Source organism: uncultured Kocuria sp. (assembly GCF_947500125.1).
Classification (GTDB): Bacteria; Actinomycetota; Actinomycetes; order Actinomycetales; family Micrococcaceae; genus Kocuria.
Window position 1 is genome coordinate 1 of sequence record NZ_CANMRA010000007.1, and the last position, 57,671, is coordinate 57,671.

Consider the following 57,671-nt stretch of genomic DNA (forward strand, 5'->3'; position numbering starts at 1 on the left):
AGCAGCTCCCACCGCTGAGCAGCGCTGAAGTGCTGCCGACGGGAAACACGCACTGGAACATCCATGACGGACACCTTCCCCGCCCCCAGTGTGTCGCACACCAGGCTGACACACAGGGAAAATGCCCGCATCTCGCACCGACGCGGTGAGTTCGGCGGAGGGGAGTGGGAGCGCGGCGGCGCAGGGCGCCGCCGTGCTCTGCACCACATCGCGGTCCTGCCGGGCTTCCCGTGCTGTAGGGTGAACGGTATTGCACATGGCACTGCTCCCCGTCGCCGGGTGAGCAGGCAGGCGTCGAGCACCCCTTTCTTCTTCCAGCGTGGCACCGTTCCAGACGGTTTCAGCCCGCTCGCAGGGGCTCCAGGAGTCATTCGGCGCAACCCGGCGCGCTACCCCCTTGCCGGGACATCCGATCGAAAGACGTATCCCAGTTTTGGCTACTTTCACCGACCTTGGCGTGCCCAAGGCCCTTTCCGCCGTCCTCGCCCAGCAGGGCATCGAGCAGGCGTTCCCCATCCAGGAGAAGACCCTCCCCGACTCGCTGGCCGGCCGCGACGTGCTCGGCCGCGGCAAGACCGGCTCCGGCAAGACCGTGGCCTTCGCGCTGCCGCTCGTGTCCCGGCTCGCCGGGCTGACCGGCAACGGCGCCCGCGCCGCCCGCCGGGCCAACCGGCCCACCGGCCTGGTGCTGGCCCCCACCCGTGAGCTGGCCACCCAGATCGACCGCGCGATCGCCCCGCTGGCCGAGGCCGCCGGGCAGACCACCACCGTCATCTTCGGCGGGGTCTCCCAGCGCAACCAGGAGAAGGCGCTCGCCAAGGGCGCCGACATCGTCATCGCCTGCCCCGGCCGGCTCGAGGACCTGCTGAAGCAGAACGTCCTCACGCTCGACGACGTCCGCGTGACGGTCATCGACGAGGCCGACCACATGGCCGACATGGGCTTCCTGCCCGTGGTCACCCGCATCCTCAAGCGCACCCCGCAGGGCGGTCAGCGGCTGCTGTTCTCCGCCACGCTCGACGGCGGCGTGGACAAGCTCGTCAAGCAGTTCCTGTCCAACCCCGTCAAGCACTCCGTGGACGCCCCGCAGGCGTCCGTGTCCACCATGGACCACCACGTGCTCGTCGTGGACGCGGACGAGAAGCAGGAGCTCATCGAGGCCCTGGCCTCCGGCACGGGCCGTCGCGTGATGTTCACGCGCACCAAGCACCGCGCCAAGAAGATGGCCCGCAAGCTCAGCCAGATGGGCATCCCCGCCGTGGACCTGCACGGCAACCTGTCCCAGAACGCCCGCGACCGCAACCTGGCCCAGTTCTCCGCCGGTGACGTGCGCGTGCTCGTGGCCACCGACGTCGCCGCCCGCGGCGTGCACGTGGACGAGGTCGAGCTGGTCGTGCACATCGACCCGCCCACCGAGCACAAGTCCTACCTGCACCGCTCCGGGCGCACCGCCCGCGCCGGCGCCTCCGGCTCCGTCGTGACGGTCGCCACCAAGGAGGAGCGCCGCGAGGTCACGCAGCTCATGAAGGCCGCCGGCGTCACCGCGAACTTCGACACCGTGACCGTCGGCTCCCCGGCCGTCACGGCGCTCGTGGGCGAGCTCGCCGAGAAGGTCGCCTACGTGCCGCAGCCCGTCCAGGACCAGGGCCGTCCGGCGGGCGGTCAGCGCTCCGGCGCCGGCCGTTCCGGCGGCCGTGCGGGCGCCCGTTCCGGCGGCAACCGCGGCCGCGGCGGACAGAACCGCTCCGAGCAGCCGCGCAACGCCTCCCGCGACCAGCGCACCGAGACCGGCAACCGCGCCGGCTCCCGCCCCGGCAACGGTTCGGCCTCCCGCTCGGCGGCGCCGGCGCGCTCCGCGGCGCCCACCCGCTCCGCGGCACCGGCGTACTCGACCGAGTCCGCGCCGGACCGCTCCACGCAGGCCGCGGCGCGTCGCCGCACCCGGAGCCCGCGCCGTGCGACCTCCCCCCAGGGCACCGCGACCCGCTGAGTCCCCGCACCACCCACGAGGGCCCGTCCTCTGCCGTCCCGCATCCCGCGGAACAGCAGGGGACGGGCCCTCGTGGTCGTCGGGCGGAGGGAGCCGGTCCGTGCCGGAACAGCAGGGGACGGGCCCTCGTGGTCGTCGGGCGGAGGGACCCGGTCCGTACAGGAACACCGGGGACGGGCCCTCGTGGTCGTCGTCGGGCGGAGGGAGCCGGTCCGTGCAGGAACACCGGGGGCGGGCCCTCGTGGTCGTCAGGCGGAGGGAGCCAGCCCGCGCAGGAACTCCAGGGTGACGTCCGTGTGGGAGGCCACGAGCACGAAGCCGGGCGCGGGCTCCACCGGCAGCTCGCCGGGCACCACCACCACCGGCATCCCGGCGGCTGCCGCGCTCGCCGCCCCCGTCTGCGAGTCCTCGATCGCCACGCACCGTGCCGGGTCCACGCCCAGCCGCCGCGCCGCGAGCAGATAGGGCTCCGGGTGCGGCTTGGCGTGCTCCACGTCCTCCTGGGAGACGACCACCCGCAGCACCTCGGGCGCCCCGGACGCGGTGCCCTCCGCGACCACGGTGAGGGCGTTCGTCACGACGGCCCCGGGGATGCCGGCCCGTTCCAGCTCGGTCAGCAGATCGCGCATGCCGGGCAGGAACGGGACCTCGCCCGTGAGCGAGGCCGCGACCTCCCGCCCGAGCTCGGCGGTGATGGCCTCGACGGTCCCCTCGGCGCCGCGCTCGACCATCAGCCGCGCCGACGCGGGCACCGTCCTGCCCAGCGTGGCGAGGTCGTCCTCGGCGCTCCAGCCGACGCCGTAACGGCCGGCCACCGTCCGCTTGGCCACGGCCCACTGGGGCTCGGAGTTCACGAGGGTGCCGTCGTGGTCGAACAGGACGGCGGCGGGGAAGTCTGGGGAGTTCACGGGCGGGTCTCCTGCACGGGGTGGAAGGGCGACGACGGGGACTGCGGGTCCAGCGACCGCAGCAGCTCGAGAGTCAGCTCCCGGTGGGATCCCAGGTGCAGCATCCCGGGGCCCCGCTCGACCTCCATCTCGCCGGGGACGACCACCGTGGGGATGCCGGCCGCGACGCCCGCGGCGGCCCCGGCGGGGGAGTCCTCGACCACGACGCAGCCGGCGGGGTCCACCCCGAGGCGGCGCGCCGCCGTGAGGTAGGCGTCCGGGTCCGGCTTGGGGCGGACCCCCTGCGCGTACTCGTCCGTGCCGATGACCACCCGGAACAGGCCCTCCGGAGCCGTGGCAGCGGTGTGGTGGCCCATCGCCGAGCTCGCGTTGGTGACGATCGCCGCGGGGATCCCCGCGGCCGCCAGGTCCTCGAGGAGATCTGTGATCCCGTCGATGAAGGTCAGCTCCGTGCCCTCCAGGACACGGACGCTGTGCTCGAAGACCGCCCGGAACAGTTCGTCCTCGCCGAGCGGCACGCCGACCTGCTGCATGCGGGCGATCGTCGCGGCGACCGGGCGGCCCAGGGTCGCGAGCGAGTCCTCGGAGGTCCAGAGCAGACCGTGCTCGGCGGCGAGGTTCTGCTTGGCCCGGTCCCACAGCGGTTCGGTGTCGACGAGGGTCCCGTCGTGGTCGAAGAGGACGGCGTGCGGAAATCCGGGGGAGGGCATGCGCTCCAGCCTACCGGGACGGCCGGGAGCCGCGGGCGCCCGTCGATAGACTGGCGGGCGTGGAGACAGCCCTCGACCGCGTGCCGCACCACCCCACCGCCGCGCAGCGTGCCGTGCCCGTCCTCGGGGTCCCGGCGGCGCTGCTGCTCGGGGCGTGGATCGCCGTGGGCCGCGGTCTCGCCGGGGCCGCCGGCGACCTGGTGCTGCTGTACACCCTGACGCTGGCCCTGCCGCTGACCGTGCTGCTCCTGGTGGCGAGCGCGATGCTGGGCCGGGACGCCCGCGCCCACGTGCCGCCCGGGGCGTCCCTGCGGTCCTCGCTGACGATGCCCGCGGCGTGGGCCGTGCTCCTCGGCTTCGGCACGGTCCTCCCGGACCGTGTGGACGGCACCGGCGTCTCCGTGCTGACGCGGGCCACCGACCCCGTCCACCTGGGTCTGTCCGCGGGGTTCGCCAACACCCTCGGCATCCTCTCGTTCGTCCTGGCGAGCGCCACGGTGGTGCTCGCCGCGACCGACCTGCGCCGGACCCGCCGCATCCAGCGCGGGGAGCCGGTCAGCGAGGACGAGATCCTGGACCGGCAGGGACTGTGAACCGCCCGGGCCCCACGGGGTCTCGCCGCGCCTGGTGGAGCCCCGGTAGATTGACCGCATGAGCACCGAGCGCACCGGCACCCCCGACACCTCCCCGGTCCCGCCGGAGACCAAGGACTGGACCGTGGTGCTCGAGCGGGGCTGCCCCGACTGCGGGTTCGACCCGCGCTACGACGTCACGACCACGGGGGAGCGCGCCAGGGCCACGGTCGAGCGCTGGGCGGCGGTCCTCGACCGGCTCGGCATGACGGACCGGCCCCGCCCGGGGACGTGGTCCCCGCTGGAGTACGCGTGCCACGTCCGGGACCTGTGCCGGGTCTTCCGCGAGCGACTGCGGCTCATGCTCGAGGAGGAGGACCCCGTCTTCGCGGACTGGGACCAGGACGCCGCCGCGGTGGGGGAGCGGTACAACCTGCAGGACCCCTACGAGGTCTCGGGGGAGCTCGCGCAGGAGGTCCGCGCCACCGCGGACGCCTTCGACGCCGTGACCGCGGAGCAGTGGGCCCGGACCGGCCGGCGCGGGGACGGCAAGGACTTCACCGTGGCGAGCTTCGCGGCGTACTTCCTGCACGACGTCGAGCACCACCTGCGCTTCGACGTGCGCGGCTGAGCCCGGCCGCGGCTGAGCCCGGCCGCCACTGAGCCCGGCCGCCGAGGAACTCGCTGCGGCCCGGCCGTCCGGTGCCGGCCGGAACGGGCGGGGCCGTTCAGCCGAGGTGCACGGTCCCGTCGTCGTCGACCCGCCATCCCGGGTTGTGCGCGATCTCCCAGACCACGCCGTTGGGATCGGCGACGTGCGCGTGGAAGACGCCCCCGAAGGCGCCCGGTCGCGGTCCCGTCAGGACGGTGCCGCCCGCGGCGGCCATGGCGTCGACCGCCGCACGGACGGAGGCCTCGTCCGCCACGTTGTGCGCGAGCGTCAGCCCCTGCGCCGGGGACGCCGCCGGGAGGCCGAGGTCCTCGGCGAACTTCGCGGCGTCGAACAGGCCCAGCACCGTCCCGGGGGCGATCCGGAAGAAGAGGATCTCGCCCGGGACGTCGAGCAGCGGCTCCCAGCCGAGGCCCCGCACGTAGAACCCCCGGGCGGCGTCGAGGTCCGGGGTGGACAGGGTGAGAAAGTGCACGCGAGGGTCCACGGCGGCCTCCTGGAGCTCCGGGGGCGGGAACGACCCCGCCTCACCAGCCCAGCGTAGACGTCAGCCGCTCCTCGACGTCAGGGGTCAGCGTGGCCCCGTAGCTCGAGGTGACGTGGTCGAGGTCCCGGTAGACGACGACGTTGCCGACCACCGCGGGGCACACGTCCGCCGTGCAGAGCCGGTCCGTGAGGTCCACGACGTGCAGGCCCTCGTGCCGGGCGGCGACCTCGAGCAGCGGGTTGACGTCCAGGAGCGCCTCGGAGCGGGGCTCGTTGCACCGCGGGTGGTCCGCCCCGTAGGTCTCGACGCACTCGAACATGTCGTACGGGAACCGGGGGTTGTCCCGGAAGGCGACCACCGGCAGCCCGGCCTCGAGCAGCGGGGCGATCCCCTCCTCGTAGCCGTCCTCGAGCTCCTCGTGCGGGGCCTGGGCGAGGCTGCGGGTCCCGATCGTGAGCACCGCGTCCGGCCGCTGCTCGAGGGCGGCGTCCCGGGCGGCGGCGTTGAAGTCGTTGCACGCGTCGCTGCGTCCGGGGGACCCGGCCGCGTACCGGCACCCCATGCGGAGGTAGCTGATCACCGCCCACCCGCGGCGCTCGGCGGCGCGGGTGACGGGCGTCAGCAGCTGCATCGCGTGGGAGTCGCCGATGACCACGATCGTGCGCGACGGCGCGGTGCCGTCGGTGGGTCCTACGGCCCAGCAGTCACCGAGCTCCCCGATGGCCTCCAGCCCGTCCCCGGGGGCGCACTCCAGGCCCGTCTCTCCCCACTCGGTCTCGCGCTCCGCGTCGGTCGGGACGGGCGGGACGCCCGTGGGGGCCGTGGCCTCGCCGCGCAGCACCGCGGCCCCCGGGTAGTTCTCCTCGCTGCGCTCGAGCCCCTGCTGCTGGGCGGTGCGCAGCAGCGTGCCACCCTGGGCGGCACCCACGGGGACGGCCACGAGCAGCAGGGTGGCGACCAGCCTGGTGAGGTCCCCCGCGCCCGGCAGCGGCCGCCGCGCCAGGGTCCGCCAGGCGTGCACCAGCAGCACGGGCAGCCGGGTCAGCGGGGCGGTGGCCCAGGTGAGGAGCAGGGAGCCGAGGAGGATGCCGACCCCGTGCGCCACCGGCACGTCCTCGCGGACGGTGACCAGGGCGTAGGCGATGAGCAGCGGCCAGTGCCACAGGTAGACGCCGTAGGCGTGGTCCCCGAGCCGGACGAGCGGACGGACCGTGAGGATCCGGTCCACCCCGCCGCGGGTCCCGGTCGCGAGTGCCCCGGCCAGCAGCACGGCCGCGGCCCCGAGAGTGGGCGCCAGGGCCACGGAGCCGGGGAAGCGGGTCTGCGCGTCGACCACGAAGGGCGTCGCCACGACCGTCGCCAGCCCCGCCCACCCGAGGCCGGCCGCGAGCCCACGGCGGGCCGTGGAGGCCGAGGCCCCGGGACGGGACAGGGCGGCGACGGCGAGCGCGGCCAGCGAACCGAGCGCGAACTCCCACAGCCGGGCGGAGGTGTCGAAGTAGGCGGCGTCCGGGGAGGCCGCGGTGGCGAGCACGGACCGGGCCAGGGACGCCGCGAGGACCACCGTGAACAGGATCCCGGCCAGGACCCGGAAGCGCGCTCCGGTCCGGTGCGCCGCCCAGGCGGTGCCGGCCAGCAGCAGGGGCCAGAGCAGGAAGACCTGGCCCTGCACCGACAGGGACCACGTGTGCTGCAGCGGGGTGGAGGCGGCGCCGCCGCCGGCGTAGTAGTCGACCGCCTCGGCGGCCAGGACCCAGTTCTGGACGTAGAGCAGGGAGCCCCAGGCGTGGCCCACCAGGGTCTCCCAGCGGCTGGGCGGGAAGAGGAGCAGGACCACGGCCAGCACCGCCAGCAGCATCACCGCGAGGGGCCCGAGGAGGCGGCTGAAGGTGCGCAGCCAGTACGCGCGCAGGGCCAGGGGCCTGCCGCTCTCCACGCGGCGCACGAACGAGCCGGTGAGCAGGAACGCGGAGAGGACGAAGAAGACGTCGACCCCGCCGGAGACACGGTCGGTCCAGACGTGGAACGCGACGACGAGGAGCACGGCGACCCCGCGCAGCCCCTGGACCTCGGGGCGGTGGACCGGGCCGGCGGCGCGCTCCGCCCGGGACGTGGGCGTGCGCTCGGTGGTCAGCAGGGTCACGGGGGCTCCGGGCGGGGTCGGGATCCGCCCCGGCGCGGGCGGGGCACCGGCGGGGGCGCTGCCCGCCGGCAGCGGCGATCAGCGGCTCCGGGGGAGGGAGGGCGGGGCAGGACGGGGGACCGGCCTCGCAGAGAGTAGCGCAGGGGCGGGACCAGGGACAACGCGAACGGGCCGGCCCGCGCCGGTCCGGGCCCCGCGCGGAGCGCCGACGGACTACCCTCGGAAGCAGCAGGGGCGGTCCCCGGAGCCGCCCGCACCGGGCATCAGGAGAGCGGGAAGGCCAGATGACACAGCACCAGGACGCGGTCGAGCCGGCGGATTCGCCGTACTACCACCGCGTGCTCACGGTGCCCAACGTCGTCTCGGTGGTGCGCTTCGCGCTCATCGTCCCGGCCGTGCTCGCCGTCCTCGACATCGACGAGCGGCCGGTGCTCGCACTGGTCCTCGTCGCCCTCTTCTCCCTGACGGACTGGGTCGACGGCACCCTGGCCCGGGCGCTGAAGCAGCGCAGCCGGGTCGGCGAGGTCATGGACCCCATCGCCGACCGGCTGGGGACCGTGGCGATCGCCGTGGCCGCGAGCATCGTCGGGCTGTTCCCGTGGTGGGTCCTGATCGTCATCGCGGTCGTCGACGTCGTGGTGGGGATCGCCACCCTCGTCCGGCGCTCCCTCGGCGCGCTGCGGGTCACGACGGTCGGCAAGGCGAAGACCGCTCTGCTCATGGTGGGAACCGTGCTCGTCCTGGCCGGGCCGGCGTGGTCCAGCCCGGAGGTGACGGACGTCGGCCGGGTGATGGTCCAGGTGGCTGCCGTCCTGCACGTCCTGGCGGGCGTGCAGTACTTCCGGCAGGCCCTTCGGGGTCAGCCCTCCGCGGGCGGCACGGCGAGGTAGGCGTGCCGGGCGGCGCCGATGATGCCCGCCGCGTTGCGCAGCTCGGCCGGGACGACTCGCGTGTCCAGGCGCAGCCGGGGCAGGAAGTCCTCGTGCCGGGCGGAGATCCCGCCGCCGACCACGATCAGGTCGGGGGAGAAGAGGAACTCCAGATGCGAGAAGTACTGCTGGAGACGCTCGGCGTAGTCGGGCCAGTCCAGCCCGTCCCGCTCCCTGGCCACCGCCGAGGCCCGCACCTCGGCGTCGACCCCGCCGAGCTCCAGGTGGCCCAGCTCCAGGTTGGGCACGAGCTTCCCGTCCACGAACAGCGCCGAGCCGATGCCGGTGCCCAGGGTGATGACCAGGACGGTGCCGCTGCTCCCGCGCCCGGCGCCGTAGCGGAGCTCGGCCAGGCCCGCGGCGTCGGCGTCGTTGAGGACCTGGACGGTGCGGCCCAGGCGCTCCGTGAGGAACCGGTGGACGTCCAGCCCGATCCAGGCGTCGTCGATGTTCGCGGCGGAGCGCGCCACGCCGTGGCGGATGATCGCGGGGAGCGCGACCCCGACGCTGGCCTCCGGGTGCGGTGCCCCCGGACCGGCGGAGAGCTCCTGCACGAGGAGCACGAGCTGCTCCGCGAGGGCATCCGGCGTGGCGGGCACGGGGGTGGGGCGCTGGAGGACCGGGGTGGTCAGCGTGCCGTCGGCCATGTCCACGGCCGCGTACTTGATCAGGGTGCCGCCGACGTCCACCCCGATGTGGTGGCGGTGCAGGGTCGACCAGCCGGTCGGTGCGGGCGGCGGGGCGGTGCTGGGCGAGGGGTTGGCCATCCGACATCCTAGGGTCGAGGTGGGTCACGGGACGACGACGGGCGCGCTGCGGCCGGCTCGGCGAGCCCGACCGGGTGCGGTCCGACGTCGGGACCGGCACCGCGGACCATTCTGCCACCGCGGCCGCCGCAGCCGTGGCGAAGGCGCGGCGGTGGGGCCCGGGAGGAGCAGACGCGGCGGTGTGGTGGCGCGGTGGAGAGAGCGCGGCGGTGGGCTCGCCGTGGTGGGGCGAGGGTGGAGCAAGCGCGGCAATGGGGTCGCCGTGGTGGGGTCGCGGTGGTGGGGTCGCCGTGGTGGGAGCGCGGTGGAGACGGTGCTCCGGGTGAGGCGGCGGCTCAGGCGCGCGGCCAGGTGCTCGGCGTGCTGCCGCGGTCCTGCGGTCCGGTGTCGTTCCGGGCGCCCTCGATCTCCCAGGAGAACGGCACCCGGGCGACGGGTGCGCCCCGGACGAGGTCGTTGACGGCGCGGGCGAGCAGGTTGCGGTGGGCGACGGGCAGTCTCAGGCACCCGTGCAGGTAGGCGTCGACCTCCAGCGTCCCGGCCTCGCCGCCGAGCTGGAAGTAGTGCCACCACAGCCGGGTGAGTTCGAGATCGGCGCGCTCGACGGCGTGCCGGGCGAGACGCGCCTGCACGGCTCCGATCCTGTCGTCGTCCACGGGTCCCCCACTGTGGTGCTGCGGTGCGGAGACGGCCCCGGACCGGGCGCGACGCTGCGCAGCGGTCCGGGACCGTCCGTGGCGGTGCGATGGCACCGCCGCCCCCACCATGCTTCCGGGTTGCCTGCCGGGGCACCATTCGACGCCCGAACCGGTGCGTTTTCCGGACCGTGGGTGCCTCCTCCGGACAGCCGTGCCAGGACGGACCGGCCGCTCTGCCGTCGAGGCGGGGACCAGGAGCGCCGGAAGGCCAGGAGCGCCGGACGTCGCCGCCACGCAGAAAAGGAGCGGGGCGGCCCCCCAGCCGGCCCCGCTCCTTGCTGCTCCCACGCACGGACCGTGTCCCTGCGGCGCTCCGGAATTCCGGAGATGGCGCACTGTCGTTCGACGGTGCGGGAGCCGGGGGATGATCCTCGACGGACCACAGAATCCCCTGGTGAAAAGCAAGAATGGTCGATCCTGTGGAGATCGGCAAGACCCCTGTTGTGACCCAGTTCACATGCAGACACAAAGGGTTGTGATCGCAAATGAGTCTCCCGCCGGCTCCCGCCGATCAGTGCTCGTTGCTGAGCATCCCGCCCAGGCGCACCCGCATCCGGCGGCTCGCCTGGTTGAGGCCGACCACCCTGACGTCCTTGCCGTAGTGGGCGTACTTGTCGGTGACCGAGTCCAGGGCCGCGACGGTGGAGGCGTCCCACAGGTGCGAGTCGGAGAGGTCGATGACGACCCGCTGCGGGTCCCCGGCGTAGTCGAACATCGTGTAGAGGTCGTTGGAGGAGGCGAAGAACAGCTCCCCGTGCACGGTGTAGACCGCCGTCTCCCGGCCGTCGCGCCGCTCGAGCTCACGGTCGACGGTGACGAAGTGGGCGACCCGGCGGGCGAAGGCGACCATCGCCACGAGCACGCCCACGATCACGCCCAGGGCGAGGTTGTGCGTCCACACGGTCACGGCCACGGTGGAGAGCATCACCAGGGTCTCCGGGACCGGCATCCGCGACAGGGTCGAGGGGCGGATCGAGTGCCAGTCGAAGGTCGCCCAGGACACGAAGATCATGATCGCCACCAGCGCGGCCATCGGGATGACCGCCACGACCTCACCGAGGGTGACGACGAGGATCAGCAGGAAGACCCCGGCCAGGAAGGTGGAGATGCGGGTGCGGGCCCCGGAGGCGCGCACGTTGATCATGGTCTGGCCGATCATCGCGCACCCGCCCATCCCGCCGAAGAAGCCGGTCACGATGTTGGCCGCGCCCTGGGCCCAGGACTCGCGGGTCTTGTCGGAGCGGGTGTCGGTGATGTCGTCGACGAGCTTGGCCGTCATCAGCGACTCGAGCAGGCCCACCAGCGCCATGGTCAGCGCGAACGGGGCGACGATCCGGAAGGTCTCCAGGTCCAGCGGGACGTCGGGGAAGAACAGTGAGGGCAGGGACTCGGGCAGCTCGCCCTTGTCGCCGACGCTGGGCACGTCCATGCCCATCGGCACCACGATCGCGGTGATCACCACGATGGCCACCAGCGGCGCCGGGACCACGCCGGTGAGCCTGGGGAACAGGAACACGATGCCCAGGCCCAGGGCCGTGAGCGGGTAGACGGCCCAGGGCACGCCGATCAGCTCGGGGATCTGGGAGCTGAAGATCAGGATGGCCAGGGCGTTGACGAAGCCCACCATGACCGACCGGGGGATGAAGCGCATCAGCCGTGCCGCCCCGATCAGGGCCAGCACCACCTGGAAGACCCCGGCCAGGATGACGGCGGCGATGAAGTAGTCCAGGCCGTGCGAGGCCACCAGCGGGGCGATCACCAGGGCCACCGCGCCGGTGGCCGCGGAGACCATCGCCGGCCGGCCGCCCAGGACGGAGGTGGTCACGGCCATGGTGAAGGACGCGAACAGGCCCAGACGGGGGTCCACCCCGGCGATGATCGAGAAGGCGATGGCCTCGGGGATGAGCGCCAGGGCGACCACGAGCCCGGCCAGGACCTCCGTCTTGAGGTGGCGGGGGGACCGGAGGGTCAGGCGCACCGACTGGCGCTGCTCGGGTGCCAGATCGGCTGCGGGGCCGGCTGTCGTGGTGGCCAAGGAGGCTCCGTTCGCAGGGGAGGAGGGCAGGGGAGGAGGGCAGGGCGGAAGGGCAGGGGCACTCCGGGTGGTGTGCGTGCACGGGGCGCGGCGTCGCGCGAGAGCTGCGGCGTCCGGGCGCGGAGGTGCGCCGGTGCGGGCCGCACGGCAACTCTACCCTGGCGTCAGGGTAGAGTCTGCGGCTGCGGCGCGGAGGAGATGCGTCTCACACTCCGCCGAGGGCGCCGAGGGCGCCGAGCGGCCGGTCACCGGCCGAGCCGTTGCTCCAGCAGTGCGATGAACTCGTCCGCCTGGGCCAGTTTCCTGGCCAGCCGGTCCCGCTCCGGGTGGGCCCGCTCGAGGTAGTCGGCCAGCCGTGCCTCGGCGGGCTCGTCGGCGCCGAGCAGGTCGAGCAGCTCGGCCATCTCCTCCAGGGAGAAGCCCAGCGGCTTCATCCGCTTGATGTGGGTGAGCCGTTCGACGTCCCGCTCGGTGTACACGCGGAACCCGCCCTCGGTGCGCGAGGCCGGCAGCAGGCCCACCTCGTCGTAGTGGCGGATGGTGCGCAGGGACAGCTCGGTCCGCTCGGCGAGCTCGCCGATCTGCATGGTGCCTCCACGGACGCGCTGCGGCATCGAACGACCTCCAGAAATCAGGGGACCCCGAGTCTACCAACCGCCCGGCTCCGACGACGGGGCCGGGCGCGGGGCCGGCCCCGGGCTCCACGCGTCCCGCCCGGTCCCGGGACCGGGCGGGACGTGCGGCTCAGGCGTCGACGACGACGACGGTGACCAGCGGGGCCCGCCGGTAGGCGCGCTCCAGGTGGCGGGACACGGTCTCGGCGATGATCGACTCGAGCTTGTCGAGGTCGGTGACCTTGGACGTCGCCGGGCGGGCCAGGGCGTTCTTCACCTTGTCGGCGGCCCCGTCGAAGATGTGCTCGTCGTGGACGAAGCCCTTGGCGATGAACTCGAGCGGCTCGGCCAGGGCATTGGTGTCGGCGTCGACGATCGCCACGACCGTGACCACCCCGCCCTCCTGCAGCAGCCGGCGCTCCACGAGCGTCTCCTCGGTGACCTTGCCCACGGTGTGGCCGTCGACGTAGACCAGGCCGGCCTCGACCTGCCCGGAGATCCGGGCCCGGCCCTCCACGAGGTCGATGACGGTGCCGTCCCGGCCGATCAGCACGTTCTCCGGATCCACCCCGGTGCGGATCGCGAGCTCGGCGTTGGCGTGCAGGTGCTTGGACTCCCCGTGCACGGGCAGCACGTGGGTGGGCTGGACGATGTTGTAGCAGTAGATCAGTTCCCCGGCCGAGGCGTGGCCGGAGACGTGCACCTTGGCGTTGCCCTTGTGCACGACCTTCACCCCGAGGTCGGTGAGCTTGTTGATGATCCCGTAGATCGCGTTCTCGTTGCCGGGGATCAGCGAACTCGCCATGAGCACCGTGTCCCCGGCGTTGAGCTGGATCTGGTGGGTCTCGCTCGCCATGCGCGAGAGCGCGGCGAGGGGCTCGCCCTGGGACCCGGTGCACACCAGCGCCACCTTGGCGTCGGGCATGGACTGGAGCTTCTTGAAGTCGACCACCAGGCCCCGGGGGATCTTCAGGTAGCCCAGGTCCCGGGCGATGCCCATGTTCTTCACCATGGACCGGCCCACGAAGGCGACCTTGCGCCCGTGGGCGTGGGCGGCGTCGAGGACCTGCTGGATCCGGTGGACGTGGCTGGCGAAGCTGGAGACGATGATCCGCTTCGGGGCGGTGGCGAAGACGTGGTCGATCGCCGGGGTCAGCTCCTTCTCGGAGGTGGTGAACCCGGGGACCTCGGCGTTGGTGGAGTCGGTGAGGAACAGGTCCACACCCTCCTCGCCCAGCCGCGCGAAGTGGCGCAGGTCGGTGATCCGGTCGTCCAGCGGGAACTGGTCCATCCTGAAGTCACCGGTGTGCAGCACCAGCCCGGCGTCGGTGCGGATCGCCACGGCCAGGCTGTCCGGGATCGAGTGGTTGACCGCGACGAACTCGCACTCGAACGGGCCGGCCTTGTGGAGGTCCCCGGCCTCGACGTGGACGGCCTTCGGGGTGATCCGGTGCTCCTTGAGCTTGGAGGTGATGAACGCCAGGGTCAGCTCGGAGCCGATCACCGGGATGTCCGGGCGCTCCTTGAGCAGGTACGGCACGCCCCCGATGTGGTCCTCGTGGCCGTGCGTGAGCACGATCCCCACGATGTCGGACAGCCGGTCGCGGATGGAGGTGAAGTCGGGCAGGATCACGTCGATGCCCGGCTGGTGCTCCTCGGGGAACAGCACCCCGCAGTCGACGACGAGCAGCTTCCCGGCGATCTCGAAGACGGTCATGTTGCGCCCGATCTCGCCCAGACCGCCCAGCGGGGTGACCCGCAGGCCTCCGGAGGGCAGCGCGGGCGGGGACTTGAGCTTGCGGGAGGAATTGGTCAAAGGATTCCGCTTTCGTCGTGGGGTCGTGCGAGGTGGCGCGGACGGCTCTCGTGGAGCGCGGGCCGCGTGCGGGGCCGGATTGCCCCGAGAAGTCTGGGACAACTCTAACGTCGTGTCAGGGTCGAAGGGGACCGCCGGGCGGCACGGACGTGCGCCGGCCCGCTCCGTGAAGGCTCCAGGGCGGCCCGGGGGACGCGCCGGAAGGCCGGGGGAACACTGCGGGAAGGCCCTCGGGAAGGCCCGCGGGAAGGCTCCGGGAAGTCTCGGGGAAGGGGCTCCGGACAGGCCCGGGGAGGGCTCCCGGGAGGTGATGACCAGGGGGCGGGGCCGGGGGACGACCGGTCAGCGTCCGTGCGGGAACGGGATCCGGTCCAGGTCCTCCGCGGCCAGCACGGTCGCTCCGCCGGCGCGGTCGCGGGCCTGCTCGGCGAGCCGGGAGACGTCGGTGTACCGCGACGAGAAGTGGGTGAGGACCAGTGTGCCGACGCCACCGCCGGCGGCCAGCGCGCCGGCCTGGCCGGCGGTGAGGTGGCGGTGCCGCGCGGCGAGGCCGGCGTCGTCGTCGGCGTACGTGGACTCGGCCATGAGCAGGTCGGCCCCGTCGGCGAGCTCCTCGGCACCCGGGCACGGCGCCGTGTCCATGACGAGGGCGAAGCGCCGGCCCGCCCGCGGCCTGCTCACGTCCTCGAGGCGCACCCCGCTCAGCCGCCCCTCCCGCTGCAGCCGCCCGATGTCCGGGCCGGAGACCCCTGCCGCCGCGAGCCGGTCCGGCAGCATCGTGCGGCCGTCGGGCTCCACGAGCCGGTAGCCGTAGGTCTCCACGCGGTGGTCCAGCGGCCGCACCTCCAGCTGCGGCGCCACCGTCCCGCCGCCGCCGTGCGGGTGCAGCCGCAGGTCCGTGCCGGGGGTCGCGAGGGAGACCAGGGCGCGGACCACGTCCTCGCCGGAGGCCGGGTAGTGCAGGTGGACCGGGTGCGGCACGCCGTCGAGGGCCATGCGCGAGAGCACCCCGGGCAGCCCGTAGCAGTGGTCGCCGTGGACGTGGGTGAGGCAGATGCGCGTGATCCGGTGGGACGGGACGCCCGCGTGCGTCATCTGCCGCTGCGTTCCCTCGCCCGGATCGAAGAGCAGGCCCTCGCCGTCCCACTGCAGCAGGTACCCGTTGTGGTTGTGGGTCCGCGTCGGGACCTGGGAGGCGGTGCCGAGGACGACGAGCTCACGCATGGGTCCGAGTGTGCCACCCCGGCCCGGATCTGCTCAGGGCCTGCCCGGACCTCTGCTCAGGGATCTGTTCAGGGGTCTGCGCACCGCGCAACGGCGAGTGCGGAGGGCGTCAGCTCAGCGGGATGTCGAGGCACTGCTCGTCCTCGTGCCACGTGCACGGTGTGCCCAGTTCGGCGCTGAGCCGCTCCATCCGCCGCGCGACGGCCCGGGCCTCGACGGTGGCCCTTCTCGCCCGGAGGTCCTCGATCACCGTGGGGTGCAGGCGCAGGCGGCGGGGCAGTCCGTCCTCGACGTCGAGCAGGAAGACGAACGACTGGTCGTTGCGCTCCACGGGATGGACGGCGTAGTCATCGACGAAGTCCCCGGCGCTGTAGACCACCGGTCGGCCGCGGTGCACCTCGACGCCCCGGAAGACGTGGGCGGAGTGGCCGAAGACAACGTCCGCCCCGGCCTCCACCAGCGCGTGGGCGAACGCGCGGTGGTCCTCCGGCACCTCCTCGCCCCAGTTGGGGCCCCAGTGGGCGGAGACGACGAGGAGGTCGGTGCGCTCCCGGGTCCGCCGGACCAGCTCGAGGAGCTCTCGCGCGCGACCGTCCGCGAGACGGACGGGCACGTGGTGGACGCCGGGGGAGCCGGGACCGGCCGCCCAGCCCGGCTCGTTGTCCGTGAAGGCGAGAAAGCCCACCGCGGTCCCGGCCCGGGTGCAGAGCGCGGGCCGTCGTGCCGACTCCGCGTCGGGTCCCGCTCCGGTGTGCAGGATGCCGTGCTCGTCGAGGACGGGGAGCATCTCCTGCAGGGCCTGGACACCGTAGTCGAGCACGTGGTTGTTGGCGAGGGAGACGATGTCGACACGGGCCGCCCCGAGGCTCGCGACGTTCTTGCGGTCCGAGCGGAAGTGGAACCTCTTGCCGGGCCAGGGGGCGCCGTGGTCGGCGAGCACGCACTCGAGGTTCGCGAACCGCAGGTCCGCCTGCTCGAGCAGGGGGAGGACGTCCCCCCACGGATGGGCCGGGTGCTCGCGCCGCAGCCGCTCGTTGACCAGCCGGCCGAGCATGACGTCGCCGATCAGCGCGATCCTCATGAGCTGCCCCCCTCCCGGGTTGCTCCCATCGTGGCCCGGAGGTCCGGGCCGGGCAAGAGGGCCGGGAGGAGCGGCCGGCCGGGTCCGAGGGGCGCACCCCGCCCGGAGTCCGGAAGGCTCCGGGCACGAGGGGCCGTGCACGCTCCCGGAACGGCTCCGCCGGCGCTGCCTGCACGGACGCAGGCAGCGCCGGCGGTCACCGGGTGCGGGTCACCGGTGAGAGGTCACCGGCCGAGATCGGCCCAGCTCCTCGTCCGGGTGCTGTCCGCCGGGACCGGCCCGGCGTACGCCGGCTCGGGCAGGAGCACGACCAGGCCGGAGGCGATGCGGACGGCCCAGGGCGCACGGGCGTCCACGGAGGAGGACAGGGCGGAGGACACGGGGGCGGCCCCCGTCCGGTGCAGGCGCGCCGCGTAGCCGAGGACCAGCAGGCCGGCCACGGCCAGGCCCACACCGACCCAGGCGGGGGAGCGGTAGCCCCAGCCGGCGGAGATCACGGCGCCGCCGAGGAAAGCGCCCATGGCGTTGGCCAGGTTGAACGCCGCGTGGTTCATGGCGGCGGTCAGGGACGGGGCGTCCTTGGCCTCGCGCAGCAGGCGCATCTGCAGCGCGGTGCTGAAGAGGGCGCCCATGACGCCGATCCACAGCACGCCCAGGACGGCCGCGACCGCGGAGTGGGCGAACAGGCCGAAGAAGGCGAGGGCCACCCCGGAGACGGCTCCCGCGCCCAGGGCGGTCTTCTCGATGGAACGGTCCAGCAGCGGGCCCGCGAGCAGGGAGCCGGCGGTCATGCCCACGCCGTACACGGCCAGCACCCACGGCACCAGCGAGATGTCGAGGCCGCTGAGCTCGGTCAGGATCGGGGAGACGAACGTGTAGACCGCGAACATGCCGCCGAAGCCGACCGCCCCGGCCACGAGGGTCAGGGCCACCTGGGGCCGGCCCAGGGCGCGGACCTCCTGGGACACGGAGACGCCGCCGGTGTTGACCGTGCGGGGGACCCACAGGGCGAGGGCCGCCACGGTCAGCAGGCCGATGATCACCACGAGCCCGTACCCCGAGCGCCAGCCCAGGGCCCCGCCGAGCACGGCGGCCAGCGGGACGCCCACGATGTTGGCGACCGTCAGGCCGAGAGCCACCCGGGCCACGGCCGTGCCGCGGCGCTCGCGCGGCACCAGGGAGGAGGCCACCACCGCGGCGACCCCGAAGTAGGCGCCGTGGGGCAGACCGGAGAGGAAGCGCGCCACGTACAGCCACTCGAGGGTCGGCGCGGCCGCCGACAGGACGCTGCCGAGGGTGAACGCGGTCATCAGACCCATCAGGAGCGTCTTGCGCTCCACCCGGGCGGTCAGGGTCGTGATCAGGGGCGCGCCGACGACCACGCCCAGGGCGTAGAGGGCGATGGCGTGCCCGAGGGAGGGGATGGAGGCGCCGAGGTCCTCGGCGATGAACGGCAGCAGGCCCATCGAGGCGAACTCGGTGGTGCCCACGCCGAAGCCGCCGAGGGCGAGGGCGAAGAGTGCGAGACGGGTGCCGGTGCGGTCCGGGGCGTTGATCACCTGGAGCACGGCAGTGCGAGGTGCGGACATGGCAGATCCTTCCGTGTGGACCAAAGGGGGGTGTGGAAGGCGCGTCGTCGGGCCGAACTGGTTGAACCTCCGACATTACGGGCGATGTCGAGGACCTCCAAGGGTTCGGGCATGTGATCTTGGACAGATCGGGTACCTGTGTGATATGCATCGCGCTCCCTTCCGTCGGGGTGGGGAGCGGCCCGGAGCCCCTGTCGTCGTCGGGCAGGACCCGGCTGCACGGCACGGGGGCGGTGCCCGTCGAGCGGGTCGGGCCGACTGCTATGTTTCCCAGGAGTCGACAGGCCTCCTCCGGGGGTCGCTCGGGACGCAGGACGGGCCGGGAGGGCAGATGGGGCGAATCGACCCGTGGGGCGACGGTCTCCAGCCCGCGGAACTCTCCCGCTCCACCCTCAAGGACTCGACCGAGGCCCTGATCCGCCGTGCCCTGCTGAGCGGGGCCATGAAGCCCGGCGAGATCTACTCCGCCAACGGCCTCGCGGCCCGTCTCGGGGTGTCCAACAGCCCTGCGCGGGAGGCCATGATGTCGCTGGTCAACAAGGGACTGCTCGAGCTCGTGCGCAATCGCGGCTTCCGCGTGGTGGAGCTCACGGACCGCGACAAGCAGGAGGTCTACGACCTCCGCCGCCTCATCGAGGTGGAGGCGGTGCGCCGCGTGGCCGCGGCCGGCGTTCCGGCCGAGCAGGCCGCGCTGCTGCGGACGCTGACCGAACGGACCGTGGAGGCCGCCGGCGCGGACGGCATGCCCGAGTATCTCGAGGCCGACCAAAGGTTCCACGTGGCGCTCGTGGACCTGCTCGGCAACAGCCGGTGGACGGCGATCGTGGAGAACCTGCGGGACCAGTCCCGCATCAACGGCTCCTATCACCTGCAGGAGCGGGGCCTGGTCCGGAGCAGCGCCGAGGAGCACCGGGGCATCACCGAGGCCGTCGTCGCCGGGGATCCCGAGCTCGCCGCGCAGCGGATGATCCGGCACCTGGACTACGCCTGCCCCTGAGGGGCCGGGCGCCGGCCGGGCGCCGGCCGGGGCCGAACCGCAGAGCGGCCCCGGCGCGGGCCCCGCCTCGACGACGAGCGTCATCCCTTGACCCGCGCGGACCGCCCGATCATGCTGGTTATCGATAACCGATGAGGTGGAGTGGCTGGGCCGGACGGCGCACTCCGCACGGAGCAGCGCCGAGGGAGGCCCCCGTGCCGGACCAGATCGTCCCGCTGGACCCGAGCTTCGCCACGGCCCAGCCACCGGCCGCCGACGTCGTCGTCGTCGGCGGCGGGATCATGGGCCTGAGCACGGCCTGGCACCTCGCGTCCCGGGGGGTGCGCAACATCGTGCTGGTGGAGCGCGCCGAGCTGGGCAGCGGGTCCTCCGCCAAGCCCCTGGGCGGGGTGCGAGCCAACTTCTCCGACCCGGGCAACATCGAGCTCGGCCGCCGCTCGCTGGAGGCCTTCCGACGGTTCCCCCAGCGGTTCGGGGCGGACATCGGGTTCCAGCAGGTGGGCTATCTCTTCCTCGGCCGGTCCGGGGCGGAGGTCGACGACCTGGAGGGAGCCACCTCGGTCCAGAACGCCCTGGGGGTCGACAGCCGCATGGTGTCCCCCCGCGAGGCCGCCGAGATCAACCCGCTGCTCGACCCCGCGGCGCTGGTGGGGGCCTCGTTCTCCCCGGGGGACGGATTCGCCGCCCCGGGCGCCGTGGTCGCCGCCTACGCCGCCGCCTCCGTCGAGCTCGGGGTGACGGTGCTCGACCGCACCCAGGTGGTCGACGTCCAGCGCACCGCCGCCGGCATCGAGTCGGTGACCACCCAGCGGGGGACGATCCGCACGGGTGCGCTCGTGTGCTGCGCCGGGGCGTGGAGCGCCGGGATCGGAGTCATGGTCGGGGTGGACCTGCCCGTCACCCCGGTCCGGCGCCTCATCGGCCTCACGCGCCAACGGCCCGTCGTCTACCCGCGGGTGCCCTTCACCCTGGACCTCTCGACCACGTTCTACCACCACAACTACCGCAACGGCCTGCTGCTGGGCATCTCCCACGAGCAGGAGCCCGGTTTCGCCCGGGAGTTCGACTTCGACTGGCTGCCCGAGCTCAACGCCGCCGCCGCCGTCTGCGCCCCGCAGCTCGAGAACCCGGACCTGGAGGGCGGCTGGGCCGGGCTGTACGAGAACACCCCGGACCGCAACGCGCTCATCGGCGAGGCGCGCGGGCTGCCCGGCTTCTTCTACGCCACCGGGTTCTCCGGGCACGGGTTCCTGCAGGGCCCGGCCGTGGGGGAGCTGGTGGCCGACCTCTACCTGGGCCGACCGTCCTTCCTGGATCCTCGCCGCTTCTCCGCCGACCGCTTCCGCGCCGCCGAGTCCGTGCTGCGCGAAGTGAACATCATCTGACCCGTCCCCCGTCCCCCGTCCCCCGTCCCCCGTCCCCGTCCGAGGAGAGGAACCCCCACCATGACCTTCCAGCAGCTGTGGCAGCTGCGGGCCCGGTTCGCCCGCCGGCTGTCGGTGATGTACGGCCGGGAGGTGCCGGCCTACACCACCCTGGTCGACGTCTCGGCCGCCGTGAACGAGGACCACCTGGCCCGCCACGGCGCCGACGCCGAGCGCCTGGGCAGCATCGACCGCGTCACGGCCGAGCGCCACGGCGCGATCCGGGTGGGCTCGCCGCGGGAGCTGGCGCAGGTGGCCCGCGTCTTCGCCGCCTTCGGCATGCACCCGGTGGGCTTCTACGACCTGCGCGACGCCTCGGCGTCCTCCGTGCCGGTGGTCTCCACCGCCTTCCGCCCGACCGACCCCGAGGAGCTCGCCCGGAACCCGTTCCGGGTCTTCACCTCGATGCTGGCCGCCGACGACCCCCGCTTCTTCGACCGGGAGCTCCAGCGGCAGCTCGAGGAGTTCATCGGCCACCGCACCCTCTTCCCGCAGGAGCTGCTGGACCTGGCCGACCGGGCCGCCGAGCACGGCGGTCTGGCGGAGCCCGACGCCGAGCGGCTGCTGGACCTGGCCACCGGGTCCTTCGAGCTCTCCGCCGAACCGGTCGACCACGCCTGGTACCGGAGGCTCGAGGCGGTCTCGGCCGTGGCCGCCGACATCGGCGGGGTCCCCACCACCCACATCAACCACCTCACCCCGCGCGTGCTCGACATCGACGACCTCTACGCCCGCATGGAGGCGCTCGGGATCGCCATGATCGACGAGATCCAGGGCCCGCCCCGGTGGGACGGCCCCGACGTGCTGCTGCGCCAGACCTCCTTCCGTGCGCTGGCCGAGGACCGGGTCTTCCGCTTCGAGGACGGCACCGTGGGGCCCGGTGCGCTGCGGGTGCGCTTCGGGGAGGTCGAGCAGCGCGGCGTCGCCCTCACCCCCGCCGGGCGCGACCTCTACGACCGGATGGTCGCCGAGACCGACCGCCGGCTGGCCGCCGGGGAGGGCCGCGGCGTCCGGGTCGACGTCGCCCGCACCGTGTGGGAGGAGAACCTGCCCCGGACCGAGAAGGAGCTGGCCGTCCAGGGGCTGGCGTACTTCACGTACGCGCTCGACCGGGACGCCCTGGCCCGGGCCGGCGAGTCCGTTCCCGGCCCGGGCGTGAGCCTCGAGGTGCTGATCGAGGCCGGCGTCGCGGTGCCGCAGCCGATCGTCTACGAGGACTTCCTGCCGCGCTCGGCCGCCGGGATCTTCCGGTCCAACCTCACCGACGAGGGCTTCCGCGACGACGCCCAGCGCGGCACCGACTACGACCTCACCGTCCTGTCCGACGTCGTCGGCCGTCCCGTCGCCGACCCCCACGACCTGTACCGGCGTCAGCAGGACGCGTCGGTGGCCCGGCTGCGCGAGGAGCTCGCCGCCGTCGCCGCCCGCTGAGCACCCCGCCCGACCTCTCGTCCCGATCCCGAGCCCGCCACGGAAGCCGCACCCCGCACGAACGAGCACCCGTCAGCACCAGGAGGAGCACCATGTCCCAGACCGTCCAGGAGACCACCCTCGCCGCCGAGGTCCGCCGCGCCCTCCGGGCCTGCGGCGTCGACGTCGACGCCCTCTCCGGCGGGCTCGAGGCCCGCAGCCCGCTCACCGGCGAGGTGCTGGTGACGCTGCCGCGGGCCACCGGGGACGACGTCACCGCGGCCGTCGACAGGGCCCACCGGGCCTTCCCGCACTGGCGGGACGTCCCGGCGCCGGTGCGCGGGGCCGTGGTCAAGCGGTGGGGCGAGCTGCTGACCGAGCACCAGGACGACCTCGCCGTGCTGGTGCAGGCCGAGGCCGGCAAGATCACCTCCGAGGCCCGCGGCGAGGTCCAGGAGATGATCGACATCTGCGACTTCGCCGTCGGACAGTCCCGCATGCTCTACGGCCGGACCATGCCCTCCGAGCGCCCCGGGCACCGGCTGATGGAGACCTGGCACCCGCTGGGGGTCGTCGGGGTGATCTCCGCCTTCAACTTCCCCGTGGCCGTCTACTCCTGGAACACCGCCCTCGCCCTGGTCTGCGGGGACACCGTGGTGTGGAAGCCCTCCGAGGCGGCCGTGCTCTGTGCCCTCGGCGCCGACGCGCTGCTGCGCCGTGCCGTCGAGGACTGCGGTGCGCCCGCGGGGATCCACCAGCTCGTGCTCGCCGACCGCGCGGGCGGCGAGCACCTCGTCGACGACCCCCGGGTCGCGCTGGTCTCGGCGACCGGCTCGGTCCGGATGGGCCGCGAGGTCGCCCCGCGCGTGGCCGCCCGCTTCGGCCGGCTCCTGCTCGAGCTGGGCGGCAACAACGCCGCCGTCGTCGGGCCGAGCGCCGATCTCGATCTCGCGCTGCGGGGGATCGTGTTCTCCGCCGTGGGCACGGCGGGGCAGCGGTGCACCACCATGCGGCGCCTGATCGTGCACGAGTCCGTCGTGGACGACCTCGTCGAGAAGCTCGTGCAGGCCTACGGCACGCTCAGCATCGGGGACCCCCGCGAGGCCTCGAACCTGGTCGGACCCCTGATCGACGGAAACAGCCACGACGCCATGCAGCAGGCGCTGCGCGCCGCCCAGGAGCAGGGCGGCACGGTCCTGACCGGGGGCCGGCGGGTGCTGGCGGACGAGCAACCGGGCGCCTTCTACGTCGAGCCGGCCATCGTGCGGATGCCCGCCCAGAGCGCGGTCGTGCAGGAGGAGACCTTCGCCCCGATCCTCTACGTGCTCACCTACTCGGAGTTCGCCGAGGCGATCGAGCTGCACAACGGCGTGCCGCAGGGCCTGTCCTCGGCGATCTTCACCAACGACCAGCTCGAGGCGGAGCGCTTCCTCTCCTCGGCCGGCTCCGACTGCGGCATCGCCAACGTGAACATCGGCACCTCGGGCGCGGAGATCGGCGGGGCGTTCGGCGGCGAGAAGGAGACCGGCGGCGGCCGCGAGTCGGGCTCCGACTCGTGGAAGAACTACATGCGCCAGGCCACCAACACCGTCAACCACTCCGGTGAGCTGCCCCTGGCCCAGGGCGTCGAGTTCCTCTGAGCCACCGGTCCGGGGCGCCGGTCCGGGGCCGCCCGTCGTCCTGCGCCGGGGTGCGTCACGAGCCGGCGGGACCTGGCCGACCGCTGTCCGTCTGGCCTGGAGTCACCAGTGATCAGCACACTGCTGAACGGCGGTACGGGACTGTGCGGCACTCGGGCGCCGGCACTCGCGCCGTCGGCCACGGAACCGCGAACCACCACGTCAAGGAGGCACGTCCCATGACCGACACCCACACCGCGGGGCCGGGGGCGGATGTCATCGACATCCTCACCACCGACCACCGGGAGATGCTCGAGCTGCTCGGCCAGATCGAGGGCGCGCCGGACGCCGGCCGGCGCCGGGACCTGGCCGACACCGTGATCGCGGAGGTCATGCGCCACGCCGTCGCGGAGGAGATGTACGTCTACCCGGCGATGGAGAAGCACCTGCCCGGCGGCGCCGAGGAGGTCGAGCACGACAAACAGGAGCACGACGAGCTCGTGCAGGTCATGAAGCAGGTGGAGGGCGTCGACGCCTCCGAGCCGGCGTTCCTGGAGCTGATCCGGGAGATGCAGTCCCAGCTGCGCCACCACATCGACGACGAGGAGTCCGACCAGTTCCCGAAGCTGCGGGCCCACATCCCGGCCGGGGACCTCGTGGAGCTGGGCGAGAAGGTGCAGAACGCCAAGAAGGTGGCGCCGACCCGGCCGCACCCCCACGCGCCGCACTCCGGGCTGTTCCACAAGACCGTCGGGCCCGGTGTCGGCATGGTCGACCGGCTCCGGGACAAGCTGACGGGGCGGAGCACCTGCTAGACCGGCGCCGAGGCCTGCCGGACCTGCACCGCGCGGACCCCTGCCGGACGAGCACCTCGTGAGGCTCGTCCGGCAGGGGTCCGCGCCGTTCTCCGGCTGCCGACGCCGGCGGAGGGGGCTGGAATACACCCTGTCGGTCCAGGGTTGAGTGGGATAGACTCAGGTTAGCTGAACTGCTCGGCCGCACTCACTGAAGAGCAGTGCCCGGGTCGGTTCGTCCCCGATCGCCCACACCCAAGGAGCCGCAGTGGAGACCAAGTTCACCACCAAGTCCCAGGAGGCACTCTCCGCCGCCTCGACCAACGCCTCGACCGCGGGCAACCCGCAGGTCGAGCCCGCCCACGTCCTCAAGGCCCTCATGGACCAGCGCGAGGGCGTGGCCGTCGCCGTCCTGAAGGCCACCGGGGCCGACGTCGACGCCGTCTCCGCGCAGGCCAGCGCTGCCATCAACGCCCTGCCCTCCGCGTCCGGGGCCGCCACGGCCCAGGCCCAGTTCAACCGCGGCGCGCTGCAGGTCATCCAGGCCGCGGAGCAGTTCGCCCAGTCCCTCGGTGACGAGTACATCTCCACCGAGCACCTCCTGTACGGCCTCGCCCAGCAGGAGGGGAAGGTCGGGGACATCCTGCGGGACGCGGGTGCCGGACCCGACCAGCTCAAGACCGCCGTCCCGTCCGTGAGAGGAGACCGCCGCGTGACCACCCCCGACCCCGAGGGCACCTTCCAGGCGCTCGAGAAGTTCGGCACCGACCTGACCGCCATGGCCCGCGACGGCAAGCTGGACCCCGTCATCGGGCGGGACTCCGAGATCCGGCGCGTGGTGCAGGTGCTCTCGCGCCGCACCAAGAACAACCCCGTCCTGATCGGCGAGCCCGGTGTCGGCAAGACCGCTGTGGTCGAGGGCCTCGCCCAGCGCATGGTCGCCGGGGACGTGCCCGAGTCGCTGCGCGGCAAGTCGCTGATCTCCCTGGACCTCGGGTCCATGGTGGCGGGCGCCAAGTACCGCGGCGAGTTCGAGGAGCGGCTCAAGGCCGTGCTCGAGGAGATCAGGCAGTCCGAGGGCCGGATCGTCACCTTCATCGACGAGATCCACACCGTGGTCGGCGCCGGAGCCGCCGAGGGCTCGATGGACGCCGGGAACATGCTCAAGCCCATGCTGGCCCGCGGCGAGCTGCGCCTGATCGGCGCGACCACCCTGGACGAGTACCGCGAGAACATCGAGAAGGACGCCGCCCTGGAGCGCCGCTTCCAGCAGGTCTACGTCGGCGAGCCCTCCGTCGAGGACACCGTGGCGATCCTGCGCGGTCTCAAGGAGCGCTACGAGGCCCACCACAAGGTGCAGATCGCGGACTCCGCGCTCGTCGCGGCGGCCGCGCTGTCCCACCGGTACATCCCGGGCCGGCAGCTGCCGGACAAGGCCATCGACCTGGTCGACGAGGCCGCCTCGCGGCTGCGCATGGAGATCGACTCCGCGCCGGAGGAGATCGACCAGCTGCGCCGCGCCGTCGACCGCCTGACCATGGAGGAGCTCGCGCTGGAGCGGGAGACCGACCCCGCGTCGGTCGAGCGCCTCGCCGCGCTGCGGCAGGAGCTCGCGGACAAGAGGGCCGACCTGGACGCGCTCAACGCCCGCTGGGAGGAGGAGAAGGCCGGTCTGAACCGTGTCGGCGACCTCAAGGAGCGCATCGACAACCTGCGCTCGCAGGCGGAGATGGCCCAGCGCCACGGCGACCTCGGCGAGGCCTCCCGGCTGCTCTACGGGGAGATCCCCGCGCTGCAGAAGGAGCTCGACGTCGCCCAGGAGCAGGAGGACACCTCCGCCCCGCACGACACGATGGTCTCCGAGGAGGTCACGGCCGACGACGTCGCCGAGGTGGTCTCGGCCTGGACCGGCATCCCCGCCGGGCGCATGCTCCAGGGGGAGACGGAGAAGCTGCTGCACATGGAGGAGGTGCTCGGGAAGCGGCTCATCGGCCAGCGCCGGGCGGTGCAGGCCGTCGCGGATGCCGTGCGCCGCTCGCGCGCCGGCATCTCCGACCCGAACCGGCCGATCGGCTCGTTCCTGTTCCTGGGACCCACCGGCGTGGGCAAGACCGAGCTCGCGAAGTCCCTGGCGGAGTTCCAGTTCGACGACGAGCGCGCGCTGGTGCGCATCGACATGTCCGAGTACGGCGAGAAGCACACGGTCTCCCGGCTGGTCGGCGCCCCTCCGGGCTACGTCGGCTACGAGGAGGGCGGCCAGCTCACCGAGTCCGTGCGGCGCCGCCCCTACTCGGTGGTCCTGCTCGACGAGATCGAGAAGGCCCACCCGGACGTCTTCGACATCCTGCTGCAGGTGCTCGACGACGGGCGGCTCACCGACGGGCAGGGGCGCACGGTGGACTTCCGCAACGTGATCCTGATCCTCACGTCCAACCTGGGCAGCCAGTTCCTGGTGGACCAGACGGTCGAGCCGGAGGCGAAGAAGCAGGCGGTGATGAACGTGGTCAACGCCTCGTTCAAGCCCGAGTTCCTGAACCGGCTCGACGACGTGATCCTGTTCGACCCGCTGTCCACGTCCGACCTGGCGAGGATCGTGGACATCCAGGTCGCCCAGCTGGCCGAGCGCCTGGGGCAGCGCCGACTGGGCCTGGACGTCACCCCGGCGGCCACCGAGTGGCTGGGCATCACCGGCTACGACCCGGCCTACGGCGCCCGGCCGCTGCGCCGGCTGGTGCAGCGGGAGATCGGGGACAAGCTCGCCCGGGCCATCCTCTCCGGGGCGGTCGTGGACGGCGACACGGTCCGGGTGGACGTCGACGCCGACGTCGTGGCGGACGGGCTCACCGTCACCGCCGTGACCGAGGGGGCCCGCGCCGCGAGCTGAGCCCCGGGCGGGGCCGCCGTGCGCGCCGCGGGCCGCGGCGCGCACGGCCCGGCAGGGCGGCGGGCCGCCGTCGGGCGGACCCGGCGACGGCCCGCCACCGCCGGACCCGGACCGGGTTCCGCCCGCCTCCCGTGAGGTTGCCGACAGTCCACCGCGCGGGCCGCGGACCGGGCGCAAGGGGCTGACAAACCATGTACCCTGGTCTCACGAACCATTCATACGACATTTCCGGGGCCGTACTCTGTGCCTGAGTGCCGCCGTCCGGACCAAGAGACAGAGGGGGTCACGCCATGGGGCGCGGCCGTCAAAAGGCTAAGGCGACACGGCAGGCGCGGGAGATGAAGTACTTCAGCCCGCAGACCGACCTCACGGCACTCCAGCGGGAACTGCGCGGCAGTGAGCAGATCCCCCCGCTGCGCGAGCCGGTCGAGGAGACCGTCGACGAGGACGAGGACGACTACTCGGCCTACGTCGACAAGTACGCCGACGACTACGACGAGGACTTCCGCCGGTAAGCACCGGGGACTCCGCTCGTCTCCACCGCACGACGCAACAAGGTGCCCGTCCAGGACGAGCACCTTCTTCGCGTACCCACTGCACCGCACCACAGCGAACGCCCCGCCGGCCGGCGGGGCGTTCGCTGTTCTCGCCGCTGCTTCCCGCGGCCGGATCAGCCCGTGTAGGCGTTGACCATGCGCACGGCGCCGCCGTCCACGCCCTTCGCGCCCTGAACCCAGTCGGGTCCGCCGTGGTCGGCGTCCGGGTCGATCTCGCCCACGGTGCCCATGACCCACGAGGGCAGCCCGCGGGCGGTGAGGTGGGCGACGGCGTCCTCGGCCACCGACGGGTCGACGATCGCGACCATGCCCACGCCGAGGTTGAGGGTCCGCTCGAGGTCGGGCAGCGGGACGTTGCCGAGCTGGCTGATGAGCTGGAAGATGGCGGGCAGCTCCCAGGTGCTGCGGTCCACCGTGGCCTCGAGCCCGGCGGGCAGCACCCGGGCGAGGTTCGCGGCGAGGCCGCCGCCGGTCACGTGGCTGAAGCCGCGGACACCGCGGCCCGTGGTCCGGTCGGGGCCGTTGACGGGGAAGGCGGCGGCGAGGTCCAGGACGTCGGCGGCGTAGACGCGGGTGGGCTCCAGCAGCTCCTCGCCCAGGGTGCGGCCGAGCTCGGTGACCTGCCGGTCCAGCGACCACCCGGCCACGTTGATGACCTTGCGGACCAGGGAGTACCCGTTGGAGTGCAGGCCGGAGGAGGCCATGCCGATCACCACGTCGCCGGCGCGCACGCGGTCGGGGCCCAGCAGCTCGTCGGCCTCGACCACACCGGTGGCGGCCCCCGCCACGTCGTACTCGTCCGGGCGGAGCAGCCCCGGGTGCTCGGCGGTCTCCCCGCCGACCAGGGCGGTTCCGGCCTGCTCGCAGGCCGCGGCGATGCCGCGCACGATGTCCGCGATCCGCTCGGGCACCACGCGTCCCGTGGCGATGTAGTCGGTCATGAACAGGGGCTTGGCGCCCACCACGACGATGTCGTCGACGACCATGCCCACGAGGTCGAAGCCGATCGTGTCGTGCACGTCGAGGGTCTGGGCGATCGCGACCTTCGTGCCCACGCCGTCGGTCGAGGTGGCGAGGTAGGGCTTGCGGTAGGTGAGCAGCTCCGAGACGTCGAACAGGCCCGCGAACCCGCCGACCCCGCCGATCACGCGGGGGGTGTGCGTGGCCCTCACCGCGCTCTTCATGAGCTCGACGGCGCGGTCTCCCGCCTCGACGTCCACGCCCGCGCTGGCGTAGGTGACGGTGCGGTTCGTGGAGGAGGGGGGCTGGGCCATGTCAGGCGTCCTTCGCGGTCTCGTGCTGGGCGGCGTGCTGGGGTCCGGTCCCGGCTGCGGGTCCGGTGGCGGGTCCGGCGGGGACGCGGTCCTCGGGCAGGATGAGGTCCTCGAGGTCCGCGTCGGGTCCGGGGTCGCACCCGGTGCAGGTCTCCTGGATGCCCGGATCCTCGTCGGAGATGCTCGTGCGCTCGGCGGGCCGGCGGCTGAGACCGTCGGTGGCCGAGGGGCGGGTGTCGATGGACACGGCGGAGGCGTGCTCCGGGCGCTGCGCCACGGACGGACCGCCCGGGGCGCGGCGGGGCGAGGAGTCCACGGGCGTGCTGCGGGTCTCGAAGACGTTCTTGCCCAGCTTGTCCGCGTCCGGCAGGCGGGTGGGGTACGTCCCGGAGAAACAGGCGGTGCACAGCTCGGTGCGCTCCTGCAGGGTGGCCGCGATCATCCCGTCCTCGGAGATGTAGCCGAGGGAGTCGGCCCCCAGGGACGCCCTGATCTCCTCGACCCCGAGCCCGTTGGCGATCAGCTCGGCGCGGGAGGCGAAGTCGATGCCGTAGAAGCACGGCCACTTGATGGGCGGGGAGGAGATCCGCACGTGGATCTCGGCGGCCCCGGCCTCCCGGAGCATCCGGATGAGGGCGCGCTGGGTGTTGCCGCGCACGATCGAGTCGTCGATGACCACGAGCCGCTTGCCCGCGACCACGGACTTCAGCGGGTTGAGCTTGAGCCGGATGCCGAGCTGGCGGATGGTGTCCGAGGGCTGGATGAACGTTCGTCCTACATAGGCGTTCTTGACCAGGCCGTTGCCGAACGGGATGCCGGACTCCTCGGCGTAGCCGATGGCCGCGGGGGTCCCGGACTCGGGGGTGGGCATCACGAGGTCCGCGTCGATCCCGTGCTCCCGGGCGAGCCGGCGGCCCATCTCCACGCGGGACTCGTACACGGAGCGGCCGTTGATGGTGGTGTCCGGGCGGGCCAGGTAGACGTACTCGAACACGCACGCGGCGCGGCGGGTCTCGGCGAAGCGCTGGGAGCGCAGGCCGTGCTCGTCGATCACCACGAACTCGCCGGGCTCGATCTCGCGGACCAGGGACGCGCCCACGATGTCCAGCGCGGCGGTCTCCGAGGCCACCACCCAGCCGCGCTCGAGCCGGCCGAGGACCAGCGGGCGGATGCCCTGCGGGTCGCGGGCGGCGTAGAGGGCGTTCTCGTCCATGAAGGCCAGGCAGAAGGAGCCCACGAGCTGGGGGAGCAGGTGCATGGCCGCGTCCTCGAGGGACCCGTGCGGGTGCTCGGCCAGCAGCGCGGTGACCAGCGCGGTGTCCGTGGTGTTGCCCTGCGCCATCTCGCCCTGGGAGGGGAACCCGGACTTGTCGATGAGCTTCTCGTAGAGCTCCGCCGAGTTGGTGAGGTTGCCGTTGTGCGCGAGCGCCACGGTCCCGTGCGGGGTGGCGCCCAGCGTCGGCTGGGCGTTGGCCCAGTGGGACCCGCCCGTGGTCGAGTACCGGCAGTGGCCCACGGCCAGGTGCCCGGTCAGGGTGGTGAGGGTCGCCTCGTCGAAGACCTGCGAGACGAGGCCCATGTCCTTGTACACCGCGATGCGGTTGCCGTCGCTCGCGGCGATGCCGGCGGACTCCTGGCCGCGGTGCTGCAGGGCGTAGAGGCCGTAGTAGGCCAGTTTCGCGACCTCCTCGCCGGGGGCCCAGACGCCGAACACGCCGCACGCGTCCTGGGGGCCCTTCTCTCCGGGGAGCAGGTCGTGGCTGAGTTGTCCATCAGGGCGAACCACGTCGATCAGCCTTCTCTCGAGCGTCGGGGGTCGGTGGGCCGGGGCGCGTCCTCCGGGGGGCCGGAGGGGGCGCCGTCGTCCCCGTCCACGACCTCGGTGGTGACGGCCCGTGCCCGGGCCACGGAGACCCGGTCCAGCACGAGGGCCACCAGGGCCCCCGCGGCCAGGCCCAGGACCGTGCAGACGGAGACCATGAACAGGGTCACGGCCCCCTGGGTGAACTCGGCGCTGCCCCCGCCCGACAGTCCCACGAGCACGCCCACGACGGCGCCGAGGACACCGCCGAGCAGGACGAACGCCCAGATGTTGGGAGCGCGCCGCAGGGTCATCTGCTGGCTGCCGGAAGCGGCCAGCGGCACGACCGTCCGCTCCCGGCGGCGCCGGCGCGGGAACTTCCGCGGCGACGGGCGCGCGGAAGGGGATGAGGGAGTGGAACTCATGTCCTCAAGGCTACCGGGGAAAGAGGGGCAGGGCGTCCGCGAGATCGGTCCTTGTGCCCGAGGCCACAGCCGCGCCCGAGGCGACGGCCTCCGGCCAGGTCACGGCACCCGTGACCAGGCCGAGCCACGTGCGGGCGTCGGTCTCGACGACGTTGGGCGGGGTCCCGCGGGTGTGCCGGGGCCCGGCCACGCACTGGGTCACGCCGAAGGGCGGGACGCGGACCTCCACGCTGTTGCCGGGCACCCGCTCGGCGAGCTCCTCGAGGGAGTAGCGCACGGCGGTGGCCACGGTCCGGCGCGGGGTGCCGTCCGGGTCCGCGCGCCAGGCGCTCAGGGCCAGGGTCCCGTCGGCGGGATCGACGCGGCGGCGGGCCATGGCCTAGTCCTGCCCGAGCGCCCGGACCAGCTCCGGCCCGAGCAGCTCCAGGAGGGGCTCCGCCAGGCGGAGCCGGCCGACGGGGCGGGACCCGCCCATGACCGGGCGCACCACCCGGCCGATCACCGCGGCGGCCGCCGGGGCGGGCACGGCCCCGGCGTGGGCGAGCAGGCTCAGGCCGATGAGCGCGTTGGCGCGGGAGCCGCCGTCGAGCACCTTCAGCGCCACCGACCACCCGGTGCGGGTGCCGAGCGCGAGCACGCCCTCCGCCCCGAGCTTCGCCACGACGTCCAGCTCCTCCATGACCACGGTGTTGTACCGGCCGGGCCCGTGCACGAGCTCGGGGTAGTCGAGCATGCACTGGGCCACCGTGGCGGCGCGGGCGTCCGCGTCGAGGTTGCCCGCGGCCCGGCCCAGGGTCGAGTACGCCCGGGCGAGGCCGGTCAGGGAGATCGCCGCGAGGGGGGCCCCGCACCCGTCCACGCCCACGTGGGCCACGCGCTCGCCGGAGAACTCCTCGACGGTCTCCAGCACGGTCCGCTGCAGGGGGTGCTCCGGGTCCAGGTAGCTGTCCGTGGGCCAGTCGTTCTCGGTGCAGGCCCACAGGAACGCGGCGTGCTTGCCGGAGCAGTTCATGCAGATCCGGGCCTTGCCGCGGCCGGCCCGCACGAGCTCCGTGCGGACCTCCTCGTCCTCGGGCCAGTCCGGCGGGCACTGGAGCGCGTCCTCGGTCAGGCCGGCGGCCCCGAGGATCGAGCTCACGGCGTCGAGCTGCTCGAAGGAGCCGATGTGGGACGCGGAGGCGATGGCCACCTGGGCCCCGCGCAGCGGGACACCGGTCTTCATGGCGGCGATGGTCTGGAACGGCTTGAGCGTGGAGCGGGGGAAGATCGGGGTGCCGATGTCGCCCAGCGCCACCGCCACGGACCCGTCCGGGGCCAGGACCACGGCGGAGCCGCGGTGGCGGGACTCGACGAAGCCGCTGCGCTCGAGCACGGCGAGGTCCACGGCACGTTCCGAGGTGAAGGTCTCCATCGCCCCAGTATGTCAGCGGGGCCGGGAACCACCGATCCCGCGGGAGCGTGCCCGCATGCCGGGAACGATGTGCCACTTGCCGCTGCCGCCAACTAGCCTGAGGGCGTGAAGGTTCTGGTACTGGGCCCCGGAGGCCGCGAACACGCAATCATCCGCGCACTGCTGGCAGATCCCGAGGTCGAGCAGGTGCACTGCGCGCCGGGCAACGCCGGGATCGCACAGCTCGTCCCGGTGCACGCCGTGGACGCCGACGACCCCGCCGCGGCCACCGCGCTGGCGCGCGAGCTCGCGGTGGACCTCGTCGTCGTCGGTCCCGAGGCCCCGCTGGTGGCCGGTGTGGCCGACGCCCTGCGCGAGGCGGGCTTCCTCGTCTTCGGTCCCTCCCGGGCCGCCGCCCGGCTCGAGGGCTCCAAGGCGTTCGCCAAGGAGGTCATGGCCTCCGCCGAGGTGCCCACCGCGATGGCGCGGGTCGCCACCACGGAGGAGGAGGCCGCCGACGCCCTCGACACCTTCGGCGCCCCGTACGTCGTCAAGGACGACGGGCTCGCCGCCGGCAAGGGCGTGGTCGTCACCTCCGACCGCGCGGCCGCGCTCGAGCACGCCGCCGCGTGCTTCGCCGCGGGCGGGAGCGTGGTGGTCGAGGAGTTCCTCGACGGCCCCGAGGTGTCCCTGTTCGTGCTCACCGACGGCTCCCGCGTGATCCCCCTGAGCCCCGCCCAGGACTTCAAGCGGATCCACGACGACGACGAGGGCCCCAACACCGGCGGCATGGGCGCCTACACGCCGCTGCCGTGGCTGCCCGAGGGCTTCGTGGACGAGGTCGTGGAGCGCGTGGCCCGCCCCACGGTCGACGAGATGCGCCGCCGGGGCACCCCCTTCGTGGGCGTGCTGTACTGCGGGCTGGCCGTGACGACCCGCGGTCTGCGGGTCATCGAGTTCAACGCCCGCTTCGGGGACCCCGAGACCCAGGCCGTGCTGGCCCGGCTCACCACTCCGCTCGGGCGGCTGCTGCGCGACGCCGCGGCCGGGCGCCTCGACGAGGCGGAGCGGCTGCGCTGGCGGCCCGAGACGGCCGTCGCGGTGGTCGTCGCCGCGCAGGACTACCCGGACAGCCCCCGGAAGGGCGACCCGATCGGCGGGCTGGAGGAGGCCGAGGCGCTCGAGGGCGTGCACGTGGTCCACGCCGGCACCGCCGTCGCCCGCGAGGGCGAGCACGCCGGGCGGATCGTCTCCGCCGGCGGGCGGGTGCTCGCGGTCGTCGGCCTCGGGGCGGACCTCGACGACGCCCGCGAACGCGCGTACCGGGGCGTGGGCCTCGTGACGCTCGACGGGTCCCAGCACCGCACCGACATCGCGCTGAAGGCCGCCCGGGGCCGCATCACCGTCCCCGGTGCCTCCGATCCCCGACCCCGTCAGGAGCAGGCATGACCGAGCAGGGCACCGTCACCACTCCTCCCGAGATCCCCGGGTGGAGGCACACCTACTCCGGCAAGGTCCGGGAGCTCTACGTCCCCGACGAGTCGCGGCTGCGGGCCACGGGCGTGGCCATCTACGACGACGCCGAGTACCGGGCCGGCTCGGTCCTGGTGCTGGCCACCGACCGGATCAGCGCGTTCGACGAGATCCTCCCCACGGAGATCCCGGACAAGGGCAAGATCCTGACGCAGCTGTCCCTGTGGTGGTTCGAGCAGCTCGCGGACGTGCCCAACCACGTCCTGTCGACCGACGTGCACGAGTCCGTCCGGGGGCGGGCCGTCGTCTGCAAGAACCTGTCGATGTTCCCCGTCGAGTGCATCGCCCGCGGCTACCTGACCGGGTCCGGGCTCAAGGACTACCGGGAGACCGGCGAGGTGTGCGGGATCGCGCTGCCCCCGGGGCTCGTGGACGGCTCCCGGCTGGACGAGCCGATCTTCACCCCGACCGGCAAGGCGGAGGTGGGTGAGCACGACCTGCCCATCACGTTCCAGGAGATGGCCGACGGGGTCGGCCACGCCGTGGCCGACCGGCTGCGCGAGCTGACCCTGGAGATCTACGGCGCCGCCGAGAGGATCGCCCGCGAGCGCGGGATCATCGTGGCGGACACCAAGGTGGAGTTCGGGCTGGACTCCTACCGCGGCGCGATCACCCTCGGGGACGAGGTGCTCACCCCGGACTCCTCCCGCTTCTGGGACGCCGAGACCTACGAGCCGGGCAAGGCCCAGCCCTCCTTCGACAAGCAGTACGTGCGGGACTGGCTGCGCTCGGACGAGTCCGGCTGGAACGGGACCGGCCCCGTGCCCCCGCTGCCGGAGCAGGTCGTGGAGCGGACCCGCGCGCGCTACGTCGAGGCGTTCGAGCGGCTCACCGGCCGGACCTTCGACCCGGACGGCAACTTCTTCGAGGTGGCGGGCCCGCTGGACTTCTGAACCGGGGCGTGCGGCCCAGCGCATGAGCACCGGGTCCGGGCGCCGGGCCCGAGCACGGGTGGTCAGCGCTGGGCTCGAGTGTTGATCCCTCGAGTGCTCATCCTGGGCCACGATCCGGTGAGCGGAGCAGGACCTACGCGCAGGGGGAGCCCGGGGTCCACAGCGCGCGGACCATGTCCACGCGCACGAGGTGCCGGTCGTCCTCGCGCACGGGAGTGCCCTCCTCGCGGTACCGGTCCCGGGCCTCGGCCTGCAGGTGTTCGGCGAGGGTGCCCTGCACGGTGACCACGCGCCACCACGGGAGCTCCTCGCCGGTCGGGTTGCGCGCCATGACCGTGCCCACGGCGCGCGGGGAGCGGCACTCCGCCAGCTCCGCGACGTCCCGGTAGGACAGCACCCGGCCCGGAGGGATCCCGGCCACGACGTCCACCACGCGCCGCGCCAGGCCGGGGTCCGGCTCGGCCCGGCGGGTCACAGGGCGTCCCGGCCGTCCACGGGCAGGCACACGTCGAGGACCCACTGCCCGTTCTGCGGCCCGCTCTCGGCGTGCCCGCCCAGCAGGGACACGCGCTCCGCGATGCCCCGCAGGCCGAGCCCCGAGGACAGATCCGAGGATTGGTTGCCCGTGCGCTGGTGGCTGCGGGGCATGGGATTCAGCACTCGCAGGCGCAGCTCGTGCTCGTCCGCCGCTACCTCGATCCGGCAGCCGGACCCGCGCGGGGCGTACTTGATGATGTTGGTGACCGACTCCTGCAGGATCCGGGCAGCCGTGCCGCGCACGGTCGTGGGCATGGCCTCGAGGTCCCCGGTGACGGCGACGTCCGGCTCGAAGCGCAGGTCCCGCAGGCTCGCCGCGAGGGACGTGACCACGTGCTCCAGGCTGCCGATGGACAGGCCGGCGCCCGTGACGTCCCGGGGATGCTCTCCCTCGTTCTCGTTGCGCAGCAGCCGCAGCATCACCCGCAGCTCGTGCAGGGCCGAGCGGGCCGCGTCCTCCACGGTCTCGAGGACCTGGTGCAGCTCGCCCACGTCCCCGGAGCGGCGCCGGCTCATGGTCTGCATCGTGATGAGGGTGAGCTCGTGGGCGACGACGTCGTGCAGGTCTCGGGCCAGCGCCTGCCGCTCGTCCTCCCGGAGCCGTTCGTTGAGGACCTCCAGGTCCCGGACCCGCTCCTCGTTCTTGCGTCGCTGGCCCTGGAAGTACCTGACCGCGGAACCCGCCAGGGTCGCCACGAGCAGTCCGTTGAAGGTGAACCAGAACAAGGGGGAGTCGAAGGGGGCGTGGAACGTGGCGGCGGCCACCCCCCAGGCGAAGTACACGAGCAGGTGGACGACGAGGAACTTCCTGGTCGCCGTGGCGGCGACCGCGGCCGTCACCACGAAGACGGTGACGATGGCGGAGGCCTGGTAGTTCGCCAGAAGCGACGTGACCAGGCACGCCACCGAGGCAGCCGAGGCGTAGGTCGACCGCCAGGCGATCATGCCGATCGCCGCCGAGGAGAGGATGGCGTCGAGAGTCAGCATGAGGTCGGCGTTGGCGTCGCCCGTGAAATGCTGGAACAGGTACTGGAGCTGCGTCAGCAGAATGACGCCGGCATACAGAAGGACCACCACGGACAGCCACATGCCGATGGGTTCGGCTTGGAAGAACGGTGTCTTCGGTGCTGTGCGAGGTGGTCGCTCTGCAAGTGTTGCTATGTCAGTCACACCCAATGGTGTACCGCATCCGAGGAAAAATCATCGGCAGAGGAACGGGAACCACCCGCACATGACGTAGCCGGGTGCCTGCGGCTTCTGGACCATGAGGGCGTTGGCGGGGGCGGCCGGGCCGACGATGAAGGACGCGGCGAGGGCGGCGGAGGCGATGGCGGTGGTCAGCTTCTTCTTGGACATGGGGGGCTCCTTGGATCACGAGGACAGCACCGGATCGGGGGGTTGCGGCCGGTGAGGGGGGAGAGATGTCCCGGCCGCGAGGGGGGTGTGCTGCCCTGGTAGCTTCCATTTTGCCAACGTTAACCGTGTGCACCTATCGACCTTTGTCCAGACCGTTTGTGACTTTTGTCGAATATGACGTGTTGCACTTTGGGGGACACGGAAAAATAGACTGTGTGAGTGACTGATTGCAGAGTGCTTGTCGTGGACGACCAGCCGTTGATGCTGGAGGCCCTGAAGTCCTTCTTCTCCGCCGAGCCCGGATTCGAGGTCATCGGGACGGCGTCCAACGGACGTGAAGCCGTCGACCGATGTCTGGCGATCGACCCGGACGTGGTGCTGATGGACATGAAGATGCCCGTGATGGACGGGATCGACGCCACCCGGGAGATCACCTCGCGCAGTCCCCGCTCCAAGGTGCTGGCTCTCACGACGTTCTCGACCCTGGAGTTCGTGGTGCCGGCCCTGCGTGCCGGTGCGGCCGGCTATCTGGTCAAGGACGCCCGGCCCGACGAGATCATCGACGCCGTGAACCAGGTGCTCAACAACGAGATCGCCCTCTCCCCGGCGATCGCCCGAGCACTCGCGGACAACGTCATCTCCGTCCCGGACCAGCAGCAGGCGGCGCGCCCGGCGGACAGCGCCCTGCGCTCCCTGCTGACCGACCGGGAGATGGAGACCGTGACGCTCCTGGCACAGGGGCTGAGCAACCGGGAGATCGCCGAGCAGATGCACGTCTCCGAGGGCAGCGTGAAGGCCTACCTCGGGCGGGTCTGTGAGAAGTTCGGGGTCCGCGACCGCGTGCAGGCGCTCATCAAGGCGTACCAGTACGGGCTCGTGGATCCGCAGCTGCGCGATCTCTGAGTCCCGCCCGACCTCCGCCGCCCCGGATCCGGACGGAAGTCCAGTCCACGTGTAGACGAAAGTGTATTCATCTGCATTAGCAAACCCGGCATGATCGGTAGTGCGAGCAGAGAAGAAAAGTCGGTGGATGAGTGAGAGACATCCCCACGGTGCACGGCCCAACCCCCCATGTGGCCGAGCCCCGGACCGGATGGTCCACCGACCTGCTCACGGTAGGGGGCCGCCCCGGGACAGTCCCCCCTGGATCGGGATGCGGCCGCGCAAGGCTTGGATCACCTTGCACCCCCCTCGGCCGATGGCCCCCTACCGTGCAACCTCTGCCCCGCGACTCCACGAACGAGAGCGGCCCCACCGGAACCGGTGGGGCCGCTCTCGTTCGTCCAGTGCGTTCCCTGCGTCCGCCGGGTCGTCCGCACGGGCCCGGGGGTCTTGGACCCTCTGGTCGTCCGGTCAGGCCCGCAGGCCCTGCTCCTCCTGGGCGGCGGCGCTGTGGCCGAAGAACCAGGTGATGTGCTCCCGCAGCGCGGCGGCGGCGTCCTCCCCCCGGCGCTCCTGGGTGGCGAGCAGGATCGCCCGGTGCTGCTCCTGCAGGGTGCGGCGCACCTGCGGCCAGTCGTCGAGGCCGGCGACGGTCTCCTGGACGTACCCGATGGTGGCCTGGCGCAACGAGGACATGATCGTCTCGACCACCACGTTGCCGGCGAGGGACGCGAGCAGGATGTGGAACTGCGCGTCGGCGGCGTGGAAGCGCTCGTCCGGCAGGGCCGGATCCTCCATGGCGGCGACCAGCTCCGCCGCGTGCTCGAGCACCGCCGCCCGCTCCGGAGTCTCCGCCGCGGCGGCCGCCTCGTGGGCGGACTGGGTCTCGAGCAGCAGCCGGGTCTGCATCAGGTCCCGCACCGGCAGGGACCGGGTGGCCACGTGCATCCGCAGCGCCCACCCGAGCGCGGCCGACGGGTCGGAGATGACGATCGCTCCGGCGTTGGGCCCCGACCCGGTCGAGGAGCGGACCAGCCCCATGGCGTCGAGGATCCGGATCGCCTCCCGCACCGAGGCGCGGGAGATGCCGAACTCCTCGGCCAGGTGGCGCTCCCCGGGCAGCTTGTCGCCCACCGAGATCTCGCCCGAGCGCAGGCGCTCCTCGAGCCAGTCGAGGACGACGGTGTACATGCGTGAGGCTGCGGGCACGGGGGCTCCTCGGGGGATGGGCGGGACGCGGACCAGTCTAGGGAAGTGCGGAGGCTCGCCGGGCCGGGGGCGACGACGCCCCCGGCCCGGCGGCCGGGGGCGTCGTGCAGGACGGTGCCGTCGCGTGCCGGATCAGACCCGGCTCCGCTCCTCCGCCGTCACGTCCTGGCGCGTCAGCCGGCGCGCCAGGACGGCGAGCCCGGCGACGAGCAGGACCAGCATGACGGTGCCCAGGTTGAAGCCCACGCCGTGGATGAAGAGGTAGGCGACCGCGCCGCCGGCGAGGCAGTAGTAGGTGGTCACGATGATGGTTTTGCGCAGCAGGTCTCCCTCGCGCCCGAGCAGGCCCACGGTGGCGGAGGCCGCCACGATGTTGTGGATCGCGATCGGGTTGCCGCCGGCCCCGCCGATGGCCTGGGCGGCCACCACGAGTTCGGGCCGCTCGAGGCCGATGGCGGCGCCGGTGGAGAACTGGAACTGGGAGAAGGTCAGGTTGGACACGGTGTTCGACCCTGCGATGAAGGCGCCCAGCGCGCCGATCCAGGGAGCGATCACCGGCCAGGAGCCGCCCGAGATCGCGGCGGCCCCCTCGGCGAGGGTGACCGGCATGCTGGAGAGCCCTGAGTCGTTGAGCGCGGGGCCGGACTGGATGAGCACGCGCACCAGCGGAACGGCGAAGAGCAGCGCGGCGGCGGTGCCGGCGAGCTGGCCGGCCGAGATCCTGAGCGTCCGGGTGATCTCGCGGGAGCTCATCCGGTGCAGCAGGTAGGCGAAGACCGAGGCGAGGATCAGCACGAAGCCGGGCAGGTAGAACGGCTGGACGGTGGTGGTGATCTCGGTGCCCAGGATGTTCTCGAACGGGATCGCCAGACCGGTCAGCCACTCCTTGAACGGGGTGATGACGCGGGTGGCCACCAGCAGTCCCGCCATCAGGGCGTAGGGGGCCCAGGCGCGGACCGTGCTCATGTGCGTGGACACGTCCGTGGCCTCGGCCGGCTCGATGGTGCCCATCCAGCGCGCGGGCCAGCCGGCACGGGGGCCGAACTGGAAGGTGTCCTTCGGCATGAGGAAGCCCTTGCTGGAGGTGAACATCACCAGCACCAGTCCGAGGATCCCGCCGAACATCGAGGGGAACTCGGGGCCCAGGAAGCGGGCGACCAGCACGTAGGGGACGGTCATGGCCAGGGACGCGTACACGGCGAAGGGCCAGACGGCGAGGCCGTCGCGGAAGCGCCGTTCGGGGCCGAAGAAGCCGGTGAGCAGGGTCACGAGGATCAGCGGGATGAGGATGCCCACGATGCCGTGCATGGCCGCGGTGTAGAAGCCGATGGAGTTGACGAACTCGGGCATCGTCACGCCCAGGACCTCGACGCGCTCTGCGACCGCCGGGTCACCGCCCAGGCCTCCCGCCACTCCCACCAGGATGGGTGTGCCGACCGCGCCGAAGCTCACGGGGGTGGACTGGACGATCAGCCCCACCATGACGGCGGCCATCGCGGGGAAGCCCATGGCCAGGAGCAGCGGGGCCACCACCGCCGCCGTGGTGCCGAAGCCCGAGACGCCCTCGATGAAGGAGCCGAAGAGCCAGCCGATGATGATGGCCTGGATCCGCCGGTCGGCGGAGATGTTGTTGAAGCCGGCGCGGATCGTGGCCATGGCCCCGCCCACGGTGAGGGTGGAGAGCAGCAGCAGGGCGCCGAACACGATGTAGAGCATGGTGATGGCCACGATCAGACCCTCGATGGTGGCGGCCAGCACCCCGGTGAAGCTCATGCGCCAGACGAGCAGCGCCACCAGCACAGCGGTGAGGTAGCCCACCGGCATCGCGTACTTCGCGGGCCACCGGAAGCCGGCCAGGAGCACGCCCACCAGGAGCAGGGGCAGCAGAGCCAAGAGGCTCAGCACAGCAAGATTGTCCACGGAGAGATCCTTTCTGGGCCCACCTCGTCGAGGGTGGGGCAAGGGGAGAGGACGGGCGTGTGCGGAAGAGGTCCGGCCATCGGCCGACCCTATGGTCGGACCACAATGGTCTGACCACAAAGAGTACATGACCCACGTCACAACCCCAACCCCCTCGAACGCACGGGATCGGCTGTGCCCGGGACTCGTTGTGGCGTCCGTCTCATCGGTCTAGTATGGTCAGACCACACGCGGCGCTGCGCCGTCGTCGCTCCTTCCGCTCCTCGTTCCCGGAGGCACCATGAGAATCGCCCTGTTCGCCACGTGCATCGTGGACGCGATGTACCCGCGGGTCGCCCTGGCCACGGTCCGGGTGCTCGAGCGGCTCGGCCACGAGGTGGTGTTCCCGCCCGGCCAGGGCTGCTGCTCCCAGATGCACGTCAACAGCGGCTACTTCGACGACGCCCTGCCCGTGGTCCGCAACCACGTCAAGGCCTTCTCCGCCGCGGACTACGACGTGGCCGTGGCCCCCTCGGGCTCCTGCGTCGCCTCCCTGGGCCACCAGCAGCCGATGATCGCCCGTGCCGGCGGCGACGAGGCCCTCGCCCGGGAAGCGGCGGCCGTCGCCGCGACCACCTACGAGCTCTCCCAGCTGCTGACCGACGTGCTCGGCGTGACGGACGCGGCCGCGCAGCTCGGCTCCTGGTTCCCGCACCGGGTGACCTACCACCCCTCCTGCCACGGGATGCGGCTGCTGCGCCTGGGGGACCGGCAGAAGAACCTGGTCGCCTCGGTCGGCGACATCGACTTCGTCGAGCTGCCCGACGCCGACGAGTGCTGCGGGTTCGGCGGGACGTTCTCCTTCAAGAACCCGGACGTCTCCGCCGCGATGGCCGAGGAGAAGATCGACAACATCGTCTCGACCGGCGCCGAGCTGTGCACCGGAGGGGACGCCTCCTGCCTGATGCACCTGGGCGGGGCCATGAACCGCCGGGACTCCGGGCCGGCCACCGTCCACTTCGCCGAGATCCTCGCCTCCACCCGCGAGAACCCGCTCGAGGTCTCCGGGCCGGTCGAGCTGTCCATCCCGGGCCCGAGGGCGCGCCGCACGGCGTCGTCGTCGGCCCCCACCACCGCTGGAGGTGCTCGATGAGCCGCACGGCCCTGGGCATGCCCGCCGTCCGCCCCGTCCACGGGCAGGGGAACCTGCACGCGCGGACCGCGTTCCCCGCCGCCGCGAAGGCCGAGATGGGCAACACGCAGATGCGCGCGAACATCCGCCACGCCACCCACACGATCCGCGGCAAGCGCGCCGCGGTGGCGGGCGAGCTGCCCGACTGGGAGGAGCTGCGCTCCGCCGGCTCCGCGATCAAGGAGCAGGTCATGGCGAACCTGCCGGAGCTGCTCGAGGAGTTCGAGCGCAACGTCACGGCCCGCGGCGGCACGGTGCACTGGGCGCGCGACGCGGAGGAGGCCAACCGGATCGTCACCGAGCTCGTGCAGGCCACGGGCTCCACGGACGTCATCAAGATCAAGTCCATGGCCACCCAGGAGATCGGCCTCGAGGAGCACCTGGCCGGCCACGGGATCACCGCCACGGAGACGGACCTGGCCGAGCTCATCGTCCAGCTGGGGCGCGACTTGCCCTCGCACATCCTGGTCCCTGCGATCCACAAGAACCGGCACGAGATCCGCGACATCTTCCTCGCCGAGATGGCCGAGACCGATGAGACCCTCACGTCCGAGCCGCGCGATCTCGCCGAGGCCGCCCGCACCCACCTGCGGGAGAAGTTCCTCTCCACCTCCGTGGCGGTCTCCGGGGCGAACTTCGGGGTGGCCGAGACCGGGACGCTGACCGTGGTGGAGTCCGAGGGCAACGGCCGCATGTGCCTGACCCTGCCCGAGACCCTGATCACCGTGATGGGCATCGAGAAGATCGTGCCCACGTTCCAGGATCTCGAGGTGTTCCTGCAGCTGCTCCCGCGCTCCTCCACCGGGGAGCGGATGAACCCCTACACCTCGATGTGGACGGGCGTGACACCGGGGGACGGCCCGCATAACGTGCACGTGGTGCTGCTGGACAACGGCCGCACCGCGGTGCTGGACGACCCCGCCGGGCGCTCCGCGCTGCACTGCATCCGCTGTTCGGCGTGCCTGAACGTCTGCCCCGTCTACGAGCAGGCCGGCGGCCACGCCTACGGCTCCACCTACCCGGGTCCGATCGGGGCGATCCTCTCCCCGCAGCTGACCGGCATCACCTCGGAGCAGAACGCGTCCCTGCCCTACGCCTCCTCGCTGTGCGGGGCCTGCTACGACGTGTGCCCCGTGAAGATCAACATCCCCGAGATCCTCGTGCACCTGCGCGACGAGGACGTGCGCACCCGGCACGGCGAACGCTCCGACGACGGCGCCGCCGCGGCACCGGCCCGGACCCGGCGCCTGCCGCAGGCCCCGTCCGAGATGGACCTCATGATGAAGGGAGCCTCCTTCGTGATGTCCTCCGGCCGGCGCATGGCGCTCGCCGAGAAGGCCCTGCCGCTGGGTCGCGCTGTCGCAGGCAGGGACCGTGCGATCTCCTGGCTGCCCGGCGCGGCCGGGGGCTGGACCGACGAGCGGGACATCCCGGCCCCGCCGAAGGAGTCCTTCCGCAACTGGTGGGCCCAGCACGCCGACGAGACCGCGCAGCGGGTGGCCGCCGACGGCGGCTCCACCGGTGGCGCCACGGACGGGACCACGGACGGGACCACGGACGGGACCACGGACGGGACCACGGACGGGGTCTCCGACAGGACGTCCGGCGGGACCTCCGGCGGTGCCCCCTCCGGGGCATCCCACGGCGCGCCGCACGAGGGCGCCGCCGGAGCACCGCAGGGCGGGGCCCGGGACGACACGCAGCACGACGGAGGAGAGCGATGACCGACGCCAAGACCGAGATCCTGGCCCGCATCCGCGGCGCCCTGCACTACACCCCGGCGCCCGCGCCTGCGGAGCGCACCTACCGCCGCTCCTCGGACCGTCTGCGCGAGGAGGTCGTCGAGATGCTCGAGGACCGGCTCGTGGACTACCGGGCCGCCGTCCACCGCGAGACTGCAGAGACCCTGCCGGCCCGGATCGCCGACCTGCTGGGCGTCTCCGCCCGCTACGTGGTCCCCGCCGGCCTGGACCGGTCCTGGCTGCCGGAGGACACCGCCGCCCGCCGGGCGCTGGTGGACCCCGGCGACGCCCGGGCCGCGTCCGCGCTGGGGGTGCGCGAGCTCAACGCCGTGGACGCCGTGGTGACCTCCTCGACCGTCTCCTGCGCCGAGACCGGCACGATCTTCCTGACCGGCCGTCCCGACGAGGGCCGCCGGGCGATCAGCCTGGTCCCCGACCACCACATCTGCGTGGTGCGACTGGACTCGGTGGTCGAGCTGATCCCCGAGGCCCTGGCCCTGGTGGAGCCCACGGCCCCGGTCACGATGATCTCCGGGCCGTCCGCGACCTCGGACATCGAGCTCGAGCGCGTGGAGGGCGTGCACGGTCCGCGCACCCTGGACGTGATTCTGCTCGGATGAGCCGACCCGCTGCCGCGCGGGGTTCCGCGCGGGGCACCTCCTGATCCCTACAGTTGACGTTGTCCGACAGAGAAGAAGCAGCGCCCGGGGTCCGTGCGACCGGCCGGGTGCGGAACGGGTGTTGATGTTCTCCAAGATCCTGGTGGCCAATCGTGGTGAGATCGCGATCCGTGCCTTCCGTGCGGCGTACGAGCTGGGTGCGAAGACGGTGGCGGTGTTCCCGTACGAGGACCGCAACTCGATCCACCGGCAGAAGGCCGATGAGGCGTACCGGATCGGGGAGGAGGGCCACCCCGTGCGGGCCTATCTGGATGTCGAGGAGATCGTCCGGGTGGCCAAGGAGTCGAGGGCGGATGCGATCTATCCCGGCTACGGGTTCCTGTCCGAGAACCCGGATCTGGCCCGCGCCGCCGAGCGCGAGGGCATCGCGTTCGTGGGTCCGGCGGCGGGGATCCTGGAGCTGGCCGGGAACAAGGTGGAGGCGCTGAAGGCGGCGAAGCGGGCGGGGATCCCGACGCTGGACTCCTCGGAGCCGTCCTCCGACGTGGACTACCTGCTGGGGGAGGCCGAGCGGATCGGCTTCCCGGTGTTCGTGAAGGCGGTGGCCGGTGGTGGGGGCCGCGGGATGCGCCGGGTGGAGACCCCGGAGGCGCTGCCCGAGGCGCTGGCGGCGGCGATGCGCGAGGCCGACACGGCCTTCGGGGACCCGACGATGTTCGTGGAGCAGGCGGTGCTGCGCCCGCGGCACATCGAGGTGCAGATCCTGGCGGACGCGTCCGGGGAGACCGTGCACCTGTTCGAGCGCGACTGCTCTGTCCAGCGCCGGCACCAGAAGGTGATCGAGATCGCCCCGGCGCCGAACCTGGACGAGGGGATCCGGCAGGCCCTGCACCGGGATGCGGTGAAGTTCGCCAAGGAGCTCGGGTACGTCAACGCCGGCACCGTGGAGTTCCTGGTGGACACGGCCGGGGAGCGGGCGGGTCAGCACGTGTTCATCGAGATGAACCCGCGCATCCAGGTCGAGCACACGGTCACCGAGGAGATCACCGATGTGGATCTGGTCGCCTCGCAGCTGCGGATCGCGGCGGGGGAGTCCCTGGCGGACCTGGGCATCGCCCAGGAGTCGCTGACGGTCCGGGGTGCGGCGCTGCAGTGCCGGATCACCACCGAGGACCCGGCCAACGGGTTCCGCCCCGACGTCGGGAAGATCTCCGCCTACCGCTCCGCCGGCGGCGCGGGAGTGCGTCTCGACAGCGGCACCGTGTACGCGGGGGCGGAGATCTCCCCGCACTTCGATTCGATGCTGGTGAAGCTGATCTGCCGGGGCCGGGACTACGCCACGGCGGTGCACCGGTCCCAGCGGGCGCTGGCGGAGTTCCGGATCCGCGGGGTGGCCACGAACATCGGGTTCCTGCAGGCGGTGCTGGCGGATCCGCAGTTCCTGGCCGGGGAGGTCGCCACGGACTTCATCGAGTCCCGCCCGGAGCTTCTGGCCGCGAGAACGTCCGGGGACCGGGCGACGAAGGCGCTGACCTGGCTGGCCGAGGTCACGGTGAACCGGCCCAACGGGGAGCGGGTGGAGGGCATCGACCCGCGCACCAAGCTGCCGCACTACCCGGGCGACAAGCATGACGAGCCGCTGCGGTCCCCGTTCGACGGGCCCTCGGAGCACCAGCCCCCGGCGGGCTGGCGGCAGAAGCTGCAGGACCTGGGCCCGGAGGGTTTCGCCCGGGCCCTGCGGGAGCAGCAGGCGGTGGCGGTGACGTCGACGACGTTCCGTGATGCCCACCAGTCGCTGCTGGCCACGAGGGTGCGGACCCGGGACCTGCTGGCGGCGGCCCCGGCCTATGCGCACACGCTGCCGCAGCTGCTGTCGGTGGAGGCCTGGGGCGGGGCGACCTATGATGTGGCGCTGCGGTTCCTGGGGGAGGACCCGTGGGAGCGGCTGCGGCTGCTGCGCGAGGCGATGCCGAACATCCCGATCCAGATGCTGCTGCGCGGGCGCAACACCGTCGGGTACACCCCGTACCCGACCGAGGTCACGGACGCGTTCGTGGCCGAGGCGGCGGCGACCGGGGTGGACATCTTCCGGATCTTCGACGCCCTCAACGACGTGGAGCAGATGACCCCGGCCATCGAGGCCGTGCGCAAGACGGGCACCGCGGTCGCCGAGGTCGCCCTGTGCTACACGGGCGACCTCAACGACCCCGGGGAGACGCTCTACACCCTGGACTACTACCTGGACCTGGCCGCCCAGTGCGTCGACGCCGGGGCGCACGTGCTGGCGATCAAGGACATGGCCGGGCTGCTGCGGCCCATGGCGGCGGCGAAGCTGGTGACCGCCCTGCGGGAGCGCTTCGAGCTGCCCGTGCACCTGCACACCCACGACACCGCCGGCGGGCAGCTGGCCACGCTGATGGCCGCGATCGGCGCCGGGGTGGACGCGGTGGACGTGGCCGACGCCTCGATGGCCGGCACGACCTCCCAGGTGCCGGCCTCGGCGCTGGTGGCGGCGCTGGAGCACACGCCGCGGGACACCGGGATCGGGCTGGAGGCGATCTCGGCGATGGAGCCCTACTGGGAGGTCATCCGCACGATGTACTCCCCGTTCGAGTCCGGGCTCACCGCACCCACGGGCCGGGTGTACCGGCACGAGATCCCGGGGGGTCAGCTCTCGAACCTGCGCCAGCAGGCGATTGCGCTGGGGCTGGGGGAGCGGTTCGAGGCGATCGAGGACATGTACACCGCCGCCAACGCCATGCTCGGGCACCTCGTGAAGGTCACCCCGTCCTCGAAGGTCGTAGGCGACCTCGCCCTGGCCCTGGTGGGGGCCGGGGTGGACCCGGCCGAGTTCGAGGCGAACCCGCAGCGCTTCGACATCCCGGACTCGGTGATCGGCTTCCTCGCGGGCGAGCTGGGCACGCCCCCCGGTGGGTGGCCGGAGCCCTTCCGGTCCAAGGCGCTCGAGGGGCGCAACGTGCGGGTCGGGGTCACGGAGCTGAGCGAGGAGGACTCGGCGGCGTTGGCCTCCGACTCCGCCACGCGGCGGGCCACGCTCAACCGCCTGCTGTTCGCCGGTCCCACCCGCGAGTACGAGGCCGGCCGCGCCAAGTACGGGGACGTGTCCGTGCTGCACACCCGGGACTTCCTCTACGGGCTGACCCCCGAGCACGAGCACGTGATCTCCCTCGGCAAGGGGGTGCGGCTGCTGGTGACCCTGCAGGCCATCTCGGAGCCGGACGACAAGGGCATGCGCACCGTGATGCTCACCCTCAACGGCCAGCCCCGGATGATCGAGGTCCGCGACACCTCGATCGCCTCCTCGGTGCCCGAGACCGAGAAGGCCGACCCCACCGACCCCGGCCACGTGGCCGCCCCCTTCGCCGGCGCCGTGACCGTGACCGTGGCCGAGGGCGACACCGTGGAGGCCGGCGGTCAGGTCGCCACCATCGAGGCCATGAAGATGGAGGCCTCCATCACCGCCCCCACCGGCGGCACGGTCGCCCGGGTGGCCCTCACGGGGGTCACCCAGGTGACCGGCGGCGACCTCCTCCTCGCCCTCGACACCACCGAGGGCTGAGCCGATTCCGGGCCCGGGTCCTCCTCCGGGAGGGCCCGGGCCACCACTCCTGGAGAGGACAGCGATGAGGCGGGTGCTGGGCCGTCCGGTCGACGAGCAGACGCGGTGCGTGCACTACCGGACGCCGTTGGACGTGATCGCCATCAAGTTCGGGTGCTGCCAGGAGTACTATCCTTGTCATTCGTGCCATGAGGAGACCGCCGGCCATCCGGCGGTGCAGTGGCCGGTCGAGGAGTACGACGCCGAGGCCGTGCTCTGCGGGGTCTGCGGCCACGAGCTCTCCGTCCGCGAGTACCTGGCGGTGGACGGTTGTCCGCGGTGCCGCGCGCGGTTCAACCCCGGGTGCGCCCTGCACGCCCACCTGTACTTCGAGCCGGCACCTCAGGACTGAGACTTCTCGGGGCTGAGATTTCTCGGGGCTGCGCCACCGCCTCCGGGACGCTGCGGTGCCTGGCGCAGCGGTGTCCGCGTGCCGGTGAGCACGATGAGGAGAGGAAGGCTTCGACGGTGTCGATCAAGCATCCGCTGCGGGACCGGTCGCGCCGTGGCGAGCCTGCGGCGCCGCTGGGGACCGCTCCCACGGGCATCCGGCTGAGCGGTGTCACGGTCACCCGGGAGGGCCAGGACGTCCTGCAGGACGTCGATCTGTCCCTGGACGAGCAGCGCATCGCGGTGATCGGGCTCAACGGCTCGGGCAAGTCCACCCTGGTGCGCCTGCTCAACGGGCTGCTGCTGCCCACCCGGGGCGCCGTGCAGGTCGGCGGGCTGTCCACCGCGACGGACGCCAAGCGCATCCGGCGCCAGGTGGGCTTCGTGTTCCAGAACCCGGAGAACCAGATCGTGATGCCCCTGGTGGCCGAGGACCTGGCCTTCGGGGCGAAGAACCTGGGCCTGCGCGGGGCCGAGCTCACCGCGAGGGTGGACGCGGTCCTGGAGCGGCTGGGCATCTCCCACCTGCGCGAGCGGGAGTCCTACGCCCTGTCCGGGGGCGAGAAGCAGCTGGTGGCGCTGGCCTCGGTGCTGGTCATGGAGCCGTCCACGATCGTCTTCGACGAGCCGACGACCATGCTGGACCGGCGCAACCGGCGCCGGCTGCAGGCCACCATCGACGAGCTCGACCAGCGGGCGGTCGTGGTGACCCACGACCTCGATCTGATCGGCGGCTACCAGCGGGTCCTGGTGGTGCACGAGGGCCGGATCGCCTTCGACGGCGCCCCGGGGCCGGCCGTGGAGTTCTACTGCGGGATCAGCGACCGGTGACCGGTCCGCAGCGCACCGGTCCGCTGACCCGGATCCCGGCCGGGTACAAGTTCGCCTTCCTGTTCGCAGCCAGCCTCGGCATCTACGCCGTGACGCACCTGGGTGTGCAGACCGCGGTCTTCGTCCTGGCCGTGGCCGCCGCGGTGCTGACCCGCACCCCGGTCGCCCGTCTGGTGCGCATGCTGCTGGGGCTGCTCGTCATCGTCGGGATCGTCTTCCTCACGCTGGGGTTCACCACGACCTGGGAGGCCGCGGCGGTTTCGGCCCTGCGGCTGCTCAGCCTGTGCCTGTTCGCCTGGGCGGTGAGCCTGTCCACCACGTTCAGCGAGATGCTCACCCTGTTCGAGCGGCTGCTGGCCCCGACCCGGCACCTCGGGCTGAACCCGGCCCAGATGAGCCTGGCCCTGTCGATGACGATCCGGTTCATCCCGCAGATCCGCACCCAGTACCTCGAGGTCCGCGAGGCCCAGTTCGCACGCGGTCTGCACAACAGCCCCGTGGCCGTGCTGGTGCCCCTGCTCGTGCGGACCCTGGAATCGGCCCAGGAGATCGCCGCCGCCCTCGACGCCCGCTGCTACGACTCCGCGACCCCACCACGCGCCGCGCCCCGGACTACCACCGACTGACCCTGGCCCACCCCGACCCTCCCACCCTGACCGTCCTACCCCGACGGATCCAGCCCGACCGTCACCGCCCCGACCGTCACCGCCCCGACCGTTCCAGACGTCTCCGCCCCGCCTGCTCGAGCCCAGCCGCTCGTCCCCGACCGAAGGACCCCATGACCGCCATGACCTCCCGGACCACCGACAGCTCCCAGACCACCCAGAACACCGTGCTGGTGGCCGTGTTCGCCGCCCTGATCGCCGCTCTCGGGCTGGTGCCGCCGATCACGGTCGGGATCATCCCGGTGCCCATCACCCTGCAGACCCTCGGGGTGATGCTCGCCGGTGCGCTGCTCGGACCGGTGCGCGGGATGCTCTCCGTCGTCGTCCTGCAGGCCCTGGTGCTGGCCGGTCTGCCGCTGCTGGCCGGGGGCCGGGGCGGGCTCGGGGTGTTCCTGGGCCCGACCGGCGGCTACCTGGTGGGGTGGATCCCCGCGGCCCTGGTGATCGGGGCGCTGGTGCAGTACTGGGCGATCCGGCGCACCGGCCGCGCGGCCCGCTTCACCGCCGTGCTGATGAGCGTGGTCGTGGGCGGCATCGTGGTGATCTACGCCTTCGGGATCCCGTGGACGGCCGTGGTCACCGGCCTGCCGCTGTCCACCTCCGCCCTGGGCGCCCTCGTCTTCATCCCGGGTGACCTGCTCAAGGCGGTCGTGGCGACCCTGGCCGCGATCAACGTCCACCGCAGCTACCGCCGCCTCCTGGGCGGCACGCCGACCGCCGCCCGCTGACCCTCGGCAGGACCCCGTCCGGGGGCCGAGCAACCACCACCGAGGACGAGGACATGCCCTTCCTGGACCGTGTGACCCGCTGGGCCGACGAGCGCCCGCAGGAGACCGCCGTCGTCTGCGGGAACGAGCAGCTGAGCTGGGGCGGGCTGCGTGCGGAGGCCGCGGCCCTGGCGGCCTCGGGCGCGGCCACGGGCATCCTGCGGCAGGGCAACGGCACGGACTTCGCCGTCCGGTGGGCCGCGGGGGTGGCCGAGGAGCGCACGTGCGCCGTCCTGGACCCGTCCTGGCCCGGCGAGGTCGCCGCGCGGGTGCAGGACCACTGCGCGGAACGGCTCCCCGCCCGGCACGCTCCGGCACGGCTGCGCGACGGCGACCCCGCCTCGGCCTTCCTGATCGGCCTGACCTCGGGCACCACGGCCCTGCCCAAGGGCTTCACCCGCAGCCGCAGATCCTGGCGCCGCTCGTTCGCGGCCTCCGCCGAGCACTTCGGCCTGGGACCTCAGGACCGGGTGCTGGCCCCCGGGCCGCTCTCGGCGAGTCTCAACCTCTACGCCCTGTCCGAATGCCTGTACGCCGGGGCCACCTTCTGCACCCTGCCGCGCTTCGAGGTCGCCGCCGCCCACGCGGAGATCACCGCAGGCGGCGCCACCCGCCTGGTGCTCGTGCCCACGATGCTGCGGGTCCTGGCCGAGCGCGGCCTCACCACCGGGGTGGACGCCGTCGGTGTCACGGCGATCGTGTGCGCCGGGCAGAAGCTGGACCCCACCACGCTGGAGGCGGCCCGCCGCTGGGCGCCGAACGCCACGATCTGGGAGTACTACGGCGCCGCCGAGCTCGGCTTCATCGCCGCCCGGTGCCACCGCTCCGGTGAGGCCGGCGGCGAGTCCGCCGAGCAGTCCGGCACCGCGGTGGGCGCTCCGTTCCCCGGCGTGGAGCTCGCCGTCCTGGACGAGGACGGCCGTCCCGTGCCGGAGGGTGCGACCGGGACGATCGGTGTCCGCTCGGACCTGGTCTGCGACGGCTACCTCTGGGGCGACGACGGCCGGGCCTTCGGCCGGCTCGGCGGCACGGCCACCGTGCGGGACCAGGGCTTCCTCGGGAACGGGCAGCTGCACGTGCTGGGGAGGGCGGCGGAGATGATCAACACCGGCGGGCACAACGTCTACCCCCACGAGGTCGAGGCGGCCCTGGCCCAGGTGCCCGGAGTGGTCGACGTCGTCGTCGCCGGCCTTCCCGCCGGCACCCGCGGGCAGCGGATCGTGGCCGGCATCCTCCCCGCCGACCACGGCGGACCGGACCAGCTGCGCCTCCGGGCCGGCCTGGAGCACCGGCTGGCGCCGGCCAAGCGGCCGCAGCAGTACTGGGAGCTCCAGGAGCTGCCCCTCACCGACAGCGGCAAGCTCAGCCGCTCGCTGTTCCGCGACTGGATCCTTGAAGGAGATCACCGTGCCCGTCCCCTCGGCTGACCCCGCCGCTCCGGTGCTGGTGCTGGGACGCCGCACGCCCCTGGCACGCGCCGGGACCCTGCTCGACGGCGTGCCGGTCCACCGGCTCCTGGCCCCGGTGCTCCGCTGCCTCCTCGAGGACTCCGGGCTGGACCCGGGCTGCCTGGCGGACGTCGTGGTCGGCAACGCCGTGGGCGCCGGCGGCAATCTCGCTCGGCTCGCAGCCCTCGAGGCCGGTCTGCCGCTGTCCGTGCCAGGCCTCACCGTGGACCGGCAGTGCGGCTCGGGACTGGACGCCGTGGTGCTGGCCTGCCGGCTCGCCCGGGCCGGGGCCGGCCGGGCCTTCCTCGCCGGCGGGGCGGAGAGCATCAGCACCGCACCGCTGCGCGGACGACGACGGGAGGACGGTGCGGTCGAGTTCTACCGCCGCGCCCAGTTCGCTCCGGAGCACCTGGGCGACCCGGACATGGGCGAGGCCGCCGAGACGGTCGCCCGGGAGCACGGGATCGGCCGGGAACGCCATGACGCCTACGCCCTGCGCAGCCACCGGCGCGCCCTCGCGGCGGCCGGTGCGGGACGGTTCGAGGCGGAGCTGGTGCCGGTGACCGGGCCGCGCGGTGTCGTGCGGGCCGACAACGGCCCGCGGCCGACGCTGACCGCGGGGCTGCTGGCGCGCTTCCCGCCCGTCTTCGAGGCCGGCGGGACGGTCACGGCCGGCAACTCCTGTCCCGACGCCGACGGCGCGGCGGCCGTGCTCGTCACGGACCCGGCCACGGCGCGGGAGCTGGGCGTCCCAGCCGGCCTGGCCTTCCGCGGCGCGGCCACGGTCGGGGTCGACCCGGCGCGGCTGGGCATCGGCGCCGCCGTGGCGGCCCGGCAACTGCTGGACGAGCAGGATGTGGCCGTGGACCAGCTGGCGGCGGTCGAGTTCAACGAGGCCTTCGCCGGACAGGTCTTGGCCTGTGTCGACCTCCTCGGCCTCGACGAGACGGTGCTCAACGCCGAGGGCGGCGCCCTGGCCCTGGGCCACGCCTACGGCGCCTCCGGGGCGGTGTCCGTGGTGCGGCTGCTCGCCAGGTCACAGGACCTGCCCGAAGGGAGCCTGCTGCTGGCGATGATCAGCTCCGCCGGCGGCATCGGCACGGCGGCCCTGTTCGAGAAGGTCGCGCTCTGACCGGAGCGCCGCTCAGCGCGTCCGCTGCGCCGCCGGCGGCTCGGAGCTGTCCAGGGCCGGGTAGGACGGCCCGTGCTCGCCGAGCACGCTCACTCCGCGCCGCACGTTGTAGTACACGTCCCGGAGCGTCCAGCTGCGCAGATCCGCGCGCTCCCGCCGCGGGACGGACTGCCGGCCCACGGTGGCGAACACGACGAGCAGCGCCAGGAGGTAGAGTCCGCCGACCATGAGGTACTCCTTCTCGCGACCATCGTCGCGTAAGGGTCTAAACTGATGATGACACTCACGCTAGCCATGGAAGGGATAAGTAGTCAAGTGCACTTTGCCTATGACACTGAAGACGTGCTCGAGTCCGACGTGGCGCTGATGAACACCGCGCCGGGCGCCTCCCGATCCGGGGAGGACGAGCTGGTCACCACCCAGCAGCTGCGGGCGCTCCTCCAGGAGCACGGCTGGTCGGGACGCTTCGACCGCGACGAGCACGAGCTCGCCGAGGTGCGCGAGGTGCGCGACGAGCTGCGGCGGGTCTGGGCCCTGGACCGGGACGCCATGGTGGACGCGGTCAACGACGTGCTCGACACCACCGAGCTCGCCCCGCACCTGGCCCGGCACGACGGCAAGGACTGGCACCTGCACGCCTCGCCCTCGGACGCCCCCCTGGCCGCCCGCCTCCGCCTGGAGACGGCGTTCGCCCTCGTGGATGTGATCCGCGCCGACGAGACGGACCGGTTGCGGGAGTGTGGGGCCGAGGACTGCGACGGGGTGCTCCTGGACCTCTCCCGCAACCGCTCCAAGCGCTTCTGCAGCCAGCGCTGCGCCAACCGCACCAACATGAGCGCCTACCGCCGGCGCCAGGCCGGCGATCCGGACGACCGCCCGGGCTCCGGCGCCGGGGCGTGAGCCGGCCCGGCTGACCGGCGGGCGGGGCGCCGTCGTCGTCCGTCGTCCTCGCGGAGGTCGACGGCTCCGGCTCCGGTCCTCGGGCGCTGCACCCCCGGACAGCACGAGCCCTGGCGGGGGAGGAGGGGCACACTGTGGGCATGAGGATGATGCTGCTGACCTCCGGAACCCGCGGGGACGTGGAGCCCTTCGCCGCTCTGGCCCGCTGTGCGTCCAGCCGCGGGCACGAGGTCCGGCTGGGCGTGCCCGACAACTCCGGGGTGGACCTATCCGGGCTCGACACCGTCAGCCTGGAGGTGGACTTCCACCGGCTGGTCGCCGAGCACGGCATCTCGCCGTGGACGGCCGTGCGGCACTTCCGCACCGAGGTGGGCCCCGCCATGCGCCGGATGCTGGCCGCCGCCGTGCGGGAGACGCTCGTGTTCGAGCCGGACGTCGTGGTCTACCACGCCAAGGTGCTCACGGCGCCGGCGGTCGCGGACGCCCTGGGCGTCCCGCACGTGGTGGTGGAGGCCGTTCCCGTGCTCACGCCCACCCGGACGTTCCCGGCGCCCGGCGTGGTGAACCGGGACCTCGGCCGGTTCAACCGCGCCACCTACGCGGCCGCCCGGGGCGCCGGGCGGATGTTCCGCCGCGACATCGACCGGGCGTGCGCCCAGCTGCCCGGTGGCGTGCCGGTCTCCGTCTCCGCGCCGGCGGCCACCCTGCTGCCGATCAGCCCGCAGCTCCTGCCGCGCCCGGACGACTGGCCGGCCTCGGTGCACCTCACCGGGTCCTGGCACTCCGACGCCCCCGCGCCGGAGCCCGAGCCCGCCGTGCTCGAGTTCCTCCGGGGCGGGCCCTACCTGGTGGCGACCTTCGGGTCCATGGCCTCCGGGGACCCGCAGCCCCGGGGGAGAACCGTGGTGGAGAGCGCCCGTGCCCACGGTCTGCGCACGCTGCTGCTCACCGGGTGGGGCGGCCTCGCCCTGCCGGAGGACCTCCGGGGCGACGACGTGCTCGCCGTGCCGTCCCTGCCGCTCGACGCGGTGCTGCCCGGTGCCGCGCTCGCCGTCCACCACGGCGGGGCCGGGACCGTCCACACCGTGGCCCGGGCCGGTGTTCCGCACGTGGTGGTGCCGTTCCTCGCCGACCAGCCGTTCTGGGGGCGGCAGCTCCACGGGATCGGGCTCGCGGCCGCGCCGATCCCGCAGAAGAAGCTGACGGTGGAGCGGCTCACCGCGGCGATCGACGACGCCCTGGGCTGCCGTTCCGCCGCTGAGCGGGTGGGCCGGGAGGTGCGGACGGAGCGCGGACTGCAGACGGCGCTGTCCGTGCTCACGTCCTGGTGACCTCCGGAGCGCGCCGAGCAGTGTAGTTTGCGTTCGAGAACGAGTTGTCGCCAGGCGTCCGGCCCGGTGCGCCGAGGAGCAAGGACACGCATGGGCGGCGACGAGCAGGCGGAGCGAACCACCGTGGTCGAACGGCTGATCGGCGTGGCCAGCACCGACGCCCGGGACAGGGCCGAAGGGACCCAGGAACTGGAGCACGCCCTCGCGTTCCTCGGGGAGCTCGACCTCCGGACGCTGCGGGAGATCGAGCGGGAGCTCGCCCGCCCCGACAGCATGATCACCAGGCCGGTCGGAGGAGCCCGCGGTGGCCTCGCGGCCTTTCTCGGCACGCGCTACGCCGCGGCGTTCCCCGCCTCCCGCTACCGACCGAGCACACCCGTCCCGCAGATCCGGGCCCGGCTGCTGGACACGCTGGTCTTCCGGGAGATCCGGATCGCCCACGGCACCACGATGTTCGACCGGTCCGTGCGAGGAGTCCGGGACGCCCTGGGGCTGACCCCGCGCGACAGTCTCGCAGAGGCAGGTTTCCCCGAGTACGGGGCCTCGAGCGTGTTCCTGCTGCTCGACGTCGCGGCGTCCTTCGCCACCGTGCAGCTCAGCAGGACCTCCGCCCACATCACCGCGTCCATGGGCTACTCCGGCATGGACGCCTACGCGGACGCCCTCGACGCCTGCCACTTCATGACCGCCGCCTTCGCCAAGCACCTCCTGCGATCCCGGCCGAGCCCGGACAAGATCGTGGCCATGGCGGCGCGCGGGCGGTTGGACGCCTACGGGATCTCGCCCACGGAGCTCGACGGCGACCGTCTGCGGGCCGAGCTCTCGAAGCTCCGGGACCGGTTGCCGGCGCTGAGCGGTGCCTACTCCACCTGGGGGCCGACGGAGGGCGTCGTCCGCCGGCAGCCTCCGGCCACCGCCGGGCGTGAGGATGTGGTGCGGACGTCCTTCGTCGTCTCCGGACGGCCGGGTCGGCCCCGGACCGCCGGCGAGGCCGAACAGCAGCACCTGTCCCGCAGGAGCTGGGCACTGCGGCTGCAGGAGCGCAGGGCTCTGCTGGGGGCAGTCATGTCGGTCGCCGCGATCGCGGTCTTCTGGTGGTCGGCGCAGGCGGCCTCGCTGGAGCTCTCGTCCAGGCTCGTCGTGCTCGCGGCTCTGATGGGGGCCATCGCCGGCGCTGCCACGGCCGCCCTGCTCGACTCCCGGGCGCAGGCCTTCTTCCGGGCCGCCGAGGGACTCAGTATGTACACGATGCTGCAGGGCCGACGGGACGCGCAGTTCCTGCGCGCCCTGCGGACGCTGCGCCCGGACCTTTTCACCGGTGCCCGGCACGCTGGTCTTCCCCGGCTCGTCACCGTGGTGGTCGAGCGCAACGGCGTGCTGTTCCTGGGCCGTGGCGTGCGCCCCCGTGTTGTCGCGGCCTTCCACTGGTTGCACGTCCGGCGGATCACGGCCCCCGAGGACCCGCCCGGGACGCCCCGCCGGCGAGCGCACCGGGTGGCCTTCGTCGTCCGCAAGGATGGGTCCGAGGTGGTGCTCGGCTTCCCGCTCGAGCGGGCGAAGGTGGCCTGGACGCGTCGCAACTACCTCGAAGACAAGCCACTGGAGGCGGTGCTCGCGCTCGTGCAGGGCCTGCGGCACACCTGGGCGCTGCCCCCGCTCGGCGCACGCGATCACGGTGACACCGAGAACACCTCCGAGCGCCTGCGCCTGCTGAGCGGCGCCGACGAGTTGGCCGGCACCCGGTGGGAACAGGAAGCCCTCGACTGGGAGTTCGGCCCCCGCCCGCCGCTGGAGCTCGTCGGTGCCGCCGCGGCACACCGCGAACAGATCATGCTGGGGGTGGTCGTCGTGGTCATGGCGCTCGGATGCGTGCTCGTCCCGCCGCTGCTGTCCTGGATCGTCAACTGACTCGGGCGG

50 protein-coding genes are annotated in these 57,671 nt (G+C 72.9%); 27 read left to right on the plus strand and 23 right to left on the minus strand.

Annotated elements, in window-relative coordinates; translation table 11 throughout:
* Positions 1–457: 457 nt before the first annotated feature.
* Positions 458–1,990, plus strand: coding sequence for a DEAD/DEAH box helicase (locus Q0817_RS06460; protein WP_298585340.1), 1,533 nt, complete (start codon positions 458–460; stop codon positions 1,988–1,990).
* 248 nt (positions 1,991–2,238) lie between these two features.
* On the opposite strand, the gene Q0817_RS06465 is transcribed toward Q0817_RS06460, so the two are convergent.
* Together Q0817_RS06465 and Q0817_RS06470 are read right to left on the minus strand one after the other, a co-directional pair.
* A complete protein-coding gene (locus Q0817_RS06465; protein ID WP_298585341.1) occupies positions 2,239–2,898 on the minus strand; it encodes an HAD family phosphatase in 660 nt (219 codons plus the stop codon).
* Complete coding sequence (locus tag Q0817_RS06470; protein WP_298585342.1) at positions 2,895–3,608, minus strand: HAD family phosphatase; 714 nt, start codon at positions 3,606–3,608, stop codon at positions 2,895–2,897. Before Q0817_RS06470 ends, Q0817_RS06465 begins: the two co-directional genes overlap by 4 nt.
* Before the next feature lie 59 nt (positions 3,609–3,667).
* Between Q0817_RS06470 and Q0817_RS06475 the strand changes: the two genes are divergently transcribed.
* Positions 3,668–4,201, plus strand: a complete 534-nt coding sequence (locus Q0817_RS06475; protein WP_298585343.1) for a hypothetical protein — start codon at positions 3,668–3,670, stop codon at positions 4,199–4,201.
* A 58-nt stretch (positions 4,202–4,259) separates the two neighbouring features.
* The gene (locus Q0817_RS06480) at positions 4,260–4,811 is read left to right on the plus strand and encodes a DinB family protein (RefSeq protein ID WP_298585344.1); all 552 of its coding nucleotides are present in this window, start codon (positions 4,260–4,262) and stop codon (positions 4,809–4,811) included.
* Between the two features lie 97 nt (positions 4,812–4,908).
* Here the strand turns inward: Q0817_RS06480 and Q0817_RS06485 are convergent, their stop codons facing one another.
* Positions 4,909–5,337 (minus strand): VOC family protein, encoded by a 429-nt coding sequence (locus tag Q0817_RS06485; protein WP_298585345.1) that lies wholly within the window; start codon positions 5,335–5,337, stop codon positions 4,909–4,911.
* A gap of 40 nt (positions 5,338–5,377) precedes the next feature.
* On the minus strand, positions 5,378–7,480 hold the full coding sequence (locus tag Q0817_RS06490) for an acyltransferase family protein (RefSeq protein ID WP_298585346.1): 2,103 nt from the start codon (positions 7,478–7,480) through the stop codon (positions 5,378–5,380).
* Positions 7,481–7,764: 284 nt separating this feature from the next.
* On the opposite strand from Q0817_RS06490, the gene Q0817_RS06495 reads away from it, so the two are divergent.
* The gene (locus Q0817_RS06495; protein ID WP_298585347.1) at positions 7,765–8,370 is read left to right on the plus strand and encodes a CDP-alcohol phosphatidyltransferase family protein; all 606 of its coding nucleotides are present in this window, start codon (positions 7,765–7,767) and stop codon (positions 8,368–8,370) included.
* On the opposite strand, the gene ppgK is transcribed toward Q0817_RS06495, so the two are convergent.
* The 8 genes from ppgK to Q0817_RS06535 all read right to left on the minus strand — a co-directional run bounded on the left by ppgK (position 8,340) and on the right by Q0817_RS06535 (position 18,233).
* The gene (gene ppgK / locus Q0817_RS06500; protein ID WP_298585348.1) at positions 8,340–9,176 is read right to left on the minus strand and encodes a polyphosphate--glucose phosphotransferase; all 837 of its coding nucleotides are present in this window, start codon (positions 9,174–9,176) and stop codon (positions 8,340–8,342) included. The genes Q0817_RS06495 and ppgK overlap by 31 nt on opposite strands.
* A 335-nt stretch (positions 9,177–9,511) precedes the next feature.
* Positions 9,512–9,832, minus strand: coding sequence for a hypothetical protein (locus Q0817_RS06505; protein ID WP_298585349.1), 321 nt, complete (start codon positions 9,830–9,832; stop codon positions 9,512–9,514).
* A gap of 553 nt (positions 9,833–10,385) precedes the next feature.
* Entirely contained in the window at positions 10,386–11,909 is a 1,524-nt protein-coding gene (locus Q0817_RS06510; protein ID WP_298585350.1) for a SulP family inorganic anion transporter, read from the minus strand.
* 245 nt (positions 11,910–12,154) lie between these two features.
* On the minus strand, positions 12,155–12,523 hold the full coding sequence (locus tag Q0817_RS06515; RefSeq protein WP_298585351.1) for a MerR family transcriptional regulator: 369 nt from the start codon (positions 12,521–12,523) through the stop codon (positions 12,155–12,157).
* A 130-nt stretch (positions 12,524–12,653) separates the two neighbouring features.
* Positions 12,654–14,339 carry a ribonuclease J gene (locus Q0817_RS06520; RefSeq protein ID WP_298585352.1) on the minus strand — a complete coding sequence of 562 codons (1,686 nt, stop codon included), beginning with the start codon at positions 14,337–14,339 and terminating at the stop codon, positions 12,654–12,656.
* Positions 14,340–14,681: 342 nt separating this feature from the next.
* Complete coding sequence (locus Q0817_RS06525) at positions 14,682–15,563, minus strand: ribonuclease Z (RefSeq protein ID WP_298585353.1); 882 nt, start codon at positions 15,561–15,563, stop codon at positions 14,682–14,684.
* 109 nt (positions 15,564–15,672) lie between these two features.
* A complete protein-coding gene (locus tag Q0817_RS06530) occupies positions 15,673–16,644 on the minus strand; it encodes a CapA family protein (RefSeq protein WP_298585354.1) in 972 nt (323 codons plus the stop codon).
* 224 nt (positions 16,645–16,868) lie between these two features.
* A complete protein-coding gene (locus tag Q0817_RS06535; protein ID WP_298585355.1) occupies positions 16,869–18,233 on the minus strand; it encodes an MFS transporter in 1,365 nt (454 codons plus the stop codon).
* Positions 18,234–18,564: 331 nt separating this feature from the next.
* On the opposite strand from Q0817_RS06535, the gene Q0817_RS06540 reads away from it, so the two are divergent.
* The 7 genes from Q0817_RS06540 to Q0817_RS06570 all read left to right on the plus strand — a co-directional run bounded on the left by Q0817_RS06540 (position 18,565) and on the right by Q0817_RS06570 (position 27,876).
* Positions 18,565–19,230: a GntR family transcriptional regulator gene (locus Q0817_RS06540; protein WP_298585356.1), complete on the plus strand. Its 666-nt coding sequence runs from the start codon at positions 18,565–18,567 to the stop codon at positions 19,228–19,230.
* A 194-nt stretch (positions 19,231–19,424) separates the two neighbouring features.
* Positions 19,425–20,615 (plus strand): FAD-binding oxidoreductase, encoded by a 1,191-nt coding sequence (locus Q0817_RS06545; RefSeq protein WP_298585357.1) that lies wholly within the window; start codon positions 19,425–19,427, stop codon positions 20,613–20,615.
* 60 nt (positions 20,616–20,675) lie between these two features.
* On the plus strand, positions 20,676–22,085 hold the full coding sequence (locus tag Q0817_RS06550) for a 2-oxoadipate dioxygenase/decarboxylase family protein (protein WP_298585358.1): 1,410 nt from the start codon (positions 20,676–20,678) through the stop codon (positions 22,083–22,085).
* 92 nt (positions 22,086–22,177) lie between these two features.
* On the plus strand, positions 22,178–23,704 hold the full coding sequence (locus tag Q0817_RS06555) for an aldehyde dehydrogenase family protein (protein ID WP_298585359.1): 1,527 nt from the start codon (positions 22,178–22,180) through the stop codon (positions 23,702–23,704).
* 218 nt (positions 23,705–23,922) lie between these two features.
* Positions 23,923–24,498, plus strand: a complete 576-nt coding sequence (locus tag Q0817_RS06560; RefSeq protein ID WP_298585360.1) for a hemerythrin domain-containing protein — start codon at positions 23,923–23,925, stop codon at positions 24,496–24,498.
* 247 nt (positions 24,499–24,745) lie between these two features.
* Positions 24,746–27,361 carry an ATP-dependent chaperone ClpB gene (gene clpB / locus Q0817_RS06565; RefSeq protein WP_298585361.1) on the plus strand — a complete coding sequence of 872 codons (2,616 nt, stop codon included), beginning with the start codon at positions 24,746–24,748 and terminating at the stop codon, positions 27,359–27,361.
* 290 nt (positions 27,362–27,651) lie between these two features.
* On the plus strand, positions 27,652–27,876 hold the full coding sequence (locus Q0817_RS06570) for a DUF3073 domain-containing protein (RefSeq protein ID WP_298585362.1): 225 nt from the start codon (positions 27,652–27,654) through the stop codon (positions 27,874–27,876).
* 155 nt (positions 27,877–28,031) lie between these two features.
* On the opposite strand, the gene purM is transcribed toward Q0817_RS06570, so the two are convergent.
* From purM to Q0817_RS06595, 5 genes are read right to left on the minus strand one after another with little or no spacing between them, the layout of a single operon-like run.
* Complete coding sequence (gene purM, locus Q0817_RS06575; RefSeq protein ID WP_298585363.1) at positions 28,032–29,192, minus strand: phosphoribosylformylglycinamidine cyclo-ligase; 1,161 nt, start codon at positions 29,190–29,192, stop codon at positions 28,032–28,034.
* A 1-nt stretch (position 29,193) separates the two neighbouring features.
* On the minus strand, positions 29,194–30,978 hold the full coding sequence (gene purF / locus Q0817_RS06580) for an amidophosphoribosyltransferase (RefSeq protein ID WP_298585364.1): 1,785 nt from the start codon (positions 30,976–30,978) through the stop codon (positions 29,194–29,196).
* A 5-nt stretch (positions 30,979–30,983) separates the two neighbouring features.
* On the minus strand, positions 30,984–31,418 hold the full coding sequence (locus Q0817_RS06585; RefSeq protein ID WP_298585365.1) for a hypothetical protein: 435 nt from the start codon (positions 31,416–31,418) through the stop codon (positions 30,984–30,986).
* 10 nt (positions 31,419–31,428) lie between these two features.
* Entirely contained in the window at positions 31,429–31,794 is a 366-nt protein-coding gene (locus Q0817_RS06590) for a sterol carrier family protein (protein WP_298585366.1), read from the minus strand.
* 3 nt (positions 31,795–31,797) lie between these two features.
* A complete protein-coding gene (locus Q0817_RS06595) occupies positions 31,798–32,829 on the minus strand; it encodes an asparaginase (RefSeq protein WP_298585367.1) in 1,032 nt (343 codons plus the stop codon).
* Between the two features lie 105 nt (positions 32,830–32,934).
* Here Q0817_RS06595 and purD point away from each other — a divergent pair, with 105 nt between their 5' ends.
* Both purD and Q0817_RS06605 read left to right on the plus strand, forming a co-directional pair.
* On the plus strand, positions 32,935–34,257 hold the full coding sequence (gene purD / locus Q0817_RS06600) for a phosphoribosylamine--glycine ligase (RefSeq protein WP_298585368.1): 1,323 nt from the start codon (positions 32,935–32,937) through the stop codon (positions 34,255–34,257).
* On the plus strand, positions 34,254–35,234 hold the full coding sequence (locus Q0817_RS06605; RefSeq protein ID WP_298585369.1) for a phosphoribosylaminoimidazolesuccinocarboxamide synthase: 981 nt from the start codon (positions 34,254–34,256) through the stop codon (positions 35,232–35,234). Before purD ends, Q0817_RS06605 begins: the two co-directional genes overlap by 4 nt.
* Positions 35,235–35,367: 133 nt before the next feature.
* On the opposite strand, the gene Q0817_RS06610 is transcribed toward Q0817_RS06605, so the two are convergent.
* The 3 genes from Q0817_RS06610 to Q0817_RS06620 form a co-directional block, all read right to left on the minus strand.
* Complete coding sequence (locus tag Q0817_RS06610; protein WP_298585370.1) at positions 35,368–35,709, minus strand: MGMT family protein; 342 nt, start codon at positions 35,707–35,709, stop codon at positions 35,368–35,370.
* Entirely contained in the window at positions 35,706–36,860 is a 1,155-nt protein-coding gene (locus Q0817_RS06615) for a sensor histidine kinase (RefSeq protein ID WP_298585371.1), read from the minus strand. Before Q0817_RS06615 ends, Q0817_RS06610 begins: the two co-directional genes overlap by 4 nt.
* 111 nt (positions 36,861–36,971) lie before the next feature.
* Complete coding sequence (locus tag Q0817_RS06620; protein ID WP_157571337.1) at positions 36,972–37,127, minus strand: hypothetical protein; 156 nt, start codon at positions 37,125–37,127, stop codon at positions 36,972–36,974.
* Between the two features lie 219 nt (positions 37,128–37,346).
* On the opposite strand from Q0817_RS06620, the gene Q0817_RS06625 reads away from it, so the two are divergent.
* Entirely contained in the window at positions 37,347–38,030 is a 684-nt protein-coding gene (locus Q0817_RS06625; protein ID WP_298585372.1) for a response regulator transcription factor, read from the plus strand.
* A 450-nt stretch (positions 38,031–38,480) separates the two neighbouring features.
* Here Q0817_RS06625 and Q0817_RS06630 read toward each other — a convergent pair whose 3' ends face one another.
* On the minus strand, positions 38,481–39,200 hold the full coding sequence (locus Q0817_RS06630; RefSeq protein WP_298585476.1) for a FadR/GntR family transcriptional regulator: 720 nt from the start codon (positions 39,198–39,200) through the stop codon (positions 38,481–38,483).
* A 150-nt stretch (positions 39,201–39,350) separates the two neighbouring features.
* Positions 39,351–41,138, minus strand: a complete 1,788-nt coding sequence (locus Q0817_RS06635; RefSeq protein WP_298585373.1) for an L-lactate permease — start codon at positions 41,136–41,138, stop codon at positions 39,351–39,353.
* Between the two features lie 280 nt (positions 41,139–41,418).
* Here Q0817_RS06635 and Q0817_RS06640 point away from each other — a divergent pair, with 280 nt between their 5' ends.
* From Q0817_RS06640 to Q0817_RS06685, 10 genes are all read left to right on the plus strand, one after another.
* Positions 41,419–42,270: a (Fe-S)-binding protein gene (locus Q0817_RS06640; RefSeq protein ID WP_298585374.1), complete on the plus strand. Its 852-nt coding sequence runs from the start codon at positions 41,419–41,421 to the stop codon at positions 42,268–42,270.
* On the plus strand, positions 42,267–44,033 hold the full coding sequence (locus Q0817_RS06645; RefSeq protein ID WP_298585375.1) for a lactate utilization protein B: 1,767 nt from the start codon (positions 42,267–42,269) through the stop codon (positions 44,031–44,033). The genes Q0817_RS06640 and Q0817_RS06645 overlap by 4 nt, the downstream gene beginning before the upstream one ends.
* Positions 44,030–44,671, plus strand: a complete 642-nt coding sequence (locus tag Q0817_RS06650) for an LUD domain-containing protein (protein WP_298585376.1) — start codon at positions 44,030–44,032, stop codon at positions 44,669–44,671. Before Q0817_RS06645 ends, Q0817_RS06650 begins: the two co-directional genes overlap by 4 nt.
* 124 nt (positions 44,672–44,795) lie before the next feature.
* Positions 44,796–48,251 (plus strand): pyruvate carboxylase, encoded by a 3,456-nt coding sequence (locus Q0817_RS06655; RefSeq protein WP_298585377.1) that lies wholly within the window; start codon positions 44,796–44,798, stop codon positions 48,249–48,251.
* 64 nt (positions 48,252–48,315) lie between these two features.
* Positions 48,316–48,642 (plus strand): CHY zinc finger protein, encoded by a 327-nt coding sequence (locus Q0817_RS06660; RefSeq protein WP_298585378.1) that lies wholly within the window; start codon positions 48,316–48,318, stop codon positions 48,640–48,642.
* Between the two features lie 116 nt (positions 48,643–48,758).
* A complete protein-coding gene (locus Q0817_RS06665) occupies positions 48,759–49,511 on the plus strand; it encodes an energy-coupling factor ABC transporter ATP-binding protein (RefSeq protein WP_298585379.1) in 753 nt (250 codons plus the stop codon).
* Positions 49,508–50,137, plus strand: a complete 630-nt coding sequence (locus Q0817_RS06670) for an energy-coupling factor transporter transmembrane protein EcfT (protein ID WP_298585380.1) — start codon at positions 49,508–49,510, stop codon at positions 50,135–50,137. The genes Q0817_RS06665 and Q0817_RS06670 overlap by 4 nt, the downstream gene beginning before the upstream one ends.
* A gap of 152 nt (positions 50,138–50,289) precedes the next feature.
* Entirely contained in the window at positions 50,290–50,904 is a 615-nt protein-coding gene (locus Q0817_RS06675; RefSeq protein ID WP_298585381.1) for a biotin transporter BioY, read from the plus strand.
* A 53-nt stretch (positions 50,905–50,957) separates the two neighbouring features.
* Positions 50,958–52,370: a class I adenylate-forming enzyme family protein gene (locus Q0817_RS06680; protein WP_298585382.1), complete on the plus strand. Its 1,413-nt coding sequence runs from the start codon at positions 50,958–50,960 to the stop codon at positions 52,368–52,370.
* The gene (locus Q0817_RS06685) at positions 52,351–53,523 is read left to right on the plus strand and encodes a thiolase family protein (RefSeq protein WP_298585383.1); all 1,173 of its coding nucleotides are present in this window, start codon (positions 52,351–52,353) and stop codon (positions 53,521–53,523) included. The genes Q0817_RS06680 and Q0817_RS06685 overlap by 20 nt, the downstream gene beginning before the upstream one ends.
* Before the next feature lie 12 nt (positions 53,524–53,535).
* Here the strand turns inward: Q0817_RS06685 and Q0817_RS06690 are convergent, their stop codons facing one another.
* The gene (locus Q0817_RS06690; RefSeq protein WP_298585384.1) at positions 53,536–53,751 is read right to left on the minus strand and encodes a hypothetical protein; all 216 of its coding nucleotides are present in this window, start codon (positions 53,749–53,751) and stop codon (positions 53,536–53,538) included.
* A 114-nt stretch (positions 53,752–53,865) separates the two neighbouring features.
* Between Q0817_RS06690 and Q0817_RS06695 the strand changes: the two genes are divergently transcribed.
* From Q0817_RS06695 to Q0817_RS06705, 3 genes are all read left to right on the plus strand, one after another.
* The gene (locus Q0817_RS06695; protein WP_298585385.1) at positions 53,866–54,423 is read left to right on the plus strand and encodes a CGNR zinc finger domain-containing protein; all 558 of its coding nucleotides are present in this window, start codon (positions 53,866–53,868) and stop codon (positions 54,421–54,423) included.
* Positions 54,424–54,563: 140 nt separating this feature from the next.
* A complete protein-coding gene (locus Q0817_RS06700) occupies positions 54,564–55,754 on the plus strand; it encodes a glycosyltransferase (RefSeq protein ID WP_298585386.1) in 1,191 nt (396 codons plus the stop codon).
* A gap of 90 nt (positions 55,755–55,844) precedes the next feature.
* Positions 55,845–57,662, plus strand: a complete 1,818-nt coding sequence (locus Q0817_RS06705) for a hypothetical protein (protein ID WP_298585387.1) — start codon at positions 55,845–55,847, stop codon at positions 57,660–57,662.
* Positions 57,663–57,671: the final 9 nt, after the last annotated feature.

Bases quoted from the DNA above. Each gene is read 5' to 3' on its own strand.
- Q0817_RS06705 (WP_298585387.1), top strand. From the start codon at position 55,845: ATGGGCGGCGACGAGCAGGCGGAGCGAACCACCGTGGTCGAACGGCTG.
- Q0817_RS06690 (WP_298585384.1), bottom strand. From the start codon at position 53,751: ATGGTCGGCGGACTCTACCTCCTGGCGCTGCTCGTCGTGTTCGCCACC.
- Q0817_RS06540 (WP_298585356.1), top strand. From the start codon at position 18,565: ATGGGGCGAATCGACCCGTGGGGCGACGGTCTCCAGCCCGCGGAACTC.
- Q0817_RS06480 (WP_298585344.1), top strand. From the start codon at position 4,260: ATGAGCACCGAGCGCACCGGCACCCCCGACACCTCCCCGGTCCCGCCG.
- Q0817_RS06675 (WP_298585381.1), top strand. From the start codon at position 50,290: ATGACCGCCATGACCTCCCGGACCACCGACAGCTCCCAGACCACCCAG.
- Q0817_RS06555 (WP_298585359.1), top strand. From the start codon at position 22,178: ATGTCCCAGACCGTCCAGGAGACCACCCTCGCCGCCGAGGTCCGCCGC.
- Q0817_RS06595 (WP_298585367.1), bottom strand. From the start codon at position 32,829: ATGGAGACCTTCACCTCGGAACGTGCCGTGGACCTCGCCGTGCTCGAG.
- Q0817_RS06570 (WP_298585362.1), top strand. From the start codon at position 27,652: ATGGGGCGCGGCCGTCAAAAGGCTAAGGCGACACGGCAGGCGCGGGAG.
- Q0817_RS06650 (WP_298585376.1), top strand. From the start codon at position 44,030: ATGACCGACGCCAAGACCGAGATCCTGGCCCGCATCCGCGGCGCCCTG.
- Q0817_RS06620 (WP_157571337.1), bottom strand. From the start codon at position 37,127: ATGTCCAAGAAGAAGCTGACCACCGCCATCGCCTCCGCCGCCCTCGCC.
- Q0817_RS06525 (WP_298585353.1), bottom strand. From the start codon at position 15,563: ATGCGTGAGCTCGTCGTCCTCGGCACCGCCTCCCAGGTCCCGACGCGG.
- Q0817_RS06655 (WP_298585377.1), top strand. From the start codon at position 44,796: ATGTTCTCCAAGATCCTGGTGGCCAATCGTGGTGAGATCGCGATCCGT.
- Q0817_RS06495 (WP_298585347.1), top strand. From the start codon at position 7,765: ATGACACAGCACCAGGACGCGGTCGAGCCGGCGGATTCGCCGTACTAC.
- Q0817_RS06640 (WP_298585374.1), top strand. From the start codon at position 41,419: ATGAGAATCGCCCTGTTCGCCACGTGCATCGTGGACGCGATGTACCCG.
- Q0817_RS06630 (WP_298585476.1), bottom strand. From the start codon at position 39,200: ATGTACACCGTCGTCCTCGACTGGCTCGAGGAGCGCCTGCGCTCGGGC.
- Q0817_RS06585 (WP_298585365.1), bottom strand. From the start codon at position 31,418: ATGAGTTCCACTCCCTCATCCCCTTCCGCGCGCCCGTCGCCGCGGAAG.
- Q0817_RS06515 (WP_298585351.1), bottom strand. From the start codon at position 12,523: ATGCCGCAGCGCGTCCGTGGAGGCACCATGCAGATCGGCGAGCTCGCC.
- Q0817_RS06530 (WP_298585354.1), bottom strand. From the start codon at position 16,644: ATGAGGATCGCGCTGATCGGCGACGTCATGCTCGGCCGGCTGGTCAAC.
- Q0817_RS06470 (WP_298585342.1), bottom strand. From the start codon at position 3,608: ATGCCCTCCCCCGGATTTCCGCACGCCGTCCTCTTCGACCACGACGGG.
- Q0817_RS06590 (WP_298585366.1), bottom strand. From the start codon at position 31,794: ATGGCCCGCCGCCGCGTCGATCCCGCCGACGGGACCCTGGCCCTGAGC.
- Q0817_RS06645 (WP_298585375.1), top strand. From the start codon at position 42,267: ATGAGCCGCACGGCCCTGGGCATGCCCGCCGTCCGCCCCGTCCACGGG.
- Q0817_RS06535 (WP_298585355.1), bottom strand. From the start codon at position 18,233: ATGTCCGCACCTCGCACTGCCGTGCTCCAGGTGATCAACGCCCCGGAC.
- Q0817_RS06660 (WP_298585378.1), top strand. From the start codon at position 48,316: ATGAGGCGGGTGCTGGGCCGTCCGGTCGACGAGCAGACGCGGTGCGTG.
- purM (WP_298585363.1), bottom strand. From the start codon at position 29,192: ATGGCCCAGCCCCCCTCCTCCACGAACCGCACCGTCACCTACGCCAGC.
- ppgK (WP_298585348.1), bottom strand. From the start codon at position 9,176: ATGGCCAACCCCTCGCCCAGCACCGCCCCGCCGCCCGCACCGACCGGC.
- Q0817_RS06680 (WP_298585382.1), top strand. From the start codon at position 50,958: ATGCCCTTCCTGGACCGTGTGACCCGCTGGGCCGACGAGCGCCCGCAG.
- Q0817_RS06615 (WP_298585371.1), bottom strand. From the start codon at position 36,860: ATGTGGCTGTCCGTGGTGGTCCTTCTGTATGCCGGCGTCATTCTGCTG.
- Q0817_RS06605 (WP_298585369.1), top strand. From the start codon at position 34,254: ATGACCGAGCAGGGCACCGTCACCACTCCTCCCGAGATCCCCGGGTGG.
- Q0817_RS06700 (WP_298585386.1), top strand. From the start codon at position 54,564: ATGAGGATGATGCTGCTGACCTCCGGAACCCGCGGGGACGTGGAGCCC.
- Q0817_RS06550 (WP_298585358.1), top strand. From the start codon at position 20,676: ATGACCTTCCAGCAGCTGTGGCAGCTGCGGGCCCGGTTCGCCCGCCGG.
- Q0817_RS06560 (WP_298585360.1), top strand. From the start codon at position 23,923: ATGACCGACACCCACACCGCGGGGCCGGGGGCGGATGTCATCGACATC.